Source organism: Ruegeria sp. CDSA221, from assembly GCF_059611825.1.
In genome coordinates, this window is the sequence record NZ_JBXWPK010000001.1 from 401,506 (window position 1) to 456,615 (window position 55,110).

60 protein-coding genes and 1 pseudogene (2 of these 61 cut by a window edge) are annotated in these 55,110 nt (G+C 54.3%); 31 read left to right on the top strand and 30 right to left on the bottom strand.

The features are described from left to right. The 7 genes from AC2FJ5_RS01790 to AC2FJ5_RS01820 form a co-directional block, all read right to left on the bottom strand. Window positions 1–25, bottom strand: partial view of a LacI family DNA-binding transcriptional regulator gene (locus AC2FJ5_RS01790; protein WP_496705183.1) — the start only. 1,022 nt of this gene lie to the left of the window's left edge; only the first 25 of its 1,047 coding nucleotides appear in the window; its start codon is at window positions 23–25; its stop codon lies beyond the left edge, outside the window. Continuing rightward, the gene (locus AC2FJ5_RS01795; RefSeq protein WP_496792211.1) at window positions 25–777 is read right to left on the bottom strand and encodes a sugar phosphate isomerase/epimerase family protein; all 753 of its coding nucleotides are present in this window, start codon (window positions 775–777) and stop codon (window positions 25–27) included. The genes AC2FJ5_RS01790 and AC2FJ5_RS01795 overlap by 1 nt, the downstream gene beginning before the upstream one ends. A gap of 84 nt (window positions 778–861) precedes the next feature. Beyond that, window positions 862–1,944, bottom strand: coding sequence for an ABC transporter ATP-binding protein (locus tag AC2FJ5_RS01800; RefSeq protein WP_496691373.1), 1,083 nt, complete (start codon window positions 1,942–1,944; stop codon window positions 862–864). Window positions 1,945–1,947: 3 nt separating this feature from the next. Then, complete coding sequence (locus AC2FJ5_RS01805) at window positions 1,948–3,603, bottom strand: alpha-amylase family glycosyl hydrolase (protein ID WP_496750748.1); 1,656 nt, start codon at window positions 3,601–3,603, stop codon at window positions 1,948–1,950. A gap of 9 nt (window positions 3,604–3,612) precedes the next feature. Next, on the bottom strand, window positions 3,613–4,761 hold the full coding sequence (locus AC2FJ5_RS01810; RefSeq protein WP_496705187.1) for a carbohydrate ABC transporter permease: 1,149 nt from the start codon (window positions 4,759–4,761) through the stop codon (window positions 3,613–3,615). A 3-nt stretch (window positions 4,762–4,764) separates the two neighbouring features. After that, a complete protein-coding gene (locus tag AC2FJ5_RS01815; protein WP_496792214.1) occupies window positions 4,765–5,772 on the bottom strand; it encodes a carbohydrate ABC transporter permease in 1,008 nt (335 codons plus the stop codon). A gap of 66 nt (window positions 5,773–5,838) precedes the next feature. Beyond that, window positions 5,839–7,107 carry an ABC transporter substrate-binding protein gene (locus AC2FJ5_RS01820; RefSeq protein WP_496792216.1) on the bottom strand — a complete coding sequence of 423 codons (1,269 nt, stop codon included), beginning with the start codon at window positions 7,105–7,107 and terminating at the stop codon, window positions 5,839–5,841. Between the two features lie 223 nt (window positions 7,108–7,330). On the opposite strand from AC2FJ5_RS01820, the gene AC2FJ5_RS01825 reads away from it, so the two are divergent. The 7 genes and pseudogenes from AC2FJ5_RS01825 to AC2FJ5_RS01855 all read left to right on the top strand — a co-directional run bounded on the left by AC2FJ5_RS01825 (window position 7,331) and on the right by AC2FJ5_RS01855 (window position 13,214). Next, the gene (locus AC2FJ5_RS01825; RefSeq protein WP_496701951.1) at window positions 7,331–8,362 is read left to right on the top strand and encodes a LacI family DNA-binding transcriptional regulator; all 1,032 of its coding nucleotides are present in this window, start codon (window positions 7,331–7,333) and stop codon (window positions 8,360–8,362) included. 2 nt (window positions 8,363–8,364) lie between these two features. Further along, a pseudogene (locus tag AC2FJ5_RS01830) lies at window positions 8,365–9,669 on the top strand (GH1 family beta-glucosidase); the annotation flags it as partial. A gap of 39 nt (window positions 9,670–9,708) precedes the next feature. Then, window positions 9,709–10,689 carry a glucokinase gene (locus AC2FJ5_RS01835; protein ID WP_496792333.1) on the top strand — a complete coding sequence of 327 codons (981 nt, stop codon included), beginning with the start codon at window positions 9,709–9,711 and terminating at the stop codon, window positions 10,687–10,689. Between the two features lie 36 nt (window positions 10,690–10,725). Further along, window positions 10,726–11,652 carry a carbohydrate kinase family protein gene (locus AC2FJ5_RS01840; RefSeq protein ID WP_496792218.1) on the top strand — a complete coding sequence of 309 codons (927 nt, stop codon included), beginning with the start codon at window positions 10,726–10,728 and terminating at the stop codon, window positions 11,650–11,652. Window positions 11,653–11,668: 16 nt separating this feature from the next. Beyond that, window positions 11,669–12,334 (top strand): D-lyxose/D-mannose family sugar isomerase, encoded by a 666-nt coding sequence (locus tag AC2FJ5_RS01845; protein ID WP_496792220.1) that lies wholly within the window; start codon window positions 11,669–11,671, stop codon window positions 12,332–12,334. 127 nt (window positions 12,335–12,461) lie between these two features. Further along, window positions 12,462–12,731: a hypothetical protein gene (locus AC2FJ5_RS01850; protein WP_496701956.1), complete on the top strand. Its 270-nt coding sequence runs from the start codon at window positions 12,462–12,464 to the stop codon at window positions 12,729–12,731. 9 nt (window positions 12,732–12,740) lie between these two features. Further along, the gene (locus AC2FJ5_RS01855; RefSeq protein ID WP_271948724.1) at window positions 12,741–13,214 is read left to right on the top strand and encodes a hypothetical protein; all 474 of its coding nucleotides are present in this window, start codon (window positions 12,741–12,743) and stop codon (window positions 13,212–13,214) included. A 3-nt stretch (window positions 13,215–13,217) separates the two neighbouring features. Here AC2FJ5_RS01855 and AC2FJ5_RS01860 read toward each other — a convergent pair whose 3' ends face one another. The 6 genes from AC2FJ5_RS01860 to AC2FJ5_RS01885 all read right to left on the bottom strand — a co-directional run bounded on the left by AC2FJ5_RS01860 (window position 13,218) and on the right by AC2FJ5_RS01885 (window position 19,940). Further along, window positions 13,218–14,390: an acetate/propionate family kinase gene (locus AC2FJ5_RS01860; protein ID WP_496792222.1), complete on the bottom strand. Its 1,173-nt coding sequence runs from the start codon at window positions 14,388–14,390 to the stop codon at window positions 13,218–13,220. Further along, window positions 14,383–15,777, bottom strand: coding sequence for a bifunctional enoyl-CoA hydratase/phosphate acetyltransferase (locus AC2FJ5_RS01865; protein WP_496792225.1), 1,395 nt, complete (start codon window positions 15,775–15,777; stop codon window positions 14,383–14,385). The genes AC2FJ5_RS01860 and AC2FJ5_RS01865 overlap by 8 nt, the downstream gene beginning before the upstream one ends. A 520-nt stretch (window positions 15,778–16,297) precedes the next feature. Then, window positions 16,298–17,374, bottom strand: a complete 1,077-nt coding sequence (locus AC2FJ5_RS01870; RefSeq protein WP_142636109.1) for a helix-turn-helix domain-containing protein — start codon at window positions 17,372–17,374, stop codon at window positions 16,298–16,300. Between the two features lie 54 nt (window positions 17,375–17,428). Next, a complete protein-coding gene (locus AC2FJ5_RS01875; RefSeq protein ID WP_496792227.1) occupies window positions 17,429–18,169 on the bottom strand; it encodes a hypothetical protein in 741 nt (246 codons plus the stop codon). After that, on the bottom strand, window positions 18,166–18,762 hold the full coding sequence (locus AC2FJ5_RS01880) for an RNA polymerase sigma factor (protein WP_246097204.1): 597 nt from the start codon (window positions 18,760–18,762) through the stop codon (window positions 18,166–18,168). Before AC2FJ5_RS01880 ends, AC2FJ5_RS01875 begins: the two co-directional genes overlap by 4 nt. A gap of 245 nt (window positions 18,763–19,007) precedes the next feature. Further along, the gene (locus AC2FJ5_RS01885; protein WP_496709046.1) at window positions 19,008–19,940 is read right to left on the bottom strand and encodes a LysR family transcriptional regulator; all 933 of its coding nucleotides are present in this window, start codon (window positions 19,938–19,940) and stop codon (window positions 19,008–19,010) included. A 146-nt stretch (window positions 19,941–20,086) separates the two neighbouring features. Between AC2FJ5_RS01885 and AC2FJ5_RS01890 the strand changes: the two genes are divergently transcribed. The 7 genes from AC2FJ5_RS01890 to AC2FJ5_RS01920 all read left to right on the top strand — a co-directional run bounded on the left by AC2FJ5_RS01890 (window position 20,087) and on the right by AC2FJ5_RS01920 (window position 26,563). Next, complete coding sequence (locus tag AC2FJ5_RS01890; protein ID WP_496705200.1) at window positions 20,087–20,833, top strand: class II aldolase/adducin family protein; 747 nt, start codon at window positions 20,087–20,089, stop codon at window positions 20,831–20,833. 88 nt (window positions 20,834–20,921) lie between these two features. Further along, window positions 20,922–22,103, top strand: a complete 1,182-nt coding sequence (locus AC2FJ5_RS01895) for a 3-hydroxybenzoate 6-monooxygenase (RefSeq protein ID WP_496701968.1) — start codon at window positions 20,922–20,924, stop codon at window positions 22,101–22,103. A 10-nt stretch (window positions 22,104–22,113) separates the two neighbouring features. Then, window positions 22,114–22,809, top strand: a complete 696-nt coding sequence (locus AC2FJ5_RS01900; protein ID WP_496792229.1) for a fumarylacetoacetate hydrolase family protein — start codon at window positions 22,114–22,116, stop codon at window positions 22,807–22,809. Then, a complete protein-coding gene (maiA, locus tag AC2FJ5_RS01905) occupies window positions 22,806–23,453 on the top strand; it encodes a maleylacetoacetate isomerase (protein WP_496792232.1) in 648 nt (215 codons plus the stop codon). Before AC2FJ5_RS01900 ends, maiA begins: the two co-directional genes overlap by 4 nt. Window positions 23,454–23,475: 22 nt before the next feature. Next, on the top strand, window positions 23,476–24,579 hold the full coding sequence (locus AC2FJ5_RS01910) for a cupin domain-containing protein (protein WP_496701974.1): 1,104 nt from the start codon (window positions 23,476–23,478) through the stop codon (window positions 24,577–24,579). Window positions 24,580–24,611: 32 nt separating this feature from the next. Beyond that, window positions 24,612–25,130, top strand: a complete 519-nt coding sequence (locus AC2FJ5_RS01915) for a maleylpyruvate isomerase N-terminal domain-containing protein (RefSeq protein WP_496792335.1) — start codon at window positions 24,612–24,614, stop codon at window positions 25,128–25,130. Between the two features lie 335 nt (window positions 25,131–25,465). Next, complete coding sequence (locus AC2FJ5_RS01920; RefSeq protein WP_496701976.1) at window positions 25,466–26,563, top strand: autotransporter outer membrane beta-barrel domain-containing protein; 1,098 nt, start codon at window positions 25,466–25,468, stop codon at window positions 26,561–26,563. Window positions 26,564–26,702: 139 nt separating this feature from the next. On the opposite strand, the gene AC2FJ5_RS01925 is transcribed toward AC2FJ5_RS01920, so the two are convergent. Further along, on the bottom strand, window positions 26,703–27,140 hold the full coding sequence (locus AC2FJ5_RS01925; RefSeq protein WP_496792233.1) for a MarR family winged helix-turn-helix transcriptional regulator: 438 nt from the start codon (window positions 27,138–27,140) through the stop codon (window positions 26,703–26,705). Between the two features lie 100 nt (window positions 27,141–27,240). Between AC2FJ5_RS01925 and AC2FJ5_RS01930 the strand changes: the two genes are divergently transcribed. Together AC2FJ5_RS01930 and AC2FJ5_RS01935 are read left to right on the top strand one after the other, a co-directional pair. Next, a complete protein-coding gene (locus tag AC2FJ5_RS01930) occupies window positions 27,241–28,320 on the top strand; it encodes a CDGSH iron-sulfur domain-containing protein (protein WP_496792235.1) in 1,080 nt (359 codons plus the stop codon). Window positions 28,321–28,347: 27 nt separating this feature from the next. Next, complete coding sequence (locus AC2FJ5_RS01935) at window positions 28,348–28,884, top strand: cytochrome b (protein ID WP_496792237.1); 537 nt, start codon at window positions 28,348–28,350, stop codon at window positions 28,882–28,884. A 33-nt stretch (window positions 28,885–28,917) separates the two neighbouring features. On the opposite strand, the gene AC2FJ5_RS01940 is transcribed toward AC2FJ5_RS01935, so the two are convergent. Further along, complete coding sequence (locus AC2FJ5_RS01940) at window positions 28,918–29,358, bottom strand: MarR family winged helix-turn-helix transcriptional regulator (RefSeq protein WP_496701984.1); 441 nt, start codon at window positions 29,356–29,358, stop codon at window positions 28,918–28,920. A gap of 139 nt (window positions 29,359–29,497) precedes the next feature. Here AC2FJ5_RS01940 and AC2FJ5_RS01945 point away from each other — a divergent pair, with 139 nt between their 5' ends. The 6 genes from AC2FJ5_RS01945 (at window position 29,498) to AC2FJ5_RS01970 (ending at window position 32,368) form a co-directional block, all read left to right on the top strand. Further along, complete coding sequence (locus tag AC2FJ5_RS01945; protein ID WP_496792239.1) at window positions 29,498–29,950, top strand: hypothetical protein; 453 nt, start codon at window positions 29,498–29,500, stop codon at window positions 29,948–29,950. Continuing rightward, on the top strand, window positions 29,950–30,402 hold the full coding sequence (locus tag AC2FJ5_RS01950; protein ID WP_496792241.1) for an anthrone oxygenase family protein: 453 nt from the start codon (window positions 29,950–29,952) through the stop codon (window positions 30,400–30,402). Before AC2FJ5_RS01945 ends, AC2FJ5_RS01950 begins: the two co-directional genes overlap by 1 nt. 32 nt (window positions 30,403–30,434) lie before the next feature. Further along, window positions 30,435–30,824 carry a hypothetical protein gene (locus AC2FJ5_RS01955; protein ID WP_496792243.1) on the top strand — a complete coding sequence of 130 codons (390 nt, stop codon included), beginning with the start codon at window positions 30,435–30,437 and terminating at the stop codon, window positions 30,822–30,824. Between the two features lie 12 nt (window positions 30,825–30,836). After that, the gene (locus AC2FJ5_RS01960) at window positions 30,837–31,169 is read left to right on the top strand and encodes a c-type cytochrome (RefSeq protein WP_496701991.1); all 333 of its coding nucleotides are present in this window, start codon (window positions 30,837–30,839) and stop codon (window positions 31,167–31,169) included. Between the two features lie 2 nt (window positions 31,170–31,171). Then, the gene (locus AC2FJ5_RS01965; protein WP_496792245.1) at window positions 31,172–31,678 is read left to right on the top strand and encodes a cytochrome b; all 507 of its coding nucleotides are present in this window, start codon (window positions 31,172–31,174) and stop codon (window positions 31,676–31,678) included. Between the two features lie 108 nt (window positions 31,679–31,786). Further along, the gene (locus tag AC2FJ5_RS01970; RefSeq protein ID WP_496792247.1) at window positions 31,787–32,368 is read left to right on the top strand and encodes a DUF2269 family protein; all 582 of its coding nucleotides are present in this window, start codon (window positions 31,787–31,789) and stop codon (window positions 32,366–32,368) included. Between the two features lie 167 nt (window positions 32,369–32,535). Here the strand turns inward: AC2FJ5_RS01970 and AC2FJ5_RS01975 are convergent, their stop codons facing one another. Then, a complete protein-coding gene (locus AC2FJ5_RS01975; protein WP_496701997.1) occupies window positions 32,536–32,904 on the bottom strand; it encodes an antibiotic biosynthesis monooxygenase family protein in 369 nt (122 codons plus the stop codon). Window positions 32,905–33,283: 379 nt separating this feature from the next. On the opposite strand from AC2FJ5_RS01975, the gene AC2FJ5_RS01980 reads away from it, so the two are divergent. The 3 genes from AC2FJ5_RS01980 to AC2FJ5_RS01990 all read left to right on the top strand — a co-directional run bounded on the left by AC2FJ5_RS01980 (window position 33,284) and on the right by AC2FJ5_RS01990 (window position 35,700). Next, window positions 33,284–34,273 carry a TAXI family TRAP transporter solute-binding subunit gene (locus AC2FJ5_RS01980; protein ID WP_496705220.1) on the top strand — a complete coding sequence of 330 codons (990 nt, stop codon included), beginning with the start codon at window positions 33,284–33,286 and terminating at the stop codon, window positions 34,271–34,273. Window positions 34,274–34,415: 142 nt separating this feature from the next. Beyond that, on the top strand, window positions 34,416–35,129 hold the full coding sequence (locus AC2FJ5_RS01985; RefSeq protein WP_496705222.1) for a dienelactone hydrolase family protein: 714 nt from the start codon (window positions 34,416–34,418) through the stop codon (window positions 35,127–35,129). A gap of 160 nt (window positions 35,130–35,289) precedes the next feature. Then, window positions 35,290–35,700, top strand: a complete 411-nt coding sequence (locus AC2FJ5_RS01990; protein WP_496702093.1) for a DUF4345 family protein — start codon at window positions 35,290–35,292, stop codon at window positions 35,698–35,700. 94 nt (window positions 35,701–35,794) lie between these two features. Here the strand turns inward: AC2FJ5_RS01990 and AC2FJ5_RS01995 are convergent, their stop codons facing one another. Then, window positions 35,795–36,382 carry a YceI family protein gene (locus AC2FJ5_RS01995; protein ID WP_496702003.1) on the bottom strand — a complete coding sequence of 196 codons (588 nt, stop codon included), beginning with the start codon at window positions 36,380–36,382 and terminating at the stop codon, window positions 35,795–35,797. A gap of 75 nt (window positions 36,383–36,457) precedes the next feature. Then, complete coding sequence (locus tag AC2FJ5_RS02000; RefSeq protein WP_496792249.1) at window positions 36,458–37,678, bottom strand: NAD(P)/FAD-dependent oxidoreductase; 1,221 nt, start codon at window positions 37,676–37,678, stop codon at window positions 36,458–36,460. Between the two features lie 262 nt (window positions 37,679–37,940). Between AC2FJ5_RS02000 and AC2FJ5_RS02005 the strand changes: the two genes are divergently transcribed. The 5 genes from AC2FJ5_RS02005 to AC2FJ5_RS02025 are packed head-to-tail and all read left to right on the top strand — an operon-like array spanning window position 37,941 to window position 40,932. Further along, a complete protein-coding gene (locus tag AC2FJ5_RS02005) occupies window positions 37,941–38,261 on the top strand; it encodes an SCP2 sterol-binding domain-containing protein (protein WP_496702006.1) in 321 nt (106 codons plus the stop codon). A 38-nt stretch (window positions 38,262–38,299) separates the two neighbouring features. Continuing rightward, window positions 38,300–38,992, top strand: coding sequence for a cupin domain-containing protein (locus tag AC2FJ5_RS02010; protein ID WP_496705227.1), 693 nt, complete (start codon window positions 38,300–38,302; stop codon window positions 38,990–38,992). Window positions 38,993–39,013: 21 nt separating this feature from the next. Continuing rightward, window positions 39,014–39,583 carry a cupin domain-containing protein gene (locus tag AC2FJ5_RS02015; RefSeq protein WP_496702010.1) on the top strand — a complete coding sequence of 190 codons (570 nt, stop codon included), beginning with the start codon at window positions 39,014–39,016 and terminating at the stop codon, window positions 39,581–39,583. A gap of 52 nt (window positions 39,584–39,635) precedes the next feature. Next, window positions 39,636–40,418, top strand: a complete 783-nt coding sequence (locus tag AC2FJ5_RS02020; RefSeq protein WP_496703070.1) for an IclR family transcriptional regulator — start codon at window positions 39,636–39,638, stop codon at window positions 40,416–40,418. Between the two features lie 43 nt (window positions 40,419–40,461). After that, the gene (locus tag AC2FJ5_RS02025; protein WP_496702014.1) at window positions 40,462–40,932 is read left to right on the top strand and encodes a flavodoxin domain-containing protein; all 471 of its coding nucleotides are present in this window, start codon (window positions 40,462–40,464) and stop codon (window positions 40,930–40,932) included. Between the two features lie 115 nt (window positions 40,933–41,047). Here AC2FJ5_RS02025 and AC2FJ5_RS02030 read toward each other — a convergent pair whose 3' ends face one another. The 12 genes from AC2FJ5_RS02030 to mhpA form a co-directional block, all read right to left on the bottom strand. Continuing rightward, a complete protein-coding gene (locus AC2FJ5_RS02030; RefSeq protein ID WP_496792251.1) occupies window positions 41,048–41,812 on the bottom strand; it encodes a LamB/YcsF family protein in 765 nt (254 codons plus the stop codon). 31 nt (window positions 41,813–41,843) lie between these two features. Then, window positions 41,844–43,748 carry a TRAP transporter permease gene (locus AC2FJ5_RS02035; protein WP_496792253.1) on the bottom strand — a complete coding sequence of 635 codons (1,905 nt, stop codon included), beginning with the start codon at window positions 43,746–43,748 and terminating at the stop codon, window positions 41,844–41,846. An 18-nt stretch (window positions 43,749–43,766) separates the two neighbouring features. After that, window positions 43,767–44,723, bottom strand: coding sequence for a TAXI family TRAP transporter solute-binding subunit (locus tag AC2FJ5_RS02040; RefSeq protein ID WP_496792255.1), 957 nt, complete (start codon window positions 44,721–44,723; stop codon window positions 43,767–43,769). 318 nt (window positions 44,724–45,041) lie between these two features. Next, window positions 45,042–45,881 (bottom strand): 3-oxoadipate:acetyl-CoA acetyltransferase, encoded by an 840-nt coding sequence (locus AC2FJ5_RS02045; protein WP_496792257.1) that lies wholly within the window; start codon window positions 45,879–45,881, stop codon window positions 45,042–45,044. Window positions 45,882–45,885: 4 nt separating this feature from the next. Continuing rightward, window positions 45,886–46,761 (bottom strand): dioxygenase family protein, encoded by an 876-nt coding sequence (locus AC2FJ5_RS02050; protein WP_496792260.1) that lies wholly within the window; start codon window positions 46,759–46,761, stop codon window positions 45,886–45,888. A 25-nt stretch (window positions 46,762–46,786) separates the two neighbouring features. After that, window positions 46,787–47,821: a branched-chain amino acid ABC transporter permease gene (locus AC2FJ5_RS02055; RefSeq protein WP_496792262.1), complete on the bottom strand. Its 1,035-nt coding sequence runs from the start codon at window positions 47,819–47,821 to the stop codon at window positions 46,787–46,789. 10 nt (window positions 47,822–47,831) lie between these two features. After that, window positions 47,832–48,695 (bottom strand): branched-chain amino acid ABC transporter permease, encoded by an 864-nt coding sequence (locus AC2FJ5_RS02060; RefSeq protein WP_496792265.1) that lies wholly within the window; start codon window positions 48,693–48,695, stop codon window positions 47,832–47,834. Beyond that, window positions 48,692–49,405: an ABC transporter ATP-binding protein gene (locus AC2FJ5_RS02065; RefSeq protein ID WP_496709065.1), complete on the bottom strand. Its 714-nt coding sequence runs from the start codon at window positions 49,403–49,405 to the stop codon at window positions 48,692–48,694. The genes AC2FJ5_RS02060 and AC2FJ5_RS02065 overlap by 4 nt, the downstream gene beginning before the upstream one ends. Further along, window positions 49,402–50,121, bottom strand: coding sequence for an ABC transporter ATP-binding protein (locus AC2FJ5_RS02070; protein WP_496786434.1), 720 nt, complete (start codon window positions 50,119–50,121; stop codon window positions 49,402–49,404). Before AC2FJ5_RS02070 ends, AC2FJ5_RS02065 begins: the two co-directional genes overlap by 4 nt. Before the next feature lie 59 nt (window positions 50,122–50,180). Continuing rightward, window positions 50,181–51,446 carry an ABC transporter substrate-binding protein gene (locus AC2FJ5_RS02075; RefSeq protein WP_496702034.1) on the bottom strand — a complete coding sequence of 422 codons (1,266 nt, stop codon included), beginning with the start codon at window positions 51,444–51,446 and terminating at the stop codon, window positions 50,181–50,183. 41 nt (window positions 51,447–51,487) lie between these two features. Continuing rightward, window positions 51,488–52,546, bottom strand: a complete 1,059-nt coding sequence (locus AC2FJ5_RS02080) for a maleylacetate reductase (protein ID WP_496792267.1) — start codon at window positions 52,544–52,546, stop codon at window positions 51,488–51,490. 11 nt (window positions 52,547–52,557) lie between these two features. Beyond that, the gene (gene mhpA, locus AC2FJ5_RS02085) at window positions 52,558–54,204 is read right to left on the bottom strand and encodes a bifunctional 3-(3-hydroxy-phenyl)propionate/3-hydroxycinnamic acid hydroxylase MhpA (protein WP_496792269.1); all 1,647 of its coding nucleotides are present in this window, start codon (window positions 54,202–54,204) and stop codon (window positions 52,558–52,560) included. 331 nt (window positions 54,205–54,535) lie between these two features. Here mhpA and AC2FJ5_RS02090 point away from each other — a divergent pair, with 331 nt between their 5' ends. Then, window positions 54,536–55,110: the 5' portion of a TetR/AcrR family transcriptional regulator gene (locus AC2FJ5_RS02090; protein WP_496702039.1), read on the top strand. 64 nt of this gene lie beyond the right edge of the window; only the first 575 of its 639 coding nucleotides appear in the window; its start codon is at window positions 54,536–54,538; its stop codon lies off the right edge, out of view.

A 55,110-nucleotide genomic window follows, 5' to 3' on the forward strand; every position in this document is an offset into this window, starting at 1 on the left:
TCGACTTGATCGTCGCGCGCGCCACTATGTCACCTCAACGCTGCGCATTCGCATCAACAGGTCATGTCCCGTCTGCAATGTTTGCGCGTGATCGGCAGTTTCATCATGTTCCACAAAAAGGTCAGCGCAGGGACTGTCAGCCAGAACACGCAGGACCAGAGGCCAGTCCACAACCCCCTGCCCCAGATTTCGCCAGCGCTCGTCGCCTTGTCCGGCCAATGGATCGACGTCTTTAGCATGGATGGAAACGATCCGGTCGGAATAACGGCTCAGCAGTGCAGCGGGGTCAGAAAGCGCCGAATACAGCCAACCGATATCCGGCTGCCATCCAATGGCCTCATGCGACAGGACCATATCCAATGGCGAACCCTGCCCAAGATCGACAAGGTCAAAATCGTGGTTATGATAGGCAAGGCGCACACCGTCGGCAGACAGGGCATCAGCCCATTTCGCCAACCGGCCCGACACTGCCTTCCACCCCTCGGCGGTGCCGGGCCGAGCCTTGGGCGACAGCCAAGGCATGACCGCCACAGGGCATTCCAAAGCTTCAAGCATTCTAAGAATGTCATCAAACCGTGTTTCAAATTCTTCCCAGTCAAAATGGGCCGATCGAACAGTGAAACCAGCCTGTCTAACCACATTGGTAACCTGCTTGGGGGTAAGATCGTGGAACCCGACCGTTTCAATATCGGTGAACCCGCAGGCACGCACCAAGTCAAGCTGGGCCGCCAAATCCCCAACCTGCCGGACTGTGTATAACTGCGCTGAAACTCGCATTTCCACGGTTCTACCACAAAATGAAACGTTTCAATCAAGTTGAAACAGCATCAGGGGTCTTGTCAAGAACCGTGTTGGAAAGGGTTATTTCCGCATGGAAACCCCCTGATGGAACAAATGAACCTTGTCAGGATTCGCAGAGACCATCACAGTTTTGCCCCGCATATTCTTCTGAACGCCCGGAAGCTTGGCAATAAGGGCATCCGTCCCATCCTCGACCGCGAAGTATAACAGCGTCACCTCGCCCAAAGCCTCGGTAAAGTCTACGACCCCTTCAAGGATTGGGTCGCTATCCACGGACACAAAATCCTCGGGGCGGACGCCGATATTCACCTGCTTGCCTTCGTCTCCAGCCTCGGTTGGTACCGCTGATATCGCCGTGCCGCCACCGTCCAGCTTGACGACTGTCTGTGCGCCGGTCGCGGTAATGACCCCCGACATCAGGTTCATTGCTGGTGAACCGATGAATTGCGCGACAAACTCGTTGTCCGGCGTCTCATACAGCTCCAGCGGCGTGCCAACTTGGGCGATCCCTTTGTTGGCTAGCACAACGATACGGCTGGCCAGGGTCATCGCTTCGACCTGATCATGGGTGACATAGATCATCGTGCTGTCCGGCATCGCCTCTTTCAGGCGGGCGATTTCGATCCGGGTGGCGACACGCAGCGCCGCGTCCAGGTTCGAAAGCGGTTCGTCGAACAGGTAAACCTTGGGGTCACGCACAATGGCGCGCCCGATTGCGACACGCTGACGCTGACCGCCGGATAGCGCTTTGGGCAACCGGTCCAGATAAGGTTCAAGCTGTAGGATGCGGGCCGCCCGATCGACCGCGGCGCCGACTTCAGCCACCGGCATTTTGGCTATCTTCAGCGCAAAGGCCATGTTTTCGCGAACGGTCATATGTGGGTACAGCGCATAGCTTTGGAACACCATCGCGATGCCTCGCTGTGCTGGCGGCACATCGTTCATCACCTGCCCTTCAATCTCGAGCGTTCCGCCCGAGATCTTTTCCAACCCGGCGACCATGCGCAGCAAGGTGGATTTGCCACAGCCCGAAGGCCCGACAAAAACGATCAACTCGCCCCGCTCAATCTCAAGATTGATGTTCTTCAGAACATCCACATTGCCATAGGTTTTGGCGACATCTGTGAGGTTTAGCTCTGACATGGTTTATTCCTTCTCCCTCAACAGCAGGCAGAATTGTGCAGCACCCAGAGACACTGTCCCCGTTCCTGCGACGCCGCCCAACTCTTCCCCGATCACGCGCCAGTTCCCGTCTGGCAAAATTACTTCGGAACGTTCGGTACCGAGGTTAAATGCGCAGAACACCTCTTCTGCATGATCTTCACGCGTGAAGGTCAAAACGGTCCCGATCTGCGTCATGTTCTTTTGCGCCCCCAACATCAAAGCCGGATGGGCATGGCGGAATGCAATCGCACGACGATAGTGGTGAAGCATAGACTTGGGCTCAGCCTCTGATCGGTCCACGGCACGCTCGGCCTGAGGGTCACTGACAGGCAACCAAGGCTTGCCGGTGCTAAAGCCCGATTGTTCATCCTGCGCAGCCCAAACCATCGGCGTCCGGCATCCGTCGCGGCCCTTGAACTCGGGCCAGAATTCGACGCCATACGGGTCTTGCAGATCGTCAAAGGCCACGTCCGCCTCGGGCAGGCCCAACTCTTCGCCTTGATACAAGCAGGCCGAGCCGCGCATGCACATCATCAAAACTGCATGCTGTCTGGCGGCTGCATCGTCCAGACGCCAGCGCGACGCGTGACGTTCCACGTCATGGTTCGAAAATGCCCAGCAAGGCCAGGCATCACCTGCTTTGTCCTCGAGCTGATCAAATACCTGCTGTGCATAGCTGGCAGTCAAAGCGCGCTTTTCAAGGAACTCGAACGCATAGCACATATGCATGCGCTTATTACCGCTGGTGTATTCGCCCATTATCTCAAGCCCACGCTGTGCGTCGCCCACCTCGCCCAGACAGGCGCGACCTTCATATTGATCGGTCAGGGCCCGCAGGCGTTCCAGAAAGGCAATGTTCTCGGGCTGGCTTTTGGAGAACAGGTGGTCTTGATGGTTATACGGGTTCACCATCGGCGCGATTGAGGCATTGCGCTGCTCCACGGGCAGGGCAGGATTATCTCGCAACTTTTTGTCGTGGAAATAGAAGTTGATTGTATCCAGACGAAACCCATCGACACCCAGATCAAGCCAGAAACTGGCGACATCCAGCAAGGCGTCCTGCACATCCGCGCAGTGAAAATTCAGATCCGGCTGTGAGGTCAGGAAATTATGCAGGTAATACTGCAACCGCCGAGCGTCCCACTGCCAAGCCGAGCCCCCGAAAATCGACAACCAGTTGTTCGGCGGCGTACCGTCCGGTTTTGGATCGGCCCAGACATACCAATCGGATTTGGCGTTTTCACGGCTGGCGCGGCTTTCGCTGAACCAGGGGTGCTGATCTGACGTGTGCGACAGAACCAGATCGATCATCACCTTCAACCCCTGGGCATGGGCGTGATCCAGCAGGTCCCGAAAATCCTCCATCGTGCCGAACATCGGATCAACATCGCGATAGTCGCTGACGTCATATCCGAAATCCTTCATCGGAGATTTGAAGAAGGGCGAAATCCAGATCGCATCAACGCCCAGAGAGGCAATGTACCCCAATCGCTGGGTGATGCCTTTCAGGTCTCCGATCCCGTCACCATTGCTGTCCTGAAAGCTGCGCGGATAGATCTGATAGATGACGCCACCACGCCACCAGTCAGCGGCCACCTTGGTTGCATTGGAAAGTTCTGTTGTGTTCTGCACGTTCATCAGACGCCTCTATTTGACGGACCCGGCCAGCAGGCCTCGGACCAGGTATTTTTGCATTGCGAAGAAGACAGCCAACGGCACAGCGATCGAGACGAAGGCCGCCGTGGCAAGGATTTCCCAGTTTCCACCCCGCGTTCCAAGCAGCTCGACAATCCGGTTTGTCATCACTGTGGTCTGGCCGGACGCATCGATCAGGAACACTTTGGCAACCAGCAGATCATTCCAAGTCCAGAGAAATTGGAAGATGGCAAAAGACGCCAATGCCGGAAAGCTGAGTGGCAGGATCAGTTTGGTAAAGATCTGGAACTCGGTCGCGCCATCAACGCGTGCGTTTTCGATCAGATCGCGCGGCAGCCCAGCCATGTAGTTGCGCAACAGGTAGATGGCCAATGGCATCCCGAACCCGGTATGGGCCATCCAGACTCCCAGATAACCTTTGCCTATCCCGATACTCAGGTGAAATTTCAGCAAGGGGATCAGTGCCAGTTGCAGCGGCACCACCAACAGGCCAACAACCGCAGCGATCAACAGCGCCCGACCGGGGAAATCCATCCAAGCCAAGGCATAGGCGGCAAAGGCGGCCACTAGGATCGGAATGATCGTCGCTGGTATCGTGACGGTCAGCGTGTTGAAAAACGCCCGTCCCATACTGTCCGTGCTGTCTTCTGCCAACAGAACCTTGTGGTAATTGGCCAGGGTGAACTCGGGAGGCAGTTCCGCCGTCACAAAGACGCGCACGCCGCGACTGCCGGTGAACTCTTCGGTGTTTTCCATCCGGTACTTGCCGTCGGCATCCACCGTAATAGTACCGCCCTTACGCAGTTCCGCGGTATCGCCCGGTACAAAATCATCGATCGCACGAGAACTGATGCCCCATTTCGAGATCGCCGCCTGCGCGCCGGTTTCAAACAGGTTGCCTTCGATCATGTAAACGCCATTCTCCAGCACCTGAGTTTCAGGTGCTGCAGCGCGCAGGGTCAGGTTCTGCTCGGATGGGAACAACGACCGCCACCAGCCGCTTGTGGCAATCTGGTCAGCCGTGCGGAAGGATGAGATCAACAGCCCCAGCGTCGGCACCACCCAGAGCACGACCAGAAAAAGAACCGAGGCATGGACAGACCAGCGAAGGGCGGGTTTGGTTCCTGCTATATCGCTCATGGCCTACTCCATCTCTTTGCGCGCATTGCGCACATTCCAGACAAGGATCGGTGCCACCAGCAGCATGATCACCATGGCCGAGGCCGAGCCCACGCCCCAGTCATTGGCGCGAAACAGCTTGTCATACATGTAATTGGCCAGAACCTGCGTTTCCCACTGGCCGTTGGTCATGGCAAACACGATGTCAAAGACCTTGAGCACGGTGATGGTGATCGTGGTCCAGACCACCAGGATGGTGGTTTTGATTTGCGGCACTTTGATACGGAAGAAAATCTGGAACGGATTGGCCCCATCCAGAATGGCAGCTTCGATGGTTTCCTCGGGAATACCGCGCAGGGCGGCCGACAGGATAACCATGGCAAAACCGGTCTGAATCCAAACCAGCACCACCATTAGAAAAAAGCTGTTCCAGAAAAGGATGGTCAACCATGTCTGCGGCTCTACTCCTCCGAAAAAGATGTAGAGCGCGTTCAGCATCCCGATCTGGTCCTGCTCAACCGGACGGGTGTCATAGACTAGCTTCCAGATCACCGAGGCCCCCACGAACGAGATGGCCATCGGCATGAAAATCAGAGACTTGGCGATGTTGCCCCAGCGGATGCGGTCGGTCAGCTGAGCCACCAATAGGCCAAACGCTGTCGACATTGCAGGCACCACGATCAGCCATAACATGTTGTTGCGCATGGCTTCCCAGAATTTGGGCTCTTGCGCCATCTGGACATAGTTATCCAAGCCCGCCCACTCGTACCCGCCGCCAGGAATGCGCTGCGTCAACGACAGGCGCAGCGTTTCCACCACCGGGTAAGCCAGATACAGGCTTAATGCAGCCAATGCGGGAAACAGGAACAGCCATGGGCGGATCATGCTCGCTCGGTTGATGTTGCGGCCTGCATTGGGACCGCGCGCCGGGAACAGAATTTTGTCCAGAAACTGATTAGACAGGTAGAAATAGCCCACACAGGCTGACACGCCGATTGCGATGGTCAGCAGGCCCTGAAATGCCGGATGCATGACGCTTCTCCCTTGTGACGGTTAGCTTGGGCAACCCGATGGTGCGGGTTGCCCAACCCCGGACGCTTAGTCCAGCGCATCCCAGGATGACTGAATTTCATCCGCCACTTCTTGGGCAGAGGCACCGCCTGCATAATCAACCATTCCGGTCCAGAATGTTCCGGCGCCTACGCCGCCCGGCATCAGGTCAGAACCGTCAAACCGGAACGTCGTTGCACCAAGAAGAATGTCGTTCATCTTTTTCAGCGTCGGATCCGAGAAGACCGAAGTATCTACCCCCTTATGCGGGGTCAGAAATCCGGTCAGCGCCATCCAGGTCTCATGCGCTTCAGGTGTTTGCAGATACTCGATCAGCGCATGTGCACCGGGACTGTCATTGGTGATTGCCCATAAAGTGCCCGCACCCAGAACCGGGCTGCCGAGGTCTTTGCTTTCATAGGCCGGGAAATAGAAGAAATCCGCATCTTCACCTACAACGGTGCCTTCCGGGAAAAACGCCGGAATGAATGAGGCCTGACGGTGCATGTAACATTGCGGAGGAGAGCTGAACATGCCTTTCGGGCTGTCACGGAAATCGGTCGTTGCAACCGCACCGGCGCCACCAGCGACATAGTCTTCGTTGCGGGCAAAGGCCCCAAACTCCTCGATCGCGGCGACAACCTTTGGATCGTTGAACTTCAACTCATTGGCAACCCAGGCGTCGCAATCTTCGGGCGATTGGGTACGCAGCATCATGTCCTCGACCCAGTCGGTCGCGGGCCAACCTGTCGCTCCGCCGGAACCCAGCCCGATGCACCAGGGCGTGCCGCCATCTGCCACGATCTGATCGGAAAGCGCCTTCAGCTCTTCCATCGTGGTCGGCACCTCATATCCCGCATCCTCAAAATTCTCGGGCACAAACCACACAAGGGATTTCACATCGACCTTATAGAAGAACCCATAGAGATGATCCTGACCGTCCGGCCCCGGATAGGTGCCCAGATCGACCCAGGATTGCCCGGCGGCATAGTTGTCGCGAATCCAGTCCCCTGACCCTTCTCCCAGTGGCGTCAGAAATCCGGATTTGGCCATATCCGCCGCCAACCCAGGCTGCGGGAAAACGGCGATATTCGGGGCCGATCCGGCCTCAGCATCAATACGGATTTGCGATTCAAAACTGTCCGAACCGACATAAGCGTATTCATGCCCGGTCGCCGCCGTGAACCCATCCAGTACCTTTTCGACATTCTCTTGGTCCGGCCCCAGCCACGGACCGAATACGGTAACCTTGTCGGCCTGTGCGACGCCCCCGACCAGGGTAAATGCGGCAACGCCAGCATAAAGCGAGTGTTTCATGAATTTCTCCTCCCAACGATATCTCGCGCCTTAGGTTTCAAATTTCCAAAGCGCTTTGGCTGGAGTGAGTTTATGCGCTAACAGCCTCCACCTGTCAACGATTGCTTTGCGAAGGCCCATAAATATAAATATCAAACGAGATGTTCGTAAAATCTGTTGACCACCGGAGAAAATGCCCGCAAAAACAGGAATACGCAGTAATTTGTAGGCGCTTTGAACAAATATGAACCTAAAGCAGCTCTCTGAAATCCTTGGTTTGTCCCAAACAACCGTCAGCCGTGCGCTGAACGGATACCCTGAGGTCAGCGAAGCCACGCGCACAAGGGTTCAGACCGCCGCAACAAAACACGGGTACCGCCCGAACAGCCGGGCCAAGGGTCTGGCGACAGGTCGATCACACGTGATCGGGCACGTGATTCCCAGCTCATCCCAGCATGAAATGGTGAACCCAATCTTTGGCGATTTTGTCGCCGGGGCTGCTCGTAGATATGCCGAACACGGCTATGACATGATGTTCACCAGCGCCGACGACACATCTATTGAACGCGCTTATCGCGACCTGTTTCAGCGTGGTGCCGTGGACGGTGTCGTTCTGCAGGGCCCCAAGGTGAACGAGCAGCGGATTGAAGTCCTCAATCGCATGGGCGCGCCCTTCATTGTGCACGGACGATCCACTGGAATTGACGCGCCCTATGACTGGGTTGATGTGAACAACAAAAGCTCGTTCATGCGCGCCACCCAGTTTCTGATTGACCTGGGGCATCGACGGATCGCCCTTATCAACGGACTTGAAGATATGGATTTCGCCCAACGCCGCCGGGCCGGTTACCTGCAGGCCCTGAATCAAGCCGGTCTGTCACCGGACCCTGAATTGATGCGCAGCGCCGAGATGACAGAGGTATATGGCCACCACGAAGCGCGCGATATGGCTCAACTTAAGAACCCTCCGACCGCCATCCTGGTTTCGTCGATGATTTCGGCCATCGGAGTTCGGCGGGCATTGAACGAAGCAGGGCTGCAGATGGGCCGCGATGTTTCGGTGATCGCCCATGATGACGACCTGTCCTATCTGAAAAACGGGCAGGATGTACCGATCTTCACCGCCACGCGATCCTCGGTTCGGTTGGCCGGTGAAATAGCTGCCGAAATGCTGATCGAACGAATAAATGCGCCCGAAGACCCGGCCAAAACTAGATTGCTGGAGGCTGAGCTGGTAGTTGGCGGCTCGACCGGCCCCGCCCCCAACAGGTTCTGAATATGATATACAACCGCACTGATTTCCCCAAAGATTTCCTCTTTGGCGTCGCAACTTCGGCCTATCAGATCGAAGGCCACGCACAGGGAGGGGCCGGGCAAACCCATTGGGATACCTTTGCCAGGACCCCCGGCAATGTTGTGCGAAATGAAAACGGGGATCTGGCCTGTGACCACCTGAACCGGTTCCCGCAGGATCTGGATCTGGTGCGCGATGGCGGCTTTGATTGCTACCGGTTTTCAACCAGCTGGGCGCGGGTGCTGCCCGAAGGCCGCGGTCAGGTGAATGAGGCCGGGCTGGATTACTATGATCGGCTGGCCGATGCGCTGCTGGAACGCGGTATCCGCCCCTGCGCAACGCTTTACCATTGGGAACTACCTTCGTCTCTGGCCGATCTGGGCGGCTGGCGCAATCGCGATATCGCCGGGTGGTTCGCCGATTTCACCGAGGTCATCATGGGCCGCATCGGCGATCGGATGTACAGCGTCGCCCCCATAAATGAGCCGTGGTGCGTCAGCTGGCTCAGCCATTTCGAAGGCCATCACGCCCCGGGTCTGCGCGACATCCGTGCAACCGCCCGCGCGATGCACCACGTCCTTCTGGCCCATGGCAGCGCCATCGACGCGATGCGGGGCCTTGGCATGTCCAACCTGGGCGCGGTTTTCAACCTGGAATGGGCCGAACCCGCAGATGACAGCCCCGAAGCGCGCCGCGCGGCTGATCTGTATGACGGCATCTACAACCGGTTCTTTCTGGGCGGCGTTTTCAACAAGGCCTATCCAGACAACGTTCTGGAGGGGTTAGAGCCCTACCTGCCCGCTGGCTGGCAGGATGATTTCGACATCATCGGTACGCCGGTCGATTGGTGTGGTCTGAACTACTATACCCGCAAGTTGATTGCGCCTTCGGAGACCACCTGGCCCAGTCTGCAGGAAATCGCCGGCCCGCTGCCCAAAACTCAGATGGGGTGGGAGATCGAACCCTCCGCCCTGACCCGGTTTCTGACCCGCACCAAGCAGGATTACACCGGGGACCTGCCGATTCTGGTGACGGAAAATGGCATGGCCAGCCCCGAACGGCAGCAGGATAGCGACCGGATCGACTATCTGAACCAACATCTATCGGCGGTACAGGACGCCTTGGCACAGGGCGTGCCGATCAAGGGCTACTTCATCTGGTCCCTGCTGGACAACTACGAATGGGCGCTGGGATATGAGAAGCGGTTTGGCCTTGTGGACGTGGACTTTCAGACGATGGAGCGCACGCCCAAGGCGTCCTATACCGCAGTACAAAACGCCCTGACGGGAAGCACATTGTCCTTACCGCTGGCGCAACCGGCTGGAGCCATGCACGACCATTGGAACCTCGTGGCCGATATCGGCGGCACCAATACACGGCTTGGCGTTATCACCAATGGTGAGCTGACAGATCTGAGCAAATACCCCACCGGCAAGCTGCCCGAATTGCTTGAGGCCTTTCATAGCCTGCGCGACGAGATCGGAACCGACCCAAGGGCCGTGGTCGCCGCCGGGGCAGGACCTGTCCGCAACGGTACAATCAGGCTGACCAACGCCCAGCTTGATCTGTCAGAGGATGATATCGCCCGGGCAACGGGCGCCCGACATACCTTTGTGATCAACGACTTCACTGCCGCTGCGTGGTCTGTTGCCGAAATTTCCCATGACAATGTTGAAGTTCTGCAGGGGGCCAAGCATCCGCCGACCGGCACGCGTCTGGTCGTCGGGCCTGGAACCGGGCTAGGTGTCGGATCGCTGCTATATTCGAATGGCCGCTATCACACGGTGTCCGGCGAAGGCGGCCATATCGGCCTCTCGCCCCGAAATCAGGACGAGGTCGAAATATTCAACGCCGCTCGGCAGGTGGCCCCCGAGTGTTTCTTTGACGACACTCTGACACTTGAGGCGGAAATGTTCCTCAGCGGCACGGGTTTGCCAATCCTCTATCAGGCCATCGAACTGGCAGGGGGTCGGGCAAAGGCCGAGCCCCGAACCGCGCGCGATATCCTTCAGGATGCACGCGACGGAACCGATGCCCATGCCGTCAAGGCCGCGCATATGTTCACCACACATCTAGGCGCGGTCATGGGCGATCTGGCGGTCGTCATGATGCCTTCCGGTGGCGTGTTCCTTGTGGGCGGCGTGGCCGAAAAGAACCGCTGGCTGTTCAAGGACGCCTTCCGAGACGCCTTTAATGCCGGAGGCCGGTTCAGCGAGTTGCGCCGATCCATGAACCTGTATGTCTCGGAACAGGATGAATTTGGCATTGTTGGCGCTAACAATTTCTGTAAAAATGCGCTAAGGCGGTAGTCTGACCGCACGTTTCAGAAACAGAAAGGTCCCGGCATGATCCTATGCTGTGGTGAAGCCCTGATCGATATGATCGAGACGCCCACGATCTCGGGCGAACTGGGGTTTGTGCCCCATTCTGGCGGTGCGATTTTCAACACGGCTATTGCCCTGGGTCGATTGGATACGCCGGTGGGTCTGCTGACCGGGCTTTCCTCTGACATGTTCGGGCAACAGCTTATGACCGCCCTCAAGGCCAGCCATGTTGACTCCGACCGGGTAATCCACTCGGACCGCCCGACAACATTGGCATTTGTACAGCTCAAGGATGGGCAGGCAGCCTACAGTTTCGTCGATGAAAACTCGGCCGGACGGATGTTGACGCCAGAGGATATGCCAACCCATCTGCCCTCGGTCTCGGCGCTGTATCTGGGCGGGATCAGTCTGGCATGCGAGCCTTGCGCAGATGCCTATGCGGCGGTGCTTGACCGCTTTGGATCAGAGCGCGCCGTCATGTTGGACCCAAACATTCGCCCGGATTTCATCCGGGATCAGACCCGGTATCGCACCCGGCTGAACCGCATGATTGCGCAAGCGGATATCGTCAAGGTCTCGGACGAAGATCTGAACTGGATCATTCCGGGCCCAGAAAGCCTTACTGAGAAAGTTCCGCTGTTGCTGCAGGCAGGACCTTCGGTGGTGATCGTCACCCGGGGCAGCGAAGGCGCGATCGGGTATCTTGCGGACGGGTCCGACGTTTCTGTTCCCGTAAAAAAGGTCGAGGTCGTCGACACCGTTGGCGCCGGTGACACTTTCAACGCAGGCGTCTTGTCCGCCCTAGATCAATCAGGCCACTTAACAAAACCCGAATTGCGCACATTGCCAGCAAACGCCTTGCGCGCAGCCCTTTCGAAAGGGGCGGAAGTCGCCGCTGTAACTGTCGCTCGCGCCGGGGCAAACCCGCCCTGGGCCCATGAACTCTGACCCAACGAAGAAGCCGATGAAACGTTCCGAAATCAACGAAATCAAATCCGAGGCCGAGGCCTTTATCCGTTCCTTTGGCGCGGTGCTGCCGCCCTTTGCGGATTGGTCGCCCGAGAAAATGCGCAGCGAACAGGCGGCCGGTATCCGTGAACGCGGGCTTGGGTGGGACATAACCGACTATGGCCAGGGTCGGTTTGACGAACTTGGCCTGTTCCTGTTCACCCTGCGCAATGGCGATGTCAGCGATCTGAACAAGGGGCAAGGCATGCTCTATGCCGAGAAACTGCTGGTGTCGCGGGACAAGCAGCTTTCGCCGATGCACCGGCACATCGTTAAAGCCGAGGATATCATCAACCGGGGCGGTGGCTATCTGGTGATGGAAATCTACGCCTCAGACCCTCAGGGCGGCATTGACCGCGATACCCCTGTGACCGTGCCTAGCGACAACTGCCCTGTGACGCTTCAACCTGGCGAACTGCTGCGGCTAAAGCCCGGTCAAAGCGTGACCTTGATGCCGGGTATCTGGCACGCGTTCTGGGCGGAAAAAGGCGATTGTTTGATTGGCGAAGTGTCTACCGTCAATGACGACCGAACCGACAACGTCTTCGAACAGCCGATCCCTCGCTTTGCGACAATCGAGGAAGACGCCATCCCGGATTTCCTGCTGGTTGCGGATTATTGACATTGGCGCATAGGCGCGCTGGCACCGGCTTTGAACCCGATAAGCCCCTTTTACTAAATCGGAAAATCAGTCTACCATGGGCGATACTGGCACGCTGATAGTGGTCCGCCGGGAAGGAGCCTGAGCAATGGTGACAAAAGCCGAGCTTGAAGCAGAGATCGCAGAGTTGCGGCGGCAACTTGCCGAGCAGCCAACTGCAAAAAACGCTTCGCCAGATAAAGGGGCTGACGCCCCGCTGCACGAAACCATCGCCGACCGGCTTACAGATAACCTCGAATCCTGGTCCACACAGCTTGACGATATACTTGAGGAATTCGAAGATCTGCCGCACAGAAAATCAATTCTGTTTGCCGCTGGTATTTTTGCCCTAGGCTACATGCTTGGCCGGTCACGCTAGGAGACGCCCATGAGCCGCATATCCCGCAATGTCTCAGTCATTTTGCGCGCTGAACGCTTGATCGCACGCGCACAGCTTGCGATCACCGTGAAACGGGCCGGGTTTTACCTAGCCGCCGGAGTGGCGGTGGGCCTGGCGATCATCATGCTGAATCTCGCCGGATTTTTCTGGCTTTCCGCGACCCTGTCGAAACCCGTTGCTGCGATACTTGTTGCGGGGACCAATCTGGTACTTGCTTTGGTTCTGGTTCTGCTCGCCAATTCGATAAACCAACACGGCGATGCCTCGGCCGCAGTCGAACTTCGGGATATGGCGCTGCAAGACATTGAATCCGAAATCAGGGATTCCCTGGCCGAGGTCCAAAACACCGTAGCCGGAATTCGCCGCGACCCGGTTGGCGTACTGGCGCCCGAAGCCATCACGGCCTTGCTGAGCATGCTGCTGAAATACGCCCGGCGCCGGAAAGAAACGCCAAACGAATAAGACCTATTCCAGAAAATTTACCGCAGCCCGCGCGATCACCATCTCCTCATTTGTGGGGATCGTCAGAATCCGGACACGGCTGAAATCCGTGGACAGGACTGTTCCACCATCGGCATTTCTGGCGTGGTCCATTTCGATCCCGATCCATCGCATTCCATCACACACCATCTGCCGGATCTGGGCCGCGTTCTCACCAACGCCACCGGTGAAGACAAGCGCATCAATCCCCTCAAGTGCGGCGGACAGGGCGCCAAGCTCTCGCCGGATACGGAAGACGTAATAGTCGATTGCCTTTCGGGCTTCGGGCGTATCAGCGGCCAACAACGTGCGCATATCCGATGATATCCCCGACAGGCCCAGCAGGCCGGATTTTCTGTACAACATTTCGGCAATCTCTTCTGCGGTCATTCCGTCCTGCTGCAGCATATACAGCACGACACCTGGATCCAGCTGACCGCAGCGCGTGCCCATCGGCAACCCGTCAAGCGCCGAGAACCCCATGGTCGAAGCCACAGCGCGCCCACCTGAAACCGCGCACATGGATGCCCCGTTTCCAAGATGGGCGATAACCACACGGCCATCATACAGACCCGGTGCCGTTTCTTTCAGCTTGTTCGAAACGTAGTCATAGCTCAGCCCATGGAACCCATAGCGGCGAACGCCTTTGTCATAGTAGCTTTTCGGCAAGGCAAAGGTGTCGTTTACCCACGGATGGGTGCGATGAAACGCCGTGTCAAAACAGGCAACCTGAGTTGTTCCGGGGAAGGCAGCGCTGGCTGCACGAATACCCGAAAGACTGTAGGGCTGATGCAAAGGGGCAAAAGGAATAAACCCTTCTAAAGTGTTGATGACGGTGTCATCCACGCGCACAGGCTCGGAATAGACCGTGCCCCCATGCACTACGCGATGACCTATCGCGCACACATGAATGTCAGGAAGATATTCCCGCGCCATTTCAAGAAATGCGTGGATTGCTTCATCATGGCTTTTGGTGCTCGACAGGGGACGATCTACTGATCTGCCGCCTGCCGACTGGGCCAATAGGCGTGGTGCATCACCTAAACGTTCTATTTGTCCGCGCCACCGCATGCTGGGACGGTTGTCATCAACCAGTTCGTACAGCGCGAATTTCAGTGATGAGGACCCGGCGTTCAGTGCCAGAACATGGTCAGCCATGGAGTTTGCCTTTACTTGCATATGCATGAAGCGCCGCCACCGCGCAGGACGCCAGACGCGAGTCGTCATCATCCGAACGCGAGGTCAGGATAATCGGAGCAGCAGCCCCGACCACGATCCCTGCGGCCTCGGCATGAGAGATGAAGGTCAGCTGTTTCGCCACCATATTGCCTGCTTCTATGTTTGGGGCGACAAGAATGTCCGCAGCACCAGCCACCTCGGACGTAATCCCTTTGGTACGTGCCGCATTCAGATCGACCGCGTTGTCCATAGCTAGGGGGCCGTCAACCAACCCTCCTGTGATCTGACCCCGTTCGGCCATCTTCGACAGCAAGGCGGCATCAACTGACGACGCCATGCGCGGGTTGATCGTCTCAATGGCTGAAAGCACGCCTACCTTTGGGGTCTCAATCCCGATGGAATGTGCCAGATTGATGGCGTTCTGAACAATATCAGCCTTGGTTTCGAGGTCAGGGGCAATATTCACGGCCGCGTCAGTGACCATGATCGGACGCGACATCCCCGGAACATCCATAACGAATATATGTGACAGCCTTCGCCCGGTTCTCAACCCGTTTTCGCTGCGCAGAACCGCGCGCAACAAGTCATCGGTGTGCAAATGCCCCTTCATCAGTGTTTGCGCCCTGCCCTCAACCACCAGGTCAACCGCGCGATGGGCGGCGGCTTGGTGGCCATAGGCCTCGATAATTTCAAATCCGGACAGATCGGCACCCAGTGCCTCGGCTGCGGCAGCGATCTTGCCGGGATCACCCACAAGGATCGGCGTGATAATGCTGTTGCTATACCCCAGCAAAGCACCCCCCAATGAGTTTGGCTCTTCAGGTGCAACAACAGCAGTTGGCATCGGGTCAAGGGGTCTGGCTTTCGCCAGCAGCGCTTCGAAATGTCGGTGGCGTTGTACGATAAGTCCCGGCACCTCGATCGAATCGAATTCCATATGCTTTGCGGGCGGCGTGACTCGGACATCTCCGCTCAGGACCAGGGTGCTGTCGCCAACACGCCGAACCTCGGCGGTGCAAATAACATCACCATCGTCGGATTTTTCTGTGACCCGAACAACTGCGGTCAACTCATCTCCGGCCAGAACGATCGCGTGAAACCGCAGATTGGCCGCTCGAGTCTGGGTTCCCGCGCCCGGCAAAATATTCCCCAAGACGGCCGCCACCAGACCGGCGGGCCAAAGCGCAGGGGCCACCGCCTCGGGGTGGCCGTCGCCGTCACCGTCATAGGCCGCCAGATGCAGAGGATTGTGATCCCCCGATGCCGAGGCGAAGGCGTAAAGATCGTCAACCGTGCACAATCGTGTCAGCTGGGCTTCGTCTCCGACCTCGAGCTGTGAAAAGGTTCGGTTTTCCTGGATCTTCATTTGGTCAGGCCTTTTTTCAGACGGTGCATCGGCATGCCTCGGAATTGGCGGCGGGTCGGAGCGGGGCATTCTCGGTCACTATTCGACCTGCGCCAAATCCTCCAGATCGGATGACGGATCCATACCTTCGCCAATAACACGTTAACCTACCTCTAGCCGATCCTCTGCTGACGGCAATAGGCCGGACAATGTTTCAACAGCCCAATTTAAAATGATGGTTTGTTCGACAACAGCACTGCCCGGACCCTCCGAAGGAGTACTGCGCCTGAGGTGGCTTGCAATCCACACCGTCAACCAAGAATAGTTTTCACAAATTGCGAGTTAAACTTTTGATTTAAGAACCACTTTTGACATATATACGATCCGGCCAAACACTTTGCCGCCCTTAGACCTGTTTCCACTAGCCAGTAATGCGGGGGCAAAAATGGGACGGGCATTCACGTCTGCACAGGCAAAAACCTGCGGAAGCTGGTATTCAATGCGGCAGACCGGGCATATTGGTCTGATGACCCTGTTTGGGCTACAGCGCCGCTGTCCAAACTCTGTAACGTCCCTGCCCTGTCACCTCGCGGATCAAGCCCCTCCGGCTGAAACGGTCAATGTTGCGCTGAACCGCAGCGCGTGAGGCTTTAGTCAGCTCTTCCGCCAATGGGGCCGAGACCATTGGCCAGGCCGTAAACACGTCGATCAGTCTTGGTGGTGTGCGCCCGCTCAACTCTGCAGTGGTCTCTCTGGCGCGCTGCTCCCAGGCGCTGACCCGGTCCAGGTGCAGCAAGGCGGACAATACCGCCTGCCCTGTTCCCCTGATCCAGGCAGCAAGCTTTTCTGATGGTTCACCAACACCTCTCAACGCACCCGGACCCGACAGAACCAAGGGCATGAACACAGCCCCGCCCCGCCCCATCTTGGCCGCATGACGGGCGGCAATGATTGCAGCCTCGGTATCCTGTCCGATGCCTTGAGACAGGGCCCGCCAGGCATGAAAACCGATGGCGGCCTGCGTCACCGGGTGCAGCCCCTCGGAATTGCGCATGACTTCGGCAAGATCGGCGATGGCTTCGGGGACTTCGTCAATCCCCTGCGCAATACGATCTAAAAAGGCTGTCAGGCCAGTCTCCCACCCGCCATCCGATGGCGCGGCGCCGGATGTTAGCCGCCGTACGGCCCAACCCGCGCGGTACAGGGCCTGCACATCATCCCCGGTTGCACCAATGCGAAGCCCAGTCCAAAGCGCCAGCCGATCAACGCTGATCCGGTCGCCGGTCCACCATCCCAAATCGGATACATCCATCAGCGCCAGCCGGTGTGTCCACCCATCCGGACCGGCGCGCAAACGTTCGTCCAAGGCGCCAAAACTAACTGCCAGGTCGGCCAGTTCCAACGACAGATCTGCCTGCGCCGCACGCCAGTCCCTGGGATCAAACAAAAGACTGCGGTCGACCCTTGGGCCGGGCGGCAGGAAATCCTCGACGGCCTCTTCGTCAGGTGGCAGGAACCACAGATCATCCTCATCAGCGTCGTCATCATCATAGATACTGCGCGGGCCGAGGGGGTCCTCGTCCTCATCCGGATCGGGAATGACGGGTGTGGTGGTCATGTCTGCTATATTTCTGGTATTTCCGCAGGTTCACAAGGCGTTTTCGACGCCACCTCAGCTTGCAAAGGTCGCGGTCAGAATATCCAGCTTACTTTCCAGGTCAGTCTGATCGCTGTCACCAATCAACATATAGCCATAACCGTCTTTGGACCAGGTGGCCGTCGCCAACCCGCTGAGCACTGCCTCTTTCAAATCCTTGCTTGGCGCGCCTGCACCCTGACGGATGACACAGAAGGCAAAAGGCTGGCCCTGTTCATTCGCAAAGACCACTTGAACCAACGGTTTGCCCCTGAAGGACAACACCTGCGCACGCTTCAATTCCATCCCCGGCAACGCCTCAAGAGTGTCACGTCTCAAGGATAGACCCAGCTGTGCCTCGGCCTGATCAAACTGAGTTGTCAACGCCTGTTCCGAGCTGTCCATCCCCGCGATCGTGTCCGCCGCATATAGTGATTGATAGATCGCCGCCTGCTCAGCCCACCCCATGGGCTGAGGCTTGGTTACCCAATATGTGGCCGACACAGAAATCACCGCGACAGATGCAGCTACGGCCAACAGGCGCAGAGGACCGCCACTGGTTTGTATCTCGGCATTTGGGTCAGGCAAAACCATCCGGGGCATCTCGGCCGGGACATGTTCAAACACCGCTTGTACCACCGGTGCGAATGGATCAAGCCCCATCAGGCGCGCCTCAAGCTCGGGTTCGGCCGCAACCGCAGCTTCTATCGCCTGGGCCTCGGATTCATTCACTTTGCCTTCCAGATACGCTTTGAGAACTTCATCGGAAAACTTCATTTGCGACTCCGTCGAACGGCATCTGCCGCCTCATGCTGCATCACGACTTTCAGTTTTTGTCGCGCATTGGACAGCCTGCTCATGATCGTTCCTATTGGCACCTCCAGCAATGCTGCGGCCTCGCGGTAGCTATAGCCTTCGACATAGACCAGCATCACCGTTTCTCGCTGTGCTTCTGGCAACTGCATCACTTGGGTAAACACTTCGGCGGCGAATATATTCGTTTCCGAGTCCGGTCCGGATGCAATCAGCTCTGACTCTGGGGTCAACGACAGTGCCTGCGCTTTTCGGACCGAGCGGGCACGCAGCTCATTCAACCAGATTGAACGGCAGATCGTCATCAACCAACTGTCCAACCGCTCAAATGACGTGACCTGGTGGTGGCGTTCAAGCGCACGCAGGCAAGTGGCCTGCAACAGATCATCGGCCACATCGGAAGCACCCGACAGGGCAAGCCCAAACCGCCAGACGCGCCTCGAATGCGTCTGGATCGCGCCGCGCACGGCCTGCTCGGAACTCAATTCACCGACCATAGTTTGCTTCACGACCTCTATCATTTTCACGAACCAGGTTCGCTGGGTCAGGCCTGACATACCCTGCGCGGGAAAGAAATGGAACTTATGTTGAAAAGGAAAGTACCATGCGGTCTTTGAAATTGCCCGTGATCTGATCGGAAATCCGCAGGCTCTGATTGATACATCCTCACTAGGAACGGAGTCTACATCCAGACAGCCGGATCAAGGAGAGGAGTTTAGGTCGCGAAGATACACGTACATATCCTGCGCACTCTATTTTCTGGATCGTTGTTGTGAAGTCAGATTTCAGGCATGAAGCCGCTTCACGACTGCGCTTCATCTAGGCGTTTGATCTCTGTGCAGATATACTCGGCCAACTTTTGTTGAAATGCTGTGAGGTTCCGGTCTTTTCGTTGAACAAGATAGATCGGAAAGGCCAGCGACATCCCCGGTGTTTTTATCTCTCGTAAAGACCCGTTTTCCAATTCGTCTTTAACAGAAGACCAAAACAGGAATGAGATGCCCGCCCCTGCCCGGACGGCCTGTTTGATGGCTTCGCCATGTCCAAATTCCAGTGTGACATTGCTTCTGATTATTCCATGAGTCATCAGTGCATAGTCTTCGAGATCGCGCCGGGCAGTATTTGCCCTTGCGGTGACAAATGGAAGGTCCTTCAACTTCTCTGGTGTCACCTGATTGCCAACAAAGGTCGTCTTATCTGACCCCGCCAAGATCAATCTTTCATTGTACAACGGCGTTACATCAAGCCCGCGGATTCCGTGAATCTGGTCGACAATCGTCAGTCCAAAGTCACATTCGCCTCTCAATACCTGCTCGCTGGCCAGTTTTGGGCTCGCAACCTGCACTGAAATATCACTCTGTTCGTGGTCCGTTTTGAACTGAGAAACAATGGACGGCAGGATGTATGACCCCAAAGTCATTGACGCGGCGATTGAGGCGTGCCCAACCGCGCCGGATTTGCGGTCCTGAAGTTCCTGCTCAAGCTCTCGTGTCTGCGACACGATTTCCTTGGCCCAGACGTATATGCGTTTCCCATCTTCTGTCAGCGCTATCCGCCGCCCATTGCGCTGCGTAAGCTGCACCCCCAGTTTTTCAGAAAGCGCCTTGATATGCGTAGTTACAACGGGTTGTGCGATGCTGCATTCCTCAGCAGCCCGCGAAACGCTTTCTAACTCGGCGACGTGACAAAACACTTCAAGCTTGTGAAGTGTTAGCTGACTGATGAGTGACCGCATCTGTTGACCCTCGCCCTTGGACTTTTTTGTTCTGATGAACTTCCACTGTCATATCTATTATATGATATGAATTACCTCTGTACTATATATTTTTCATCAGGCGTCAGCGTTTCTATTTTGCACCCCAACTTGGCTTGGAGATGTAGATGGCTCTTGATCACGACTCACAAAACGACGCTCGGCTAATTGATGCGGCTATTAACGAGTTGGTTTTGGCCAATAGAATTCTTGCGCGTGAAGACGTTATAGACAGTTTTGGGCACGTCAGCGTGCGCCACCCGCTGCGGAAAGATCGCTATTTTCTGTCCCGTTCGCGCAGCCCTATCAATGTGACTCGCGAAGACATCATGGAGTTCACTTTGGAAGGTGAACTTATCGGCGAAGATCATCGTCGGCCATATAACGAACGACACATTCATGGGGCGATCTACAAAGACCGACCCGATGTGAACTCGGTGGCGCATCATCATGCGCGCTCGATCATTCCGTTCACAATGAATGATGTGTCCTTGCGTCCGATCTTTCACATGTCGTCAGTCATTGGCAAAGAAGTTCCGACCTGGGACAGCCAGGACGAGTTTGGTGACACCAACATGTTGGTTGACCGGATGGATATGGGCCACTCTCTTTCGCGCGCGCTTGGGCAAAACAGTGTTGCCCTGCTGCGTGGCCACGGCTGTATCTGTGTGGCTGCAAACATCCGGGCAGTTTGCATGGTTGCGACCGGCCTTAAAGACAATGCCGCGCTGGTTCAGCAGTCGCTGGCGCTGGGTTCCCTCAAACATCTGACAGATGGTGAAATCGACAAAACCAGCGCGATGCTTTTGGGCGACATGCCCCTAGCCCGGGCCTGGGATTACTGGGTGTCGCGTGCGGGCTTCGCCGGCTTGTAACAAAGCCGAGCCGCGCATTTCCGGCAAATGGATATAGCTAAGAGCGTTGCCTGTGTGACCTCTTGCCAAAGTGACTAAGGAGGCAACAGTGCCAATAGAGCCTATTTTGATTGCAGGTGCCGGAATCGGCGGCTTGGCCGCCGCAGCTGGTCTTGCCCGCAAGGGTTTTCGTTCGATCGTTGTCGAACAGGCCCCCATTTTGGGAGAGATCGGTGCTGGTATCCAGATCGGACCAAATGCCTTTCACGCTTTTGACTATCTGGGCGTTGGAGACGAAGCGCGATCCAAGGCCGTGTATGTCGATTCACTGCGTCTAATGGATGCTAAGAACGGGAATGATATCACGACAATCCCGTTGGGTGAGGACTTCAGAAAACGTATGGGCAACCCATACGCTGTTGTTCACCGCGCCGATCTGCACTCGGTCCTACTGGATTATTGCGAAGCAAGTGACCTGATCGACATTCGAACGAACACACTTGTTAGCGGTTACGAACAGGATGGAAAATCCGTCAGCCTCAAGACATCTCTGGGTGTATTCAAAGGCGCTGCGCTGATCGGTGCGGAAGGGCTTCGTTCACCAATCCGAGCCCAAATGATCGGAGATGGCGAGCCCAGAATTTCAGGTCACACCACATATCGAAGCGTCATTCCCACAGAGCAGATGCCTGAAGATCTGCGCTGGAATGCTGCAACATTGTGGGCTGGCCCCAAATGCCACATCGTGCACTATCCGCTGAAGGGCGGGAAGGTTTACAATCTGGTTGTCACCTATCACCGCGACCTGCAGGAGCCTATTGCAGGTCGACCCGTTAGCCGCAAAGAAGTGATGCAGGGCTTTGAACACATTGCCCCCCGAGCGCGTCAGATCATCGAACACGGTCAGGACTGGAAGCTTTGGGTGCTTTGTGACCGCGATCCGATTTCCAACTGGCGCGATGGTCGCGTGGCTCTCTTGGGCGATGCGGCTCATCCAATGCTGCAGTATTTTGCTCAGGGCGCATGTATGGCGCTCGAGGATGCTGTCTGCTTGTCGCATTGCATGGAAAACTACGGCGACAACATCGAGAACGCGTTGGAAACCTACCAGAACCAACGCCGGGTTCGGACGGCACGTGTTCAGATGAACTCGCGCCTGATCGGCGACTATATCTATCACCCGGACGATGCGCAGGCCGCCGTACGCGACCACGTAATGTCGAACATGACACCCGACGAATGGTGCGACCAACTTCATTGGTTGTACGGATCGAATGGACTTGAAAATTAAAGGATAACAGATGGGCTACGTTTTCCCCCCTCAAAACACCGTAACCCTTCCGGTAGCTGGCAGCGATGATCGTCTGCCAGTGCGCCGTATTTTGTGCGTCGGCCGGAACTATGCGGCACACGCACGCGAAATGGGTAAAGACCCTGACCGCGATCCGCCGTTCTTCTTTTCGAAACCCGCCGATGCAGTGGTTATGGACGGCGAAACCGTCGCATACCCGGCTGAGACCGCCAATTTCCACTACGAAGCGGAATTGGTCGTTGCGATCGGCAAAGAAGGTCGCAACATTCCAATGAACAACAGCCTCGATCACGTCTGGGGCTACGCTGTCGGCAATGACCTGACCCGCCGGGACCTGCAGCTTGCAGCCCGGGAACAGGGACGCCCCTGGGACATGGGTAAGTCGTTTGACCGCTCGGCCCCGATTGGCCCGATCCACCCGGTTTCGGCCGTTGGCCACCTGTCAACCGGGGAAATCAAGCTGACCGTCAACGGAGAAGTTAAGCAGAAGGCTGATCTTTCGGAATTAATTTGGTCCGTTCCCGAAATTGTTTCGATCCTGTCCAGCTTCATCGAACTAAAACCAGGCGACCTGATCATGACCGGCACGCCGGCAGGTGTTGGGTCGATGGATCCTGGTGATGTCTGTGTCGTCAGCATCGAAGGGCTGGGGCACATCACCACAACAATCGGGGCCGCTGAATGAACTTTCAGCTGCATAACTTCTTCAGGTCTTCAACATCGACGCGTTTGCGTGCGGTGTTGAACCTGAAAGGGTTGGACTACGACTATATCGCCTATGTTCTTCGCACGGGCGAAACCAGAAGTCCCCAATATCTGGCTATGAACCCCCAAGGGTTGGTTCCTTCCCTTGTACGGGAAGATGGCACGATCATGACCCAATCCCTTGCCATCATCGAATGGCTGGATGAGGTTTATCCCGAACCTGCACTTTTGCCTTCCGATCCAGACAGAAAGGCGCAGGACCGTGCGCTTGCCTATATGATTGCATGTGACATCCATCCGCTGAACAACCTGCGCGTATTGCAATATTTGGGCAGTGAATTCGATGCTGATGAGGAAAAGCAGAAAAGCTGGTTCACACATTGGGTGAAAACCACACTTGATGCGTTTGAACAGACGCTGGCGTCTCGGGAAGAACAATCAATCTATTGCTTGTCCGACACACCCGGATTGGCCGATGTCTGTTTGTATGCGCAAATCTGGAACAATAAGAGATTTGGCATCCCGATGGATGATTGGCCAAACATATCGCGTATTTACAAAGCATTGGATGCACTTCCTGCGTTCCGAAATGCGGCGCCACCGAACCAGCCCGATGCAGTATAATGAAAGACTTTAGGAGACTGTTTTGAGTTCCGATACCAGCCACGAGAACGTTGAGCATTCAATGCAGCCCGAAGACAGCCCCGAGCTGCGCAATTTGTACAAGAATTTTGCGGACGAGCATATCATTCCGCTCTGGACTCAGCTTGGGGATTTGATGCCCATGCATCCCAAGCCGAAGGCCGTTCCTTATGTTTGGAAGTGGCAAACGATCCTGCCTCTGGCCGAAGCGTCTGGTGATCTTGTCCCGGTCGGTCGGGGTGGCGAGCGTCGCGCGTTGGGATTGGCCAATCCCGGCCTTGGCGGCAACGCATACATAACCCCCACGCTTTGGGCAGCGATCCAATACTTGGGCCCCAAGGAAACCGCGCCTGAACACCGCCACTCACAAAATGCGTTTCGTTTCGTCGTCGAAGGCGAAGGGGTTTGGACCGTTGTCAATGGCGATCCGGTTCGAATGAGCCGCGGAGACCTGTTGCTGACACCAGGTTGGAACTTCCATGGTCATCACAACGATACCGACAATCCCATGGCCTGGATTGATGGTCTGGACATTCCGTTCAGCCAACAAAACGATGTCGGATTCTTCGAGTTCGGATCGGATCGGGTAACCGATTATGCGACGCCGCGGTTCTCACAAGGAGAGCGTCTGTGGTGCCACCCAGGTCTGCGGCCATTGTCGCAACTGCAGAACACCGTTTCGTCGCCAATCGGCGCATATCGCTGGGAGTTCACGGACCGGGCGCTGACAGAACAGCTTTTGCTGGAAGACGAAGGAAACCCGGCAACCATAGCGCCGGGCCACGCCGCGATCCGATATGTGAATCCAACGACCGGAGGCGATGTGATGTCGACAATCCGGTGCGAATTCCATCGTCTGCGTGAAGGAACAAATACCCAGACACGACGCGATGTCGGATCAACCGTGTTCCAGGTATTCGAAGGCAGTGGTGCGGTCATCATAAACGGTGAACGTCGCGCGTTGGACATCGGCGACCTGTTTGTGATCCCGTCCTGGGTTCCATGGGCCTTGGAGGCGGAAACACAATTTGATCTTTTCCGTTTTTCGGATGCCCCGATTATGGAACGGCTCAACTTCGCGCGCAGCTACGTTGAAGGCCAAGAGTGACCGATAAGGCACGGCAAGACCACCGAGCAAGAATGGGTTCTGGCGCCAGATTTGATTCAGATCTGGCACCAAAGCAAGACTTGCTTCTAGCCCGCCGCGGCACCGCATTTTTTGCACGCTTATTAAATGATCTACCCGATACCGCTTTATCAGCGGACAGCACTGTGCCTGGTTGGCAGCGGCGCCATGTCATTGCTTCAGTCGGTTTGCACGCCCGGGAAATGTGCGAAACGATTGAACGTGTTCGATCTGATAGCCCCAGCTTTGAGACAACGGTCCCTGGGCGAAATGACATACATGAATACGCAACAATTCCAGCCCGCGCGCTTCATCATCTCTTCAGCCACGCGGCCGTTCACTTAAATGTAGTTTGGCGTGACTTAACTGATTTCGAATGGGGAATGTCCGATCCTCGGACCTCAATATCGGACACGCCTTCCGAACGTGCAAAGGTCATATGGGGCGCGGCGCTTGACTTGAATGTCGGGGCTGACTCCGCTCTATTTCCAGATCAGGCCCGGGCCCTTTTGGAAGAGCGCCATCACCAATAGACGGCGAGTGGATCCGCCTGAATATCGCTTCTGATCGCTGGGCGTGAATGCACATCAAAACAGCGACGAATGCCCATTCGAATTCAATCTTTGCGAGAGCTATGAGTGCTAGATAGCAATTCGAATCTCTCGCTTTGCATCCCCCAAAAGGCGTCAAAGTTTCTCTTTTGGTTGTCAATCCTGACGAACTTCAACCCCAGTTTGAAAATCTATGACAGAATTGTCATTTTAAAGGAAAAGCACTGTGTTTTAGTACGTGTTTTCTTTGTATTTGGGAATTATGTACTCTATAAGCTTCCCAATACTCATATTTAGGGATTTCTAGGGAGGACCTCATGAATACCAAGACACCACTAATGGGCATGGCCTTGGCGGCTTGCGCTACCATGGCAATGGCAGAAGAACAGGACACTCAGGATGGCGGCCAGCAGGGCCAGCTACCGGTTGGAATTGCTGCGATCTACAACCTTGGCGGGTCTGGCTTGCTGGAAAGCTATCTGTCGAATGAACCGTTTGGCATAGCTCAGACAAGGATTGGGGTCGCGCGCGCTGTTACCGGTGTCGCGCATGCAGGAGGGCCAACATCCGGATATGAGACGTCACCTGTCTCGGGGATCATTGATATTCATGCGTTGAAGATGATCGGGCCGGATTCCTTCATTCGGTTTTCGACTGAATACGTCGCCACAGATGGTGATGGCAGCATCGTCGTGGTAGACGCCGACACCATTCGTCTCGATGCTCAGTACGTCAAATTTTTTGATGTGAATACGATGCTTGCATTCGGCGCCTTTTACGAAAACACCGACATCGAAAACATTGGCGTTGCCGATTTGACCTATGGCGGATGGGGTCTGCGCGCGGATGCCTTGAAGCAATTCAATCCAAATTGGGGCATGTCAGCTCGGATGGAATACATGTTCGGCGAGACTGATATCTCGCTGCCGGTAAGCCCAACAGCCACATTGACCCAAAACCAGGACGATGATCGCCTGTACATCCAATCTGAACTTGTCGGCCGGTTTGATAAGTCAGACTTGAAATGGTTGCCCCAAGGATGGGTGTTGAACCCAATCTTTGGCGTTTTGTACCAACGGGCATGGATCGAAGAGACTGCTGACAGCTTTGGCAATCTGGCGTCAGGTGTCGATGGTCCGGACGAGACCTATAGCACAATCTGGGCCAAGGCCAGGATCTCAAAAGAGCTGAGACCTGGAACTTGGTCACCCAAGGCAACATTGGGCCTTGAACATGAGTTGGTCAACGACTTGGATGAGTACCTTGACGAACCGACCTACGGTGTTGTCGGGCTGGGGATTACGCATCTGACGAATTCCGGCGGCTATTTCGACCTGACATATTCCGGTCGCCTCGGCCTGAACGGTGTGCGCCGGCAAAACGGACTCACTTTTGCCTTCACCAAGGCGTTCTGATCTATTTAGAAAAAGGGCGGCACATCTGGGCCGCCCATTACCCAAGTACAACAGCATTCAAAAGCTGCAGAAGAAAGCCAGCCCTCATAGACGATCCGGCGGCTACTTTTGATAGGCTGTATGTTCTCGTCACCCAGTTCTAGTGCTCTGAATCTTGTAACGTATGAAGCACGCGTTGCATCAGGCGCACAAATTGCTCCCGTTCGTCCGGAGCAAGGTCTTTCAATGCCAAATCGTTGACTTTCGTCGCAGCTTCGTAGGCATCGTCGCGGATCGATTTGGCTTTTTCTGTCAGAAAAATGAACTTTGCGCGGCCGTCTGTAGGGTGATGTTTACGCGAAATCAAACCATCACGTTCCATTCTGTTCAACGTGTTCGCCATAGTCGCCTGCTCGATGTCCAGCTTGTCGACAAGTTCCTTCTGCGTCTGCCCATCCTTCTGCCACAGCGCAAGTAATGCGGGGAATTGTCCCGGCACTATGCCCAAAGGTTCAATACGTCTGCGCAATTCCTCAAAAAACAAACGAGCCAAATGGTTTATGAGGTACCCGGGCGAAGACGTGTGATCAAATTCCATAGAACCTTTTAGATTTGCATAGCGGTGGATGCAATGATATATAGCAGGCTATGCACAGCCAAGTGTACGACACGCGCAACTGCATAGAAGGACTATCCAGATGAAAACCCGCATCCATGCCACCGCCGGTGGCATCGCGTTTCTAACAATTTTGACATTTTGGACGTCGAGTGTTTTTTCAGAACTGTTCCTTGATCATGAAGCCATTGCATCGGTGAAGACCATGATTTTGCGGGGTATGTTTATCCTGATACCCGCGATGATCGTTGCGGGCGGCTCTGGTATGGCGCTTGGGAAAAACCGGACGGACCAGCTGGTATTGGGCAAGAAAAGGCGCATGCCGTTCATTGCCGGAAATGGAATTCTCGTCCTTATCCCATGTGCATTTTTCCTTTCCAGCAAGGCCTCGGCAGGAGAATTTGACACTGTGTTCTATGTCGTACAGGCCGTCGAACTTCTTGCCGGTGCAACCAACCTCAGCCTGCTGGGGATGAATATACGGGATGGGCTGCGTATGACCGGCAAGATCGGCGGCGGTTCTAGCGTTGCGGACAAAACCGCGACAATCCGCGGTCTTCCGGATGGCCCCCTTCTGGCCAGAGAAATCCCCAGATTGACCGATGCTGACGGTTCCGATGTAGCCGTGAAAAAATCTTTGGCCTTGTGTCGTTGCGGAGCGTCAAAGTCCAAGCCTTACTGTGACAGTTCACATACTGGTATTGGCTTTAGTTCAGCGGTGTCCAAGGATCGAACCCCGGACAAGCTGACCGCATATCAAGGCAAGGATATCACAGTTCACTACAATCGCCTGTTGTGTTCCCATGCGGGGGAATGCGGCCGCAGATTGAAGTCTGTTTTCGACTCGAGCAGAAAGCCATGGATTGAGCCTGGCAATGGCGACGCCAACGCAATTCGCGAAATTGTTGCAGCCTGCCCTTCCGGCGCGTTGTCCTGGAGCGAACCAGGTGGCGAGCCACAGCAACCCAGCGTCGACAACCCCGGCATTACAATCGAGCGTAACGGACCCTTTCGGGTAACCGGAGTTGACTTGCAGGATGTTCAGTGGGCTGAGGGCGCGTCATCCAATAAATACGTCCTTTGCCGGTGCGGTGCCTCCAAGAACAAACCATTCTGCGATGGGTCGCATGTCGACATTGGTTGGGAAGACAGCGCTGAGTGATCTCGATATTCAACTGAGGCAATCGAAATGAAAAGTACAACAACGTCTTATGGGACTGTTGCAATCACTCTGCATTGGCTCAGCGCAGCATTGATCATTGCGCTGTTTGCAAGCGGGTTTCGGGCGGCGTCCATTGATGTCAGCGCCGCGAAGGCAGGGGTTCTTTCAGTCCATGTCCCAATCGGTATTTCGGTACTGTTGCTCACACTTATCCGTATCGGGTGGTGGATGTTTGCTGATCAAAAGCCCGCCCATTTGGAAACTGATCCGGCTTGGCAGGTGTTTATCGGCAAAGCGGTTCATCTCCTGCTCTATATCGTTACCTTGGGTATGGTCGCCAGCGGCATAGGCATGGTCGTGATGTCTGGCGCCGGAACTATTCTGTTCGGCGGATCAACTGCACCGATACCGAACTTCTTCGACTATCCGCCACGGCTTGCACATGGGGCCGGTGCGCGGTTTCTGCTTGTTTTGCTAGCGCTTCATGTCGTTGGCGCGCTTTACCATCACTATGTCAAAAAAGACGGCACTTTCGGGCGCATGTGGTTTGGCCAAGTTAACTAACTGATTGGGGCGCGGTGCGATTTAGGCCGCGTCTCAATATCTAGCTCGCGTGCCATTTGCCTTGATAGCTTTGGTAATAAGAGCAACAATTTGCTGCTGCTCAGTATCGCTTAGCCCCTCCAGTATTAACTCGTTTTGCTTGCTTGCCCGCTTCAGCGTTGGCTCTTTCAAAGACTTGCCATGCTCTGTCAGCCATGTTTGTCGGATGCGCCCATCTTCTGTATCTCGTCGACGGATGATCAGGCCGTCTCGCTCCATCCGAGCCAAAGTATAGGCCATTGTTGCCTGTTCGATCCCGACACGCTCAACCAGTTGTTTTTGCGTCAGGCCGTCGTCTTCCCATAAGTGCACCATGATCGGGAAAACACCTGTTGAAAGGCCAAGAGGCTTTATTTGCTCCTGTAGCGCGTTCGCAAACAGGCGCGCGAGGTGATTAATCAGATATCCCGGAGAATTCTCTCGTGAAAAGGTCATATTCCATCGTTTCTTTTACATAGTAGACTATACATTTATTGTATAGCTTGCTATATGTGTTCTGACAATGAGTCGTTTCACATAAGACTCACACCATTTACATAGCTTACTATGTATGATGCGAGAAAGGAGACTTCAGATGACTAAGAAAATTCACCCGATTGCAGGCGCCCTTGCCTTTCTTATGATCGCCAGTTTTTGGCTTTCCACTGTGATCGTCGAATTCTTTGGCACCGAAGCACAGATCATCGCGGTCAAAACGACAATACCTTGGGGCTTCTTAATTCTCATCCCGGCAATGGCCGCTGTTGGCGGCTCGGGCTTCACCCTTGCAGGCAAGCGTCGCGGCGGGGTCCTTGGGGACAAGGCCCGCCGGATGCCAATCATCGCCTTCAACGGCATAGCGATCCTGATTCCTGCAGCCCTTTTTCTGGCCGCTAAAGCGAAAGCCGGAGAACTCGATAGTACCTTTTATCTGGTGCAAACTCTCGAGCTGGTCGCCGGTGCGACGAACCTCACGCTAATGAGCCTTAGCATGCGCGACGGTCTTCGCATGAAAGGTCGACTTCGTCATCGGAAGGTAAAAGCATGATGTCCTTGGCCCGCACGGCGGAAGCGATCACAATCATAGCCTCGGGCATGTTTGCCGGGTCGATGCTGTTTATTGGAATGACGCTTGGCGGCTATTGGCAAAGCCTTGACGCGCAGCAGTTCCTGGACTGGTTTGCTGTGAACAACGTTTTCATCCAGCGAACCATACCCTTGGTATCGATGCCGGCTCTTCTCGGCTCGATTCTCTGCGTGGCATTGTTTTGGCGAAGCCCCGCTCGTGGAATGTGGATTGCAGCGCTACTCAGTTGGATGATCGTGGCGATCCTGACATTCGCATTCTTTGTTCCGACGAACACGGCTTTTGCCTCTGGGGGTCTGCCAACAGCCGAAGTTGCTGACACGCTGGAGCTTTGGCTGCAGGTGCATTGGCTTCGGATCATCTGCGGGATTGCCGCAACTGTCTTCGCTTATCTGGCAATACGACGAGCTTAAAATCTCGGCACTGACCAAAGGAACCTAAGACGATGAAATCACCTTTCATTCTAGCCACAGCCATTGTGATCACCACGGCTGCATGCGGCGCGACCTATTTGCAAACCGTTCAAGATGCCAAAGCTGCATTACAAGGTGCTCCTGCCGAACGTCTGAAAACCTGCATTGGCGAACCCGCGACTGTGGAAACTCAGGGCCGTCAATTCATTGCCACCTATAGTTCTGCTCAGGTGCGCGGACCGGACGGATTAACACTGCCATCAGCTGCAGCCGCCGAAGACCCTAAGGCTTGCGTCTTCAACTTCACCATCTCGGACCGCGTTATTCAGAGCATCAATTGCGAAAACCGCGCCGGTTGGGGCGGTGGCAGCATCACGAAATGTGCTGGACTTGTAAAAGCCTGCACAAATCAGGCTCAGTGAAAGGGTTCAAAAATGGCTTTTGAGATTGGACTTCGCGGTGGGCTTTCCGCGGTGGTGACCGTGTTCGCTTTCAGCGCTGGCAGCCCGGTTGTTGCAGATAATACTACCTTTCAATCCGTATGTGCAGAATGCCACACGGGCGGTTTTAAAGGCTTCATGTCAGGTGCGCCCAACGTCAAGAAACCGGACACCTGGCAAAAGTTCCTGCAACGGGATTCAGAACAGCGCATGCGCGATATCGTGTTACGTGGCACCAAGGACCATAAAGCGAAAGGCGGCTGCACCACCTGTAGCGACGAACAGATCGACGCTGCGATCGACTACATGTTGGAGTTGGTGAAGTAACAATGGACCGTTACCACCCTCTTCTTGTTACGCTGCATTGGCTTATGGCAATTCTCATAATCCTGACACTTTTGTCGGGAGGCATTGCCCCTCTGAGTTTCCATTTGACCAGCGGAATCTTGATCCTGGGGCTGATAATGCTTCGGCTTCTCGTCCGTTTCAAAACAGAGAAACCAAGCGCGCCGGAAAGTGGGTTGAATATACAAGTGCGACTGGCAAGCTGGATGCATACCGCCTTGTATATTCTTCTTGGCGCCGTCGCCGTATCGGGCACCGGGATCGCAGTCGAGTCAGATTTGATACACGTGGTTCAAGGCAACAAGATGCTACCCGCCGGGTTCACTGAGACAGTCCTGTACAGGGTTCATAGCCTTGCAACGGATCTGTTGATGGTCGCAGTCGTCGCTCATGCCTTCGCTGCCGCTTGGCATCAGTTCGTTCAAAAAGACAAGCTCTTTGCGCGGATGTGGTTCAAAAGGCCCAAGCGTGGCCGTGCACAGACATCCTGATACTTGATGAACGACATCGCGAAATTTGCGCACCAGTGCACCAAACTATTAAGTCAGACGCCCAAAATCTGAGCTTACAGCTCTTTAGTTAAATCCCGAGGCACACCGATGCTGTTTACGCTTATGAAGTTCACTCACTTGTTCGGAATCCTGCTGGTCGCGGCGGGTTTGTTTTCGGTTTTTGTCCAAGATATTCTGTCCCGCCGAATTGCAACACAGGCTGGCTACAAGAACGCACTTGGGGCCATGAGCATTGCCTATAGCTTCCTCGCCCTGCCAGGGGCCCTGTTTGTCATCTCATCAGGCGGATGGCTGATTGCGAACTACTATGGACCGGTTGAATTATTGGAAACACCATGGTTGGCGGGCATGGTTGGCCTGTTTTCGGTTTGGCTGTTTGTGGTTCACGTCAAAGTAAGATTTGACCTGCGTCGCTGTCGTAGAATGCTTGCCGAGGGACAAACGGTCAAAAAGCTCGAGGCACTTCGAAACAACGGTTTGTACCTATTTTCTCTGGCTCTGGATTTACCGATACTTATTTTGATATTGGTCCTGGGAACCTTTCGGCCCGAAAGCTGGGCCCTGCTTTTGATCGGGATCGGCTTCGCAATCGAATTCGCGCTTATTCTGACAACCGTAGGTCCTTCGCTCTGTCGCCAAGCTAATCATCAGGAAGCCACGGGTTTTTGACAGAGTGATGGACTTTAACGCGTTGGGAACGCTCAGCACTAAGCTATTGCCGGTTCCTCGCGCATCGCTTGGCTAGTAGTGCCCAACGAATTTCAGAGGTAATGGTGGCCCTTTGGCCCGAAGAACCAGAAGTCATCGGGCCAAAAGATTGATGACAATACTGAGTATTAACCCACGCAGAAACCTGGGACGGTCATCTTGGTGAACAAGTGAGGACGCACGACTGCGCTCTCAGGGTATTGACCGATCCGGGCCTGGAATTCCGGGTTGGTAAACGCGTTACGGAAAGACGCGACGTCCTCCCAGATTGCATAGTTCATATAAGTTCCGCTACCGGCCAGACCTTTGTGCATCTGAGTCGAAATGTAGCCAGGCTGCGCCTTCATAAAGCCGGCATCATGCGCCCACGCGGCAACCAGCGCTTCTTCGTCTTTCGGATCGATCGAGAATACGTTCACCAGAACAACTGGGCCTTCACTGCTGCCCAGTTGCTCGGCCAATGTGACGACCTCATCAAGTTCTACAAGTTTAGCCATGATTTTCTCCTAGTTGGTGGGTTTGCTAACTGTTGCGGGTCAAATCTGCGTCCTACCCGCCTGGATTCTGGTGCGCCTTTTTGCGCCCAAACGCCTATGACTAGGCATGCTTTGTGTTGACCAATTAACATAGTCAGCTATGATTTTATATATGATCTTTTTTGACATCATCAAATAGACCCTACGAACATCGTGCAAGCTTTGGCGCTATCTTGTCATTGTGCAAAGGTTCGGCTTCAGATCAGTTTCACCTTGTTTTGAATGAGTTAGCTGCGCACTTCACTTTCTTTATCATTTTTCCCACTTTACGGGAATTTCTTCATTGTTAAATATTCATTAATCCTATAAAGAGACAAAAGCAACAGGAGATGCTCTTAAGATGACAACTGCGCCAAATATGGACAAACAGCCAAAACTTGATCGCAGTGTTCACCTGAACTTTACTGGTGACTGGGGCCAAGCAAATTTTCACCGCATCTGCTCATGGCTGTGCCAGGAGGTCTGCGACCGCACCGAAAAAGGATCGCGCGTTGCAATTTGGAATCTGATTGCCGGTGCTGACTCTCCGATTGCTGTGTCTAACGGTGAGGTTGATCTCTGCATCGCCACGCCCGTCCAAATGTTGCCCGGCGCGCTGGCTGGGGAAGGGATCTTCGAAGGAAGCCCGCTTCCACGGCTGCGCACGCTTGCAATTCTTCCACAAACAGACCGCATGGTTTTCGCCATCGATCCAAAATATGGCGTCTCAACATTTGAAGAGCTGCGTGAGAAAAAACCACCAATCACACTCGCCACTTCGGAAGATGACGGTGTAAATCTGATCGGTTATACGGCCGCCCGTTATCTAGAGGCCCATGGCATCGACCGCGACACTCTGGAGTCCTGGGGTGGTAAATTGATTACGGATACCAGACCCGAACAATCGGTGTTCCGTATGCGTGATGGCGAAGTCGACGCCCTACTGCAGGAGGCATATATGACGCCTTGGTGGCGGGATGCTGTCGCAAACCGCTCTCTGGTGTTCTTACCAGCAGAAGATGCTGCCCTGACAAAGCTGGAGACCCAGTACGGCTGGCCCCGTGCCGTTGTGCCTGCTCATTTCTGGGAAGGTCAAACCGAAGATCTGCCCGCGTTGAATTTCTCTGATTTCGCCGTTCTTGTGCGTGATGATATGCCCGAAGATCTTGCGCATCTGTTGACCTGGTGTCTGATCGAAACTCGCGAGGTTATCGAACAACAATTCCGTCACATCCCATCACATCACAGCCCCCTCAGCTATCCGCTTGTGCCGGAACGCATGGCGGATTCCCCGATACCCTTACATCCCGGTGCTGCGCGCTATTACAAAGAAGCGGGCATCATCGAGTAGAACAACCCCATAACACCTACTCACTCACAAACCCCCCTCGCTCTACCACTCACACCCCCCTCACTCACAGACCCCCTCGTTCTACCACTCACAACCCCCCTCGAACTTGTTCCCTTCAACATTCAACACGGAGCACGACATTATGGCTATTGATAGTAAGACAATCACTATTGCTGCAGCTGATGGCCAATCGTTTTCAGCCTATCGCAGCAGACCGTCATCGACCGACGCTATCGGTGGAATCGTTCTGATCCAGGAAATTTTCGGTGTAAACGACAATATCCGAGCAGCATCCGACTGGTTTGCCGAGCAAGGTTATGATGTCATCGCACCGGATATGTTCTGGCGGCAGGAGCGCGATATCGAACTGAACGCCGCACTGGAAGAAGATCGCGAAAAGGCGATGGGGTTTATGCAGGGGTTTGACCTCGAGGCAAGCCTTGGCGACATGGATGCCGCCGTTGCACTTCTTCGCGAGGATGCCAAGCTGCAAGGCAAGATCGGTGTTGTTGGCTATTGTCTGGGAGGGCGCGTTGCCTTCCGCATGGCGACGTCCAATGCTGCCGATGCCGTCGTTTGCTTTTATCCAGTGGCTATCAGTCAGGATCTTGGGAGCAGCACTGGTCCTCAGGCTCCGCTTTTGATCCATTTGGGTGCCGACGATCATCTTTGCCCGCCTGAAGCTCAGACCGCGATTACCGAACATGTCGAGCAGTCAAAAGACGGCTCTGTAACTGTACATGACGGTGTCGGCCACGCATTTGCACGTTTGGGCCGTTCTGGTCGTGCAGAAGAAGCTGCTATTGCCGCAGAATCGGCCACTCTGGAGTTCTTCAAAAAGCATCTGGGTGCATAAACCCAAGGCGAACCAAGCGGGTCACCTGCTCTTCAAACGTTATGAGAACCGGATTTCGTAAGCCCGGTTCTTATTGCATGCGCAAGCACCTACTCAGCTCGCTGAGCTTGCTGCGCAACGTCCGTAAACTCTAACTCGATGGGGAATGTAAATGAGCACGATGCCAAGGAAGATAATATCCTGGATTCCAAGACTAACTTTGCTGTTGTGTGGGCTCATCATGTGTCTCGCCGGTATTGCTGGCGTAATGGACCCTACCGTCATCAGTGGAACTGCAACTCTTGCTCCTGACGGGATCACCAGCATCCGCGTCGACTTCGGCGGCTTCCACTTGGGTTTGGGACTGTTCGCTCTTTACGGCGTATTCTTTCGGTCGTTTTTGAAGCCTGGATTGGTGGCAGTTGCCACCACACTGACTCTTGTTGTCATTACCAGACTTACCGGGATCAATCTGGACGGGTCGAACGATGCCCAGCTCACAATCCTATCCAGAGAATTGGTTCCCTTCACCCTCTCGGTCGTGGGATTGCTATGCCTCGTAGTTTCATCCAGAGCGCATTCTGAAACCTGAAGCTCTTTTAGGGCAATCATCCGATTACAAAGACTGGCCCGCGGCCCCTACCTATCCAGTGAGAACAGGTAGGGGTCAAACGCGTCGCCTAAATTTATTCAGCTTTCATAGCTTCGATCGAAATCGAAATGTCGACTTTGTCGCTGACACCCGGCGCGTATTTGCCCAAACCAAATTCAGACCGTAGCACGGATGCTGTCGCATCGAACCCCACCCAATCCTTTTGCTCTTTGTCATGGAAACCCATTTTATTCATTCTTGCATCAAGAGTGACTGGATGTGTTGAGCCATTCATCGTCAGGTCGCCAGTTATCTTGGCCGTTGTCTCACCAGTGACTTCAATATGCGTTGACTTGAACTCGATCTGATCATTCTCAGTCGCAACAAAAAAATCTCCACCGACGGTAAAGTTCGCATCTCTCTGCTCGAGGCCGGTGAACATCGTTGACACCGGGAACCAGACCGCAACACTGGATCCTTCCGGGTTCTCTTTGTCAAAGTCGATCTCACCTTCAATACCTGAGAACATGCCGGTTGTTCTGGAGTAACCAAGATGATCGTAGTTAAATATAATTTGTGACCATTTCGGCGCCAGAAGGTATTTTTCCGAGTCAGCCACACTGGTGGATGCCAGAGCCGAGGCGGTTAAGGCCATTGCGGCAAACAACACCGAAAGCTTCATGAAATATCTCCTGATAGAAGCGTGAAATTCTAAGGACAAAAAGCCACTCGTAAGAAAGAGCTCACTTTGTCTCCGCTAGCGTCGTGCTGATTTCATTATCTTCCTGAGCGGCACGGAATCGTCACTAAAGATGGCTTCGTCACCGTGAAAATTCGGGTCGGCGATCATTCTCCGTAACAAAGGCATATCGCGGGCCTGATTGATCGTAACCGCACCTTGGATTTTGTTGTCGACAAGCTGAATCAGGGTCAGCCCATCATCCTCGCCCGCACGCTCAATACAATGCATCTCTGCGTCCAACTGCCCCAGAATTTGAATATTCAGATCGCCCTGATCAGACCAGAACCACGGAATTGTGGAGACTTCGGTCAGCTCGCCCACCACCGATTTACCGACCGCATCACCCTGTACATTGGCATTTTCCCAAGATTCCAGGCGCATGTGACGATCATATTCAGGGTTCATCTGGTTAACTGCATCACCTATGGCGAAAATTTCAGGATCAGAAGTTCTGCCAAAACTATCCGTCTTGATGCCGTTTTCGATAGTCAATCCAGCATCTTCGGCAAGCGATGTTTCGGGGTCTACCCCAATACCGACCAGGATCATATCGGTGGGAACAGACGTGCCGTTCGACAATACCAAGTTTTCGCCATCCATTGCCTGGGCCTGAACACCAAACAGAAAGCGCACGCCTTTGTCAGAGTGATAGGTCTGCACAAAGGTACTGACAGTGGGTGATCCAACTCGGGGCAACAGCGTTTCACCAGCTTCAACGATTGTGACAGTGCACCCAAGCTTTTGGGCCGTTGCCGCAACCTCAAGTCCGATGAACCCTCCACCAATGACGGTCAATCGTTTGCCTTTTGTCAGTTGATCCCGCAATTTGCTGCAGTCATCCATGCTGCGAAGATAGTGAACACAATCCTCTTCGGCACCGTCCAACGAGATACGCCTTAGCCGGCTACCGGTCGCGAGAATCAGTTTGTCATAAGCTATGTTTTCGCCATCTTCGAGAAGAACGGTTTTTGTCGCCCGATCAATTTTTGTCACCGACACTCCCAAGTGCAAACGAATATCCCGTTCCTTGGCCGTCGCATCATCAAAGACAAATGGAAGCTTGCTTTCGTCATCCAGCAACATGGCTTTCGACAGAATCGGCCTTTCGTATGGTGCGCAAGGCTCCATTGAGATCAGAGAGATGTCGGCAGCTGGGTCTGATGCGCGCGCCGCCAGAGCCGCACGGCCACCCGCTTGTCCGCCACCCACAATCACGATTTTTTGTCGCTGTGACAATGCTCCACCCTTTCTTTCGTGAGTCGGGATTCGATGAACCCTTCCTGCGATATGGACTCCTGCCTGGCGAGTGCGAATATGTCAGGAAATGCACGCTCAGACAGCATTCAATTTCAATCGCATATGGCACATTTTATCGCATTTAACAATAAAATTAGATGTTCTATTTGACATTTTTCCCAACATATGCGATTTATGGCTGAAATTGGTGATCAAGTTGAACACCTATTAACGAACCATTGCTCAATGGGAGGAAATCCAAATGGCTAAACCAACACTTGAAGAAATGACTCAGGAAATGCGCAAGCGCGTCGGTGAAGACAGCGGCTTTGGGCACACTGTAAAATTCAACTTTGGCGACGAAGGCGTCATCTATATTGATGCCAAAAATGTCCCTCATATCGTTTCGAATGAAGACAATGACGCCGAAACAATCGTAAACATCAAATTTGGGGATTTCTGCAAGATTTCTGACGGCAGCAAAGACCCAACCGAAGCCTTTATGGCTGGCCGGATGACGATCGACGGAAACGTTGACGCAGGCTGGAAGCTCGGCTCGATCATCGGACCCGACCGGGCTTGAGTGGAAATTAGTTGAAACCCAACATGGGACGTTAGCGAATGAGCACAGACAGCACCCAACTAACTATTGCGCCACCTGATCCGGATCGCCCGCCTATGGCGTCGAACGCATTCCATGCAGCTCGGACGGCAAACACGACACTTACAACCCCGTTCCCTTATGTGACGGACGAATGCCTTGTTCCTGGTATCGCCTTGTTCCAAGGCGACCTGGGGGATGATGGCATGGGCCATTTCCATCACACGAACTCGGTTGATGAAACCTTCCTTTGCCTGGCGTCCAAGGGCTCGGCGGTCAGAACTGGTACGCTGATGGTTGGTCCACGTAGCCACCACGTTGGGTCGTTCTTTGAGAACGAGAGAGACCCGGAAAACGTGATGCTGATGATCGTTGTTCAACGTCAATCAGCAGAAGGTGTACGTCAGCATGAAGGCCTGACCTTCCATTGCCACAAGTGCCAGAATGTTATGCTGGATCACGAATTCGACGTTGAGAATTACAACGAAATCCGCGGCCCTGTGCCTGGGTACTTTGCTCCGCTGGAAACGCTGCTCAAGAGCTATGAATTCGGCAAAGAGTACAATGACGACCCAGAAGTTCGGAAATGTTCCAAATGTGGGCACGAGCACAACCTGTTCCCGATGCACGTCTGGGGTTGGACGAGCTACCATACAAATTACGAAGCCAGTGAGCATTGCCGCGATTTACTCATCGAAGCGACGTCCGCTTGAATTTAGCGAGGAGACAGAAAGATGCCACGTAGGCGATTTCATCAAACCTATCAACTCGCTCAGCAGATCGGCTGCTATGACGAGTATCCAGCAATATCTGAAGGTGTAGACCCGCAGGTCAACATCAGCCGAAGCGACCGCATTCAGCCGTTCCATCTGATTTGTGAAAAAGACACAATGATCGTACTGATGTCGGGCGCAGCCAAGGTTGAATTCCGCGACAGCAGCGTGAATTACGTCAAAGGCACGCCGGGTGAAATGATCTATGTTCCGGCCCGTACCCCGCATCGCGTCGTACCTTCGGAAGAGACCATCCATTATCGTTACAAAGCAGAGCATGCCGGTTTGGAGGCTGTTGCTTGGTATTGCGAGAAATGCTCATCAGAAGTTGCGCGCGTAACTTGGGATACGGCCGAGGAACTCCCTCAGGAGGCGTATCTGCGTGCGACCAACGCCTTTAACAGTGACAAAGACATGCGCACATGCGGCGACTGCGGCACCGAACATCCGCCGGTGGATACTACCGGCAACAGATGGCAGGCAATAGTCGACGAGTTAACGGCTGAAACAGACGACGATGACGACTGGTAGGTTGTGCTGCGATTAATTACCATCGGCGATCAGCAAATAGGAGAAAAGCTATATGACAACTGCAGATAAACTTTTATCAGTCATGAAGCTTTTCACCATTGAAGAACCGGAATGGACAGTGGAAGAGGCGACCAAACGTCTTTCCCTGTCCAGCAGCTCGACTTACCGCTACTTCAACAGTCTGAGTGCTTTCGGTCTGGTCGAGGCCTTGAACCCCGGCGTTTACACTCTTGGTCCGGCGATTATCGAATTCGACAGAATGATAAGGCGTCAGGATCAATTAGTGAAAACGGCAACGCCGATCATGCGTAAGCTGGTCGATCTGACGGGCGACAATGGTTCCGCATTGCTGTGCCGAAAGTATCGCCATCAGGTCATGTGTGTTCACTCGGAAGGGTTTGTCGATCCGGAAAAATCCCTTTCCTATGAGAGGGGCCGGCCTTTGGGGTTGTTTCTTGGCGCAGCATCCCGAGTTGTCCTTGCCTACATCCCTAGCAGAAACCTGAAAGCGATCTTTGCCGAACACGAGAAGGAAATCGAAGCTGCCGGTCTTGGGGCAACCTGGGAAGAGTTTCGTCGCAACTTGAAGCGTATCCGGTCCAACTCCATCGTAGTTGCGTATGGGCAGCTGGATCCAGGGAAGGTCGGAATCGCCGCACCTATATTCGCAGCAAACAAGTCTGTGATCGGCAGCATGACGCTTGTCTTGAACGAGCATGAAGTGAATTCGCAGATGGTCGAACGGCTATCAATTTATGTTCAGGCTGCAGCTCAGGAAGTAACCTTGGGTCTCTCAGCAGCCTTTATCGAAAAACAGTCCGGTTCGACCGGTTAAAAGAATGCAAAACCCAAATGACGGGTGCTGCGAAAGGATAGAAATGAACGATCATCCAGTTGTTGTTCTGGTCGCGTCTATGAGCGGCGTTGCAGAAATGGTCGCGGATGAAGTGGCCGATAAGCTTGTTGAAACCGGGTACAAAGCCCGCGTTGTCCGCATGGAAAAAGCATCACAAAAAATGCTGGATGCACGCGATACCTATGTGATCTGCAGTTCGACATATGGCACTGGTGAAGTGCCGGACAACGGCAAAGAGTTTCACGAGTTCCTGACAAAAGATCGCCCCGATCTGTCGTCTGTGCGCTATGGCGTCATTGCTTTGGGAAGCATGGATTATCCACAGACATTCTGCGGTGGCGGCAAAGCCTTTGATGCAACCTTCGCTGAATTGGGTGCCAAGCGGCTGGTAGATCGCATGGAACATGATGCGAAATCCGGCGTCTATCCTGAAGAAGCCGCGCTGGACTGGATCGACGGTTGGGTCGCGGCACTATCCAAAGAAATGGCCTAAAAAACCGGGAACCTTGCACCTTGCGAGGTTCCCATACAACTTGTGAGGACGGCCTTCAGAAATCAGGTTTTGTCACGGCAGTTCCCGAAGCATTTCGCCAGGAAATGCAATGAACCTACGCCTCAAACATTTTGATACCGATACCTGCGTCAACAAGATTTCTGCGAATTTTGGTTCCCATAGTAACGGCACCAACAGTATCGCCATGCAAACACACCGTATCAACGCGACATGGAAGGCGTTTCCCGGTTTTGGTGATAACCGCCTGCTCTTTCAACATCATCATGATGCGCTCGGCGGCATAGACGGCATCCTCCAAAACAGCGCCCGGTTGCCTGCGGTCTACCAAGGTTCCGTCATTTTCGTAAGCGCGGTCAGCGTAGACCTCGCCTACCCATGAGCAATCCAGTTCCTTCACTGCCTGCTCCATCGCAGTTGATGCAATCGCCATGAGTATGATTTCGGGCTGAACTTTCAACGCGGCCTCAAAGCAGGTTCTGGCAATATTGATGTCTTCCGACGCCATGTTTCCCAAGGCACCATGCAGCTTAAGGTGTCGAACTTTTCCACCCGACAGTAGCGCCATCGACTGCGCCGCACCCAGCTGATATCCAATCATATTGGTCAGCTCATCCGAGGAAAAACTCATCCGACGGCGACCGAATCCAGTCAGATCGGGAAAACCGGGATGTGCACCAATTCCGGTCCCTTTTTGGACCGCAATTTTCATGGTCTGGGCCATAATATTCTGATCTCCGGCGTGGAATCCGCAGGCGATGTTCGCAGATGAAACGATGTCCATCAGTGCAAGATCATCCCCCATTTTCCACGCACCAAAACCTTCGCCAAGATCCGAATTTAGATCAACCACATTAGTCATTATTGACAGGCCCTAATTCTTAGATGTCAGATTATTGAGTGTCTGAGGCAGCCACGCGGTTTCTCGAACCCACAATGAAGAAAGCAAGCACAGACAAGCCCACAATATCTGTCCAGATCGCGGAGGGAAACAAATCTGAAGGCAACAGACACAGCACCCCACAAAGCGTCAAAGTTAAGCGACCGATGAACCCCCTGACATGTTGGAAAAACCCAACGAAGCCAGCAGTTACCATGTAAATACCAACCAATGCTGTTGCTATTGACCAAAGTGCCTTCAGCAGATTGCCTTCCAAAATCAATCCGGGTGCAAACAGAAAAAGAAACGGGACCAAATAAGCCGGCCAAGCCAGCTTCATTGCCTCTTTGCTTGTCTCCCATGCTGATGACCCCGCGATATTCGCTGCGGCAAATGACGCCAGTGCAACAGGCGGAGTGATCATCGACATCAGCCCGAAATAGAACACGAAAAGATGTGCTGCCATCACTGGGACACCGAATTCGATCAAAGCCGGGGCGACCAGTGTCGCCAACAGAATGTAGACCCCAACAGTTGGCATCCCCATCCCCAAAACAATGGAAATCAACGCCGTGATCAAGGCGAGCACCAGCAGACTGCCACCGCTTGCGGTGATTATGTGCAGTGTCAAATTAAAGGCAAGGCCGGTGATATTCAGAATACCAATGATCAGTCCAGCAGCTGCACAGACAACAACCAGCCCGATAGCCGATTGGCCCGCAGACGCTATAGCCTGCCAAATCTGAATTGGCCTGATACGACGGCCTTTGTAGCCAAAAATCAAGCTGCCGACCAATAACACCACAATCGAAATGACCGCAGAACGCTCAGGTCTCATGTTCAGGGCGAACAGCGTATAAATCAGCACAACGAACGGTAAAATGAAGTGCCAACCCTGCTTGAGTGCCTCGCGGCCGCTCGGGATATCAGCTTCTTCAACCTGTGCCACCCCTCGCCTGGCCGCTGTCAGATCAACATTGATGAAAATAGCGCTGTAGTAGAGCAGAGCAGATGGCAAAGCCGCCAACATCACGGTCGAATAATCCACGCCAATAAAGTCGGCCATGATAAAGGCCGCGGCCCCCATCACAGGCGGCACCAGTTGCCCACCCGTAGACGCGACCGCCTCAACCGCGCCAGCATATCTTCCATTAAAACCAGCTTTTTTCATCATCGGGATCGTAACCACGCCCGTGCCGACGACATTTCCAACCGCTGATCCTGAAATAGATCCGAACAAAGCCGACGCCGAGACTGCTACTTTTGCTGGTCCACCCCTGAAACGACCCATCCCTGATAAAGCCAGGTCATTGAAAAAATCCGCGGCTCCACAGGCCGTCAGAAACTGACCGAACAACAGGTAGGGAACGACAATTACGACGGCGACTTTCAATGCTGCGCCAAGAATGCCGTTTGCATCCAGGCTCAGATAGATGACAAGTTCGTCCCAATAAGTAGGGCGGCTCTGGAGATCACCGGGGAGAAGATGCCCCCAGAGCCCGTAGGCTATGAAGACTAGCACTACGATTAGAATTCCGGTGCCCGCAGAACGCCGCAACAACAAAAGCAACCCACCCAGCAGAACGCAGCTGATCGCAACCAGCAAAGAGGGCACAAACGGAGCGTCCATCGAAAGCCGGACATAGTTCACCGCAACGTAGCCACCGGTAACAAGTGTGACCGCGGCCCACAGGACAGTAATTCTGCGGGTGATCGGCCTGTCCGCGGTTTTCGCAAAACTTAAAATGCCAGAGGCGAGTGCGAGCGCGAAAGACGCGACCAATAATTGCGCATCATAGACGGACACCCCGACATAGCGATGCAGATTGGCAGCATAGATGACCGAGAGGGCCACGATCAGCCCTCTCAGCACCTGATTGGCTTGCTCCAAACGAGCGGTTTCGGATGTTCCAACCATGATTTATGTCAGCAGACGTTACTGCGACAAACCTGCTTTCTGATAATAGGTGGCCGCTGCCGGATGGTAGACGAGATCCCCCATATCAGGCGCCATTTTTTCCGGGTCGAACCGCGCGAAAGTTTTAAAGATACTCCGCACTTTTTCCGGATTCTGGTGAATGTATTCGACAATCGGGGCGATCGTTTCATCCGAAACATGCGCGCCTGCCAAAAGCACATAATCATAGAACATCATGTTCGTATCGACATCCACGCCAGGGGCCGATCCTGCGGCTACAGTGTCAATATATGCGGTCGGAACGAATTCGCGCACACCGGCGAGTGCCTCGGGTGTGTTCTCCAGCCCCAACCAACGGACTCCTATCGCGGCGTCCGCTTCGCGTGTCTTGCCCCCAGCAAGGGCAAAGAACGCAACTTCAGCGGTGCCGGAAATCAAGTCGTCGACGCCGTTTGGCACCGACGGTACATTGTCGAGCTGCATCTCATCGATGTTTAAACCACCGCCTGCAAGAATGGCGTCGACCTGTGGCCGAAGCGTCGGTTGTGCGGTGTATCCATAGGTGATCGTTTTGCCTTTGGCGTCTGAGACCATGGCCATGTCGGTGTCTTTGTTGACCATGAAACCATAGGCGGACCCACCCATGGCTGCAACGATGCGCAAATTACCTAGCTGTCGCCCTTCGAAGGCACCTGTACCACCCGCGGCGGCAGAAAAGTCAGGGCTAGGAGCAAGCAGCAAATCCAAGCGGGCATTATCGACCAGAGGCATTGTTTGGCCTGATCCCCCAAACGATTGCACTCGAATATCGTACCCAAGCTCTTCGGCCAGAAGTTTTGCGAAACCAGCATTGGCCGCATAATTCTGTGATCCCTGTTTACTGGCTCCGATCCCCAAGCTTTGTGCGCTGGCAACTGTGCCAAGCGTCGCAATACCCAAGGCAAGAATTGCCATCCGGTTGATCTTACTGAACATAAAAATCCCTCCCTGTCAGGGTTGGCTCTTGGCTCATGCGGCAAAAGACGAGTGTTTTTAGGCTCTTAAAGTTTGCCAATGGTTTTGGGCGAGCAAAGCCAACCTCTATGGTGGGGATGATTTTTAGCAGAATTTCTATATAACAATAATACAATACACGGCATATTACATATCATATAAAGTATACTTATCTATTCAATTCGCTCAGCCAAGGCTGGAGCACGCCTGCCACGCGCCCCTTTCAACTTGAGGGACAGGAGGTTGCGCACCGACCCAGGCAAGTCGATGGCTGGTCAAACAACCAGCCTTCTCATTAGGTTACACTGCGGGCTGCGAAAGCCCCAGAAGTGACCGCGCTTCTGTCCAGGTTGCCACCGGGCGGCCGTGATTATGACAAATCTCTGCAGTTCGGGCCACCAAAGCGGCATTTGATGGGGCAAGTGTGTTTCGATCAAGTCGGACATTGTCCTCAAGCCCGGTTCTTGCATGACCGCCGGCCGCAATCGACCATTCGTTCAGTTCAAGCTGATGCCTTCCAATCCCGGCGGCACACCATTCCGCGTCCGGGGCAAGCCGTTGCATTGTTTTCACATAGTAATTGAAAACACTCTTGTCGGCCGGCATCGAGTTCTTCACACCCATCACGAACTGCACGTAAAGCTTGCCCGGAAGCTTACCTGCGTTACTCATGGCGACAGCCTGGTGAATATGGCTCAGATCGAACGCCTCGATCTCTGCGGTAATTTCGTATTTCGTCATTTCCGCAGCCAGCCAATCGACCAGATCGGGTGGATTGTCGTAGGTCCGAGTTGGAAAGTTTGTCGATCCAACGGACAAAGAGGCCATATCGGGACGCAACGGCAAACTACCCCCGCGTTCATGTCCTGCGCCCGATCGTCCTCCGGTCGAGAACTGAACAATCATACCCGGGCAATGTTTGTTCAAACCTTCAAGCAACCGGCCGAATTTATCGGGATCCGAGGTAGGCGAGCCATCGTCATTGCGAACATGACAATGTGCGATCGTCGCCCCGGCTTCGAATGCAGCTTGTGTGCTTTCTATTTGCTCGGAGACCGTGATAGGCACCGCCGGGTTATCTGATTTTTGGGGCAAAGATCCTGTAATTGCCACACAAATAATACAAGGCTTTTCCGTCATTGGCTTAGGACTCCACCTTTTCTGGCACCATCACAAAGTCAAAAGGAGAACGCCAAACTGTATCACCGTCCTGGTTTTCAACAAATGGGGCAACCAGCGTCGCCTTTACGCCGAAGACCGCATCAGACTTGAGGTATTCATCTTCGCCAACAAAGGTATGTGTCACGATTTTCTCATGGCCAGGCGCCGTCACCATGTAATGCATATGCGCAGGGCGGAAGGGGTGGCGATCGAGCTTGATCAGAAGTTTTCCAACCGGCCCATCATGGGGGATCGGATATGACACCGGCTTAATCCCCTTGAAGTGGTAGCACCCATCCGGGCCAGTCGTGAAGACACCCCGATTGTTCCACTTGGGCTGAATACCGGGTTGCTGAACGTCGTAGAAACCATCTTCGTTGTCGCACCAGACATCGATACGCGCACCTTCGATCGGGTTTCCTTCAAGGTCCAAGACCCGCCCCTCAAACAGGCAAGACTGTCCCTTGCCGTCCAATGAGATGTCGGCACCCATTTCGTATTCAGGGGCGTTTTCGACATGGAATGGGCCAAACACCGTGTTCTCGGTTGCGCCTTTCGGGCGTCGGTTATTGATTGCGTCTGTCAGCATCGAGAAACCCATGACATCGCTCAACAAGATAAATTCCTGCCGGTTTTCGTCACAGATTTGACCGGTTGCCGTAAGGAAATCGATTGCGATGTCCCACTCGTCCTGACGCAATTCGACGTCCTTGGCAAAAGCATGCAAATGCTTGATCAATGCACCCCAAATCTGTGCCAGACGGGCATCGGCATTTGAACCATTGCGCCCAAGCACGGCCTCAACAGATGACTCTTCAGTGAAATAGTCGATTTTGGAAAGATCAACCAAATTTGACATGGGTATACCTCTATATTTGTGTGTGTCAGCGCGCTTGGTTTTCTTCCGGGGGCAGCTGTCGCAGAGACAAAAGCTCAATTCCGGTTTTTTCAGTGAACAGCCCCCACAATCCGCGCCGGGCGAATAGCATCACGGCAATCCCGAGACAGCCCAGAACGATCAGATAGACCGTGCCATAATCAGCAAGGGCCCGTTGCAGGAAATAGAACACGATCACACCGATGATCGGTCCCGGCAGTGTTCCGATTCCACCAATCACGGTTATAAAGATCACGAAAGCGGTCCAATCCACCACCGAGAATGCCGCCTCGGGTGTAACCCGTGTAATCTGAATGAACAGAAGTGCACCGCAAAGACCGGTACCAAAAGCCGTCAGCATGAACACCCAAGCTTTCAGACGCGTAGGATTAACACCGACTGACCGGGCAGCCTCTTCGTTGTCGCGCAGCGATTGCAGGCCCAGGCCCATTCGTGACTTTAGGAAAAGATACGCCGCAATAAGGGTTGCAAGGGCCAGGGTCAGTGCTAGCCAATAGGTCAAAGCGTCAGATGCGGCGGATGAACTACCACCCAACCAACTTTTGATCTCAGGCACGCCAAACATGGTTTTTGTGGTGCCTTTCGGCAATGAGGTGCCGGTACCGCCGCCAAGTGCTTTCCATTGGGCAAAGCAAAGGCGCGTTATCTCTGCGATGACCCATGTTCCGATGGCGAAATAGGCCCCGGCCAACCGGAATGAAAAGAAGGCCATTGGAATTGCCAGGATCATGGCAGTGATACCTCCAACGGCGATGCCAATCAGAGGATCCAGACCCAGCAGGATAACGCAGCCGAACATGGCATATGCACCAACGCCGACAAAAGCCTGCTGGCCTACGGATACCAACCCGGCAAATCCTGCAAGCAGATTCCAATTCTGCGCCAGGATCAAAAGCGTCAGCACGCCAAACAGATCTTGCACCAAGGCCCGGGAGCCGATGACAGGCACGAGAAACAAAAGTACGATGCCAGCAAGGCCAAAAAGCTGAAGCAAGCGGGTCATATTCTTTTGATCAGACACTGCGGGTACCTCAGTCTTTGGAACGTGGGAAAAGTCCGCGGGGGCGAACGAGAAGGACAACGACAAATGCGATATGTCCCGACAGAATTTGCCATTCGGGGTTGATGGAAGCGCCCAAAGCCTGAGCGACACCGATAATCACCCCACCAGCCAAAGTGCCCCAAAGCGAGCCAAGCCCACCAATGATCACCGCCTCAAATGCGTAAAGAAGGCGTGCGGGGCCAATGCTGGGATCGAAATTGGCGCGAATGCCAAGATACAAGGCTGCAATCGTGGCAACTACCATCGCAATACCTGTAGCGACTGCAAAGACGTTATTGGGGCGGATCCCCATCAGACCTACGGTCTCGCGGTCGTCCGAAGTGGCTCGGAATGCACGCCCAAGCTTGGTTCTGTAGAAGATCTGGTTCAGCGCAAAGATAACAACAACAGCGGATACAAAGGTCAGCAAAGGCATCACCCCAACGGTGACCGACCCCAGCGCCAAAGACTGTGCCTCGATGGGCCCGGCTGTCAGTTTCTGACTATCCGCTGTGAATATCTCCAGCAAACCATTCTGAATCACCACAGACAGGCCGAAAGTCACCAGCAAGGGCGGCAGGATATCGTCCCCCAGCACACGGTTCAGCAAATAGGTTTGCAGCCCCCACCCCACAGCAAACATGATGGGAAACGCGAGGATCACCGCAACAAACGGGCCGAGATTCAGAGCCGTGCCGATGGACAAAATGACAAATGCTGCCAGTACAATCAGATCACCATGTGCCAAGTTGACAAGGCGCATAACGCCAAACACCAGGCTAAGCCCGGCAGCGAACAGAGCATATAGGCCACCAACCAAAATGCCCTGAATGAGTGTGTCGACTAAGATCATGCGCTTACCCCGAAATACGCGTTGTGAATCTCTTCTCGCGACAACTCGTCGGGCGTGCCCTGTAACGTCACGCGACCTTCCATCATGCAAAACACCCGGTCTGCAACTTTCATCGCTTGCCCAATATCTTGCTCAACGACGACAACAGAGGCTCCGCGCTCTTTGATCGTCGGGAACGAAGCATAGATTTCTTTGATGACAACAGGTGCCAGCCCAAGGCTGAGTTCGTCACAGAGCAAAAGATCCGGGTTTGACATCAACGCCCGACCAATCGCTACCATTTGCTGCTGACCACCGGATAATGCGGTACCCGGATGATCCCGGCGGTCCTTCAGCGCAGGAACGACTTCGTAAACACTCTCAAGGTTCCAGACCCCATTTCCGGTTCTGGTATGTGCCCCGATCAGAAGGTTTTCTTCCACCGTGAGAGAGGGAAACAACCGTCGCCCTTCCGGGACCATGGAAATCCCCCGCTCCAGCACCTCTGGTGCAGAGAGGTCACCAATGCTCTCACCCCGAAGTTTGATCGCGTCCGGTTTGTTCTTCAATAGACCCGTGATGGCGCGCATCAGTGTGGATTTTCCTGCACCGTTCGCACCGATGATGGCAATCGTTTCGCCCTGCTTGATGTCGATATCGACACCAAACAGGGCCTGGAAATCACCGTAGTGAGCCGTAAGTCCGTGAGTGGATAATAGTGGCTCAGTCATACTTCAATCCCCAGATAGATTTCCCGGACCGCAGGGGCGTTCATGACTTCGTCAACCCCTCCGACCATGAGATTCTTACCGAAATTCAACACCATAAGACGATCAACAACCGAGTTGAGAGCATGCAACACATGTTCAATCCAGATGATCGACGTACCCTGACTGTGGATGTTCTTGATCGTCTTGATCAGATCGACACACTCACCGTCGGTTAGACCTCCGGCAATTTCATCCAACAAGATCAGCTTGGGAGAGGTCGCCATAGCCCGCGCCAATTCCAGGCGCTTGCGCTGCAACAGTGATAAACCACCCGCCAGATCGCGTGCGCATGATTCAAGGCCGGTTTCAGACAAAATGGACATGCAAAATGTCCCTGCCTCGTATCCCCGATGTTCTCCTCCGAACTGGGCGGCAACCATCAGGTTTTCGTAGACACTTAAATGCGCAAAAGGTTGTGGAATTTGGAACGACCGCCCGACCCCGGCATGAACTCTTTCCATGGGTGTCCGCTGAGTAACGTCAACACCCTCAAAAAAGACCTGCCCTTCATCCGGTTTGATGTTCCCGGCAATCAGATTGAACAGGGTCGACTTCCCTGCCCCGTTGGGCCCGATAATTCCCAGAGCTTCCCCTGCCTGAACGTCCAGAGACACATCGTCCGTAACCTTCAAAGCCCCAAACGATTTGGATACTGATTTGAGTGTCAGGATAGACATTCGAATCTCCGAACAAAAGGAATTGGCACCGGGCCCGATTGGCCCGATGCTCAAAGGCGCTAGTTGAGGGTTTCGAGCGTACCGTCGAGCGGGATCTCGGGCGCGTTGCTGTTCTCAACGATCAGAAGTTCGAAATCACCACTGTCCTGGCGGCGCCACTGGCCACCGACCAGGGGTGTCTTGGCCACGTTTTTCTGCGCAAATGGTGGCAGGTTGTCTTTGCCCCAACCGATATGGCCAACCACTGTTTCCAGATCGGTGCTGGCAATCGCTTCAGCCAATGCATCTCCGTCTGTTGGGTCTTCGGTGCGCTGAATTGCGCTGGCCGCAACTTCGAAAAGGGCGTGTGTAAAGCCGACGGGTTGCGTCCATTTGCGCTTAGCCGCTGTTTCGAAACCGGCGGCCAGCTCAGCACTGGTTTCACCAGTCAGTGACGATTTGAAGGGGAACGAAGGTGTCCAGTAGACTTCGCAGGTCAAGTTGTTCCCGAGATCGCCAAGTTGCTGAACGCTTTCGGGAAACAACAATGCCTTGGCGATCGAAGCCATCTTTGGATTATAGCCCTGCTGTTTCGCCTGAGTCCAAAACGTGGTGAAATCCGGAGGGATCGGAATGCCCGTAAAAATTTCCGCGTTCGCATTTTTATAAGCGTTGATCTGCGCGCTGAAATCATCGGTCAGGTTTTGGTACCGACCCGGATCGATCAGCTGATATCCTGCAGCCGCTGCAGCCGGTGGCATGCCAACATCACTTGCCCAGGCGTTCCCGTCCCCATCATTGGGCCACAGCGCCCCTAGTACCTTGTTGCTTTCAATGCTGTTCCACATGTTCAGGAACACGGACACGTTGTCTTCCAGCCCCCAGAAGAAGTGGTAGACATAGTCGAATTCCTGCCAGCTGGACGGATCACCCGGATTGCCTTGCTGACCGATGAACCACGGCTGCCACGGAGCCACAGAAGAAATCACCGGGATTTCTTCGGCTTCTGCAATGGTGCAGACAGGGTTTGTAGTTTCAGGTGTCGATGCGACGCAGATCAGATTGACCTCATCGCGGACAATCAATTCGCGCGCAACTTCGGCCGCACGGTTGGGATTGGATTGGCTGTCCTTGACGATCACTTCAACATTCAGACCGCTTGCGGCACTGTTCTTGATGAACTGTTCGATGACATAGTTGTCAGCCTCGGAAAATGCGCTGAGCGGGCCGGACTGCGGGCTGACATATCCAATCTTAACCGTTCCGTTCTGGGCCAGGGCTGGCATCGCCAAGGCGGTGGCCCCGGCGGCCGCGCCTGTTTTCAGAAGTGTGCGTCGTGTCAGCATGTTGGTTTCCTCCCTGATGCATTTGACGGTATTTCAGGCTGTTACTCTGGTCGGCGACCTTCAAAGGCCTGCTGCAGCAATTCCCTGATAGCCTGACGTTCTATTGGGCGTGGATTCCAATAAGGATTCTGGGTCGCAATCTCGGTCGCGAGGTCCAGATCGACTGCTTTGACATTCAAATCGCGCAGTGCCAGCGGGGCATTCAGAGATTTCGCAAAATCCCACAATCCTCCGCCAATAGAACCACCGAACAGATCGGCGATCGGTTGCATCTCATCAACCGCAGCAGGCGCGTTATATGCGGCTGAGTGTGGCAACATGATCGCGTGCGTTTCCGCATGCGGCAGATCAAATGTCCCGCCCAGTGTGTGGCAAATCTTGTGGTGCAGAGCCATGCCCACAGTCCCCAGGACCGCGCCACAAAGCCAGGCACCATACAGTGCTTCGCTGCGTGCTTCGATGTTTTTTGGGTTCTCCACAATGCCGGGCAGAGCGTCTCGTAGCGCGCGAACACCTTCCGCTGCCATAAGCGAGGTCACCGGGTTGCGGTTTTCAGCGTAAACAGCCTCGACCGCATGCGCCATCGCATTCAGCCCCGACGTTACGCTCATGCCTACGGGCAGACCCACGGTCAATTCGGGATCATAAATCACAACTTCGGGCAGGATCTTGGCGTGACGGATAGTTGTCTTCAGTCCATTTTCAGTCTGCCCGAGGATCGGCGTGACCTCTGATCCCGCGTAAGTGGTTGCAATCACGACCTGAGGGGTATCATTGCGATAGGCGATTGCCTTGCCGAGGCCGATAGTCGACCCTCCGCCCAAGGCAATAACACAGTCAGCATTCGCAGCTTCATAGGCCGCCATTGCTTTCTCAGTAACATCCACAGGCGTATGCATGGCCGCCTGTGAGAACACCCCAACGGCAAGTGAGCCCAGATCCGCAGCCAGTTTTTCAGCGTCATTCGCCTGAAATGGCGTCGACAAAACCAGTGCCCGGCTACAGCCCAGGCTGCTAACTTCTGCCGCAACATTGGTCGATGCTCCCAGCCCGAATACGATCCGCGCTGGATTTGCGTTGTAGGTAAACCCTGAAAACATGGCGCCCAACCTCACTCGGCGGCTACGGCAACGGCCGTATCCAGGTGCAATGCTGACATGACCTTGTCAAAACGAGATTGCAGATTTTCCGGTGTGTTGGCGGTAATAGCCACGTAAAAATCTGGACGTACCAAGACATATTTCGCGTCGATGTCTTCCAACCAGGCCTTATAGGTCCCTTCGGTGTCGACAACATCATGCTGACCGCCCGGTGCACCAATCTGAACGCCGAAGCCTTCCAGTTTTCCTAGTTGCTCACGCTGGGTTTCAGTCAATGCTGCAATCGGGTCCGCCTGATAACCGATCAGAACCCAACCCCGACCAACAGCCTGGTCAAAGCGACCCTTGTTTCCATCGTATTCGACAACGCCTTGCACAGAAAGTTCACCGGCATGGGCGCTTTCATCACACCAGACACCCTCGCCCAGATGGCAGATATCTGTCGGTACCGGCTGATTGTTCCGATGTTTCAGATCGGCGATCATACGCGCGTCGCGGTCAATCGCTTCCTTCTCATCACTGATACAGATGATGCTGCCCAACTCCTGGCTGAAGTTGATGTAGTGTTTGGCGTGCTCAATGCGTTCTGAGGAGTAGCTTTCCAGCACTTCAATCCCGGTCTTACCCTCAAGAATGGCATTCAGACGCCAGCCCATCGCCACTGCATCGCGCAAACCAGCGCACATACCTTCGCCAGCAAAAGGCGGCATCAGGTGTGCAGCGTCGCCGCCGATGAGGCACCGGCCGCTATGCCATTTCTTGGCCCAGCGGGCCTGAAAGCGATAAACTGCAGCGCGTTCCAATTCAGAGTTTTCCGGGGTCAGCCCCCAGGGCTTCAACAACCTCCAGGCATTTTCCTCTTTCTGAACTTCCTCCACTGACTCACCAGGGAGAACCATGAATTCCCAACGCCGGCGATCCGGGCCACCTTCGACAGGGCCGGGCCCGCCTGGCACAATCGTTGTTGGGCGTTTTGGATCGCACAGCTGCCACTGCGCCGGATCTTCCGGGCGTGAGGCGCAATAGTCGAACTGCGGGACCATATCCAGGATGAGCCAATCGAAGAAGTAACCCTTGTCTTCGTTCTCGATACCTAAGCTTTCGCGCACGAAACTGTTCGCGCCATCGGTTCCAACGGCGAATTTTGCGCGAATGACTTTGCGTTCTCCGTCAGGCCCAAATTCTTCGGGGTTTTGCTTAAGCGACAGCGACACGCCAATGCTATCCTGATCCAGAGCAACACCGTCCCAACCGCGCAAGATTGTTACGTCGGGGATTTCACCGGCAATCTTCAGCAAGCGCTTTTCAAGCAGCGGCTGGTTGAACCAGTAACGCACGCGCCAGCCGCTGGCTGATTGGCTCTGCCAGTCAACAATCTGCAGGTTCTGACCATCCCGGTTGCGCCAGTAATACAACTCATCATGACAGTTGATCGCTGAATCGGTTTCAGAATCGATTCCAAGGGACGCCAGAATGCGGGCAATCTCGTGGTCGTATGTAACCGCACGCGGCAGGCCGTAATGCGTGGACCACCGCTCAACCAGAGTGACCTTCTTCCCCTTCTGGCCCAGCAGAATGGCCAGCATAGTGCCAACCGGACCAGCACCTACAATTGCAACATCAGTATCGAAATCACTGTTGGTCGCGGGATGGGTCATCTTTGTTTCCTCCTAAGCCCTTAGCCGTTCAACCAGGACCCTTAAACGGGCTGGAACGGCCAAAAAGTTACCTCTTCTTGACGCTAGATCGTTTTCGAATGTTCGTCAAGTTTGGATACTATTCACTATTGGACACCACTCTTTCCAATGAGGGTGTGAAATATTATCGTTTGTTTATCGTAAGTTATGATCGCATTCCGGCGTTTTACGGTGAGATCCAAAAATACGACAGAAGCAATCCATAGGCTTCAACTTTCCCAATGGTTGTGAAAGAAGTTGTGGCAAAATTCAAAATTGAATATGATTCGATTATTGTCAGGCGGAACTCAAAATGAGCGAAATGATCCCCGTTAAGGAGGGCCGAGTTGCAAAGCGTCAGCGTCGAAATAAACAGGCGCTGATTGGGGCTGCTCGTGAAATCATGTCCGAGCGCGGCGTCGATGCCGCAACCATGTTGGAGATTGCCGAAAAGGCAGATGTCGGCGCTGGCACAGTCTATAGCTATTTCAAATCGAAAGACGAATTGGCAATCGCCGTTTTGGAAACCCTGATGCATGATCTGGCGTTGAGGATCGAAGAGGTCACGGACACGTTCGACGACCCCGCCCAGGTCTACGCCTTTGGTATTAGAACCGTGCTCGATACAGCAACAGGCGACACGCACTGGAAACAGCTTTTGCACAGATCTGAGGTCATATCAGACACGATGTTCCGGATGATGGGTCCCTTCGCCATTCGCGACTTGAGGCGAGCCTCACAGGCCGGTCGATTTCAGGTCTCTGATGCCGAGCTGGTCTGGAGGTTGACCACACATGCCCTGATTGGTGCCGCCCTTGCGATAACCAATGACAATGTCCCTCACAGCAGCAAAAGCCAAATCATCACCCAACTTTTGTGCATGACGGG

What these genes read in the sequence shown, in the direction of transcription:
- AC2FJ5_RS01890 (WP_496705200.1), top strand. Translation starts at nt 20,087, where the DNA reads ATGGCTCTTGATCACGACTCACAAAACGACGCTCGGCTAATTGATGCG.
- AC2FJ5_RS01980 (WP_496705220.1), top strand. Translation starts at nt 33,284, where the DNA reads ATGACAACTGCGCCAAATATGGACAAACAGCCAAAACTTGATCGCAGT.
- AC2FJ5_RS01900 (WP_496792229.1), top strand. Translation starts at nt 22,114, where the DNA reads ATGGGCTACGTTTTCCCCCCTCAAAACACCGTAACCCTTCCGGTAGCT.
- AC2FJ5_RS01960 (WP_496701991.1), top strand. Translation starts at nt 30,837, where the DNA reads ATGGCTTTTGAGATTGGACTTCGCGGTGGGCTTTCCGCGGTGGTGACC.
- AC2FJ5_RS02025 (WP_496702014.1), top strand. Translation starts at nt 40,462, where the DNA reads ATGAACGATCATCCAGTTGTTGTTCTGGTCGCGTCTATGAGCGGCGTT.
- AC2FJ5_RS01955 (WP_496792243.1), top strand. Translation starts at nt 30,435, where the DNA reads ATGAAATCACCTTTCATTCTAGCCACAGCCATTGTGATCACCACGGCT.
- AC2FJ5_RS02050 (WP_496792260.1), bottom strand. Translation starts at nt 46,761, where the DNA reads ATGTCAAATTTGGTTGATCTTTCCAAAATCGACTATTTCACTGAAGAG.
- AC2FJ5_RS01945 (WP_496792239.1), top strand. Translation starts at nt 29,498, where the DNA reads ATGACTAAGAAAATTCACCCGATTGCAGGCGCCCTTGCCTTTCTTATG.
- AC2FJ5_RS01965 (WP_496792245.1), top strand. Translation starts at nt 31,172, where the DNA reads ATGGACCGTTACCACCCTCTTCTTGTTACGCTGCATTGGCTTATGGCA.
- AC2FJ5_RS02065 (WP_496709065.1), bottom strand. Translation starts at nt 49,405, where the DNA reads ATGACTGAGCCACTATTATCCACTCACGGACTTACGGCTCACTACGGT.
- AC2FJ5_RS01990 (WP_496702093.1), top strand. Translation starts at nt 35,290, where the DNA reads ATGCCAAGGAAGATAATATCCTGGATTCCAAGACTAACTTTGCTGTTG.
- AC2FJ5_RS01815 (WP_496792214.1), bottom strand. Translation starts at nt 5,772, where the DNA reads ATGCATCCGGCATTTCAGGGCCTGCTGACCATCGCAATCGGCGTGTCA.
- AC2FJ5_RS01845 (WP_496792220.1), top strand. Translation starts at nt 11,669, where the DNA reads ATGAAACGTTCCGAAATCAACGAAATCAAATCCGAGGCCGAGGCCTTT.
- AC2FJ5_RS01825 (WP_496701951.1), top strand. Translation starts at nt 7,331, where the DNA reads ATGAACCTAAAGCAGCTCTCTGAAATCCTTGGTTTGTCCCAAACAACC.
- AC2FJ5_RS01795 (WP_496792211.1), bottom strand. Translation starts at nt 777, where the DNA reads ATGCGAGTTTCAGCGCAGTTATACACAGTCCGGCAGGTTGGGGATTTG.
- AC2FJ5_RS01920 (WP_496701976.1), top strand. Translation starts at nt 25,466, where the DNA reads ATGAATACCAAGACACCACTAATGGGCATGGCCTTGGCGGCTTGCGCT.
- maiA (WP_496792232.1), top strand. Translation starts at nt 22,806, where the DNA reads ATGAACTTTCAGCTGCATAACTTCTTCAGGTCTTCAACATCGACGCGT.
- AC2FJ5_RS01865 (WP_496792225.1), bottom strand. Translation starts at nt 15,777, where the DNA reads ATGAAGATCCAGGAAAACCGAACCTTTTCACAGCTCGAGGTCGGAGAC.
- AC2FJ5_RS02035 (WP_496792253.1), bottom strand. Translation starts at nt 43,748, where the DNA reads ATGGTTGGAACATCCGAAACCGCTCGTTTGGAGCAAGCCAATCAGGTG.
- AC2FJ5_RS02075 (WP_496702034.1), bottom strand. Translation starts at nt 51,446, where the DNA reads ATGCTGACACGACGCACACTTCTGAAAACAGGCGCGGCCGCCGGGGCC.
- AC2FJ5_RS01840 (WP_496792218.1), top strand. Translation starts at nt 10,726, where the DNA reads ATGATCCTATGCTGTGGTGAAGCCCTGATCGATATGATCGAGACGCCC.
- AC2FJ5_RS02020 (WP_496703070.1), top strand. Translation starts at nt 39,636, where the DNA reads ATGACAACTGCAGATAAACTTTTATCAGTCATGAAGCTTTTCACCATT.
- AC2FJ5_RS02015 (WP_496702010.1), top strand. Translation starts at nt 39,014, where the DNA reads ATGCCACGTAGGCGATTTCATCAAACCTATCAACTCGCTCAGCAGATC.
- AC2FJ5_RS01925 (WP_496792233.1), bottom strand. Translation starts at nt 27,140, where the DNA reads ATGGAATTTGATCACACGTCTTCGCCCGGGTACCTCATAAACCATTTG.
- AC2FJ5_RS01850 (WP_496701956.1), top strand. Translation starts at nt 12,462, where the DNA reads ATGGTGACAAAAGCCGAGCTTGAAGCAGAGATCGCAGAGTTGCGGCGG.
- AC2FJ5_RS02010 (WP_496705227.1), top strand. Translation starts at nt 38,300, where the DNA reads ATGAGCACAGACAGCACCCAACTAACTATTGCGCCACCTGATCCGGAT.
- AC2FJ5_RS01855 (WP_271948724.1), top strand. Translation starts at nt 12,741, where the DNA reads ATGAGCCGCATATCCCGCAATGTCTCAGTCATTTTGCGCGCTGAACGC.
- AC2FJ5_RS02005 (WP_496702006.1), top strand. Translation starts at nt 37,941, where the DNA reads ATGGCTAAACCAACACTTGAAGAAATGACTCAGGAAATGCGCAAGCGC.
- AC2FJ5_RS01860 (WP_496792222.1), bottom strand. Translation starts at nt 14,390, where the DNA reads ATGGCTGACCATGTTCTGGCACTGAACGCCGGGTCCTCATCACTGAAA.
- AC2FJ5_RS01800 (WP_496691373.1), bottom strand. Translation starts at nt 1,944, where the DNA reads ATGTCAGAGCTAAACCTCACAGATGTCGCCAAAACCTATGGCAATGTG.
- AC2FJ5_RS02045 (WP_496792257.1), bottom strand. Translation starts at nt 45,881, where the DNA reads ATGACGGAAAAGCCTTGTATTATTTGTGTGGCAATTACAGGATCTTTG.
- AC2FJ5_RS01810 (WP_496705187.1), bottom strand. Translation starts at nt 4,761, where the DNA reads ATGAGCGATATAGCAGGAACCAAACCCGCCCTTCGCTGGTCTGTCCAT.
- AC2FJ5_RS01805 (WP_496750748.1), bottom strand. Translation starts at nt 3,603, where the DNA reads ATGAACGTGCAGAACACAACAGAACTTTCCAATGCAACCAAGGTGGCC.
- AC2FJ5_RS02030 (WP_496792251.1), bottom strand. Translation starts at nt 41,812, where the DNA reads ATGACTAATGTGGTTGATCTAAATTCGGATCTTGGCGAAGGTTTTGGT.
- AC2FJ5_RS01835 (WP_496792333.1), top strand. Translation starts at nt 9,709, where the DNA reads ATGCACGACCATTGGAACCTCGTGGCCGATATCGGCGGCACCAATACA.
- AC2FJ5_RS01875 (WP_496792227.1), bottom strand. Translation starts at nt 18,169, where the DNA reads ATGAAGTTTTCCGATGAAGTTCTCAAAGCGTATCTGGAAGGCAAAGTG.
- AC2FJ5_RS02060 (WP_496792265.1), bottom strand. Translation starts at nt 48,695, where the DNA reads ATGATCTTAGTCGACACACTCATTCAGGGCATTTTGGTTGGTGGCCTA.
- AC2FJ5_RS01880 (WP_246097204.1), bottom strand. Translation starts at nt 18,762, where the DNA reads ATGTCAGGCCTGACCCAGCGAACCTGGTTCGTGAAAATGATAGAGGTC.
- AC2FJ5_RS01940 (WP_496701984.1), bottom strand. Translation starts at nt 29,358, where the DNA reads ATGACCTTTTCACGAGAGAATTCTCCGGGATATCTGATTAATCACCTC.
- AC2FJ5_RS02080 (WP_496792267.1), bottom strand. Translation starts at nt 52,546, where the DNA reads ATGTTTTCAGGGTTTACCTACAACGCAAATCCAGCGCGGATCGTATTC.
- AC2FJ5_RS01970 (WP_496792247.1), top strand. Translation starts at nt 31,787, where the DNA reads ATGCTGTTTACGCTTATGAAGTTCACTCACTTGTTCGGAATCCTGCTG.
- AC2FJ5_RS01950 (WP_496792241.1), top strand. Translation starts at nt 29,950, where the DNA reads ATGTCCTTGGCCCGCACGGCGGAAGCGATCACAATCATAGCCTCGGGC.
- AC2FJ5_RS01995 (WP_496702003.1), bottom strand. Translation starts at nt 36,382, where the DNA reads ATGAAGCTTTCGGTGTTGTTTGCCGCAATGGCCTTAACCGCCTCGGCT.
- AC2FJ5_RS02070 (WP_496786434.1), bottom strand. Translation starts at nt 50,121, where the DNA reads ATGTCTATCCTGACACTCAAATCAGTATCCAAATCGTTTGGGGCTTTG.
- AC2FJ5_RS01885 (WP_496709046.1), bottom strand. Translation starts at nt 19,940, where the DNA reads ATGCGGTCACTCATCAGTCAGCTAACACTTCACAAGCTTGAAGTGTTT.
- AC2FJ5_RS01985 (WP_496705222.1), top strand. Translation starts at nt 34,416, where the DNA reads ATGGCTATTGATAGTAAGACAATCACTATTGCTGCAGCTGATGGCCAA.
- AC2FJ5_RS01935 (WP_496792237.1), top strand. Translation starts at nt 28,348, where the DNA reads ATGAAAAGTACAACAACGTCTTATGGGACTGTTGCAATCACTCTGCAT.
- AC2FJ5_RS02040 (WP_496792255.1), bottom strand. Translation starts at nt 44,723, where the DNA reads ATGTTCAGTAAGATCAACCGGATGGCAATTCTTGCCTTGGGTATTGCG.
- AC2FJ5_RS01930 (WP_496792235.1), top strand. Translation starts at nt 27,241, where the DNA reads ATGAAAACCCGCATCCATGCCACCGCCGGTGGCATCGCGTTTCTAACA.
- AC2FJ5_RS01870 (WP_142636109.1), bottom strand. Translation starts at nt 17,374, where the DNA reads ATGACCACCACACCCGTCATTCCCGATCCGGATGAGGACGAGGACCCC.
- AC2FJ5_RS01915 (WP_496792335.1), top strand. Translation starts at nt 24,612, where the DNA reads ATGGGTTCTGGCGCCAGATTTGATTCAGATCTGGCACCAAAGCAAGAC.
- AC2FJ5_RS01975 (WP_496701997.1), bottom strand. Translation starts at nt 32,904, where the DNA reads ATGGCTAAACTTGTAGAACTTGATGAGGTCGTCACATTGGCCGAGCAA.
- AC2FJ5_RS01820 (WP_496792216.1), bottom strand. Translation starts at nt 7,107, where the DNA reads ATGAAACACTCGCTTTATGCTGGCGTTGCCGCATTTACCCTGGTCGGG.
- mhpA (WP_496792269.1), bottom strand. Translation starts at nt 54,204, where the DNA reads ATGACCCATCCCGCGACCAACAGTGATTTCGATACTGATGTTGCAATT.